Raw genomic sequence first — 48,685 nt, 5'->3', positions numbered from 1 at the left:
GAAGGCAAAGTTTCCCTGGCCCGCAAATCGCTTTGCGCTTGCGGGAAAGGGGCCAAATCGCTACACTCAGAAGTGCGAAAACTAAGTTTTGTAGCGGGCTGGCCCCGCGAGAAACCTAAGAAAGGTCTCGAGAAGCTTGCTTCTTGGGGCCTTTTCTTTTCTGCCTGTTTCGTGCCTCCCTTTTGTTTGTTGCTCTTACTCAGTCTTCCGAACGTTTCCAACGCTCGTGAAGCTCGGCTATCAGCCGCGGGGCATTGCCCTCTAACCAGCTGACAAATTCACTCTCCTCAGCCTTCAACTCAAGTTTGAGTTGCTTGCCACGGCGTCCGGTGGTGACAGTTGCGGCACCGACCCCCGGAATAACAGTGCCAGCCCCCCCGCGCGGATAAGAGGAGGACATTGCGTGTTTGGATTTACCAGCGGCTAAAAGAACCGCCAAAAATGCCTGATCAGATTTTTCGTCAATGCCACCTTGGTGGGCGGTCCTGACGTCGGCGGCCATGGCAGCAAGCCATTCGCGATCAACTTTCGCGGTCCCAAGCAACTTCTTGAGCTCTTCCCATCGGGGGCGACCGATACCTGGCGCTGCGCCAATGGCAAGAACCAAGTTCTCCCCAACGGTACGCACTACGCTTAACAGCTGTGAAACTCCGGCCTCGGTTAGATTAAGAACCTCTGCGATACCCTTGTTCGTGCGTTCGGACGCGTTGAGATGATCCCCATCAAGCAGGGCCGCGGCAACTAGTGCACGTTCGATAAAGCTCAGATCCCGCCGCTCCTGGTTCTCCAAAAGCTGATCGCGAAGCGGCTGATCGCTCTCCACTTCCGTAACGATGGCGCGGACCTTGATCCCAAGCTCCCTACAAGCTTCAAGCCGACGACGACCATAGATCAGGCGGTAGCGATCGCCCTCGATCGGACAAACAAGGATAGGGACTCGTTGGCCATTTTTGGAGATCGAAACTTTAAGACTTTCGATCTCAATGTGCAGCCGGTCGTCGAGCCGACCTGTAGTATCGATATCGCCGGTTTCAATCTCGAAAATCCCACCCCGGAGCCTCCGCCCCTCAAGCGCGTCAGGCGCGTTGCGTAAGGTTTGTAAAGGTAGCCCCAGCTTAGGCTTTCTTGCCATTACGTCCCCACGTGTTCTGGATGATCGCAGCGATCTCGTCGTTGACAGCGTTCATAGAGTCACTTGCACGCTCGAAAGTCTGACGCGTGAAGTCCTTCTTGTCCGCCTCATAGAGGGTCTGCTTTGTCAGCCCAGCATCCGAAATCGCGGTAGATTCAACCATGTGGTTGGTCAGCACCGACCTGCCAAAAAGGCCGCGGATAAAGGCAATGACCTCAGTTTGTGGGGCGTCACCCACCTTGTATCGGGTCGGCAGGAAACGCAGCCAGTCGAAGCGAAGGTTTGCGCCGGCATCCCGGATGACGCCAAGCAGATCAGCGGTCATTCGCAGGAACTGTGACATGGACATAAGATCGAGCATTTGCGGGTGAACGGTTACAAGGACCCCAGAGGAAGCTGACAAGGCGGACATGGTCAGGAAACCAAGCTGCGGCGGGCAGTCGATAACAACGATGTCATAATCCGCCTCGACGCTATCAAGCGCGTCACGCACTCGTGCGAAAAAGGCACGTGCGCCGCCGCGCTGGATGGCAGCGGGCGTTTCGTGCTCAAATTCCATGAGTTCAAGATTGCCAGGAATTAAATCGAGACCGCGGATGTATGTCTTGCGGATCACCTCCGAAATAGGAACCGGCTCATGATAGCGCACGGCGTCATAGAGAGTTCCGCCATCCATAAGGTCCAGTTCTGGTTGGATGCCATGCAGCGCGGAAAGGGATGCCTGAGGGTCGAGATCGATTGCGAGCACCCGATACCCCTTGAGCGCAAGGCGCTGCGCGAGATGAGCTGATGTCGTAGTCTTGCCGGAGCCGCCTTTGAAGTTCACGACGGAGACGATCTTAAGTTCGTCCCCGGCACGGCGCCCTGGAACATAAGACCCAGGCTTTTTTGCATTTTTCTCAAGGGCGTGGCGAATTTCCCAAACATCGTCCAACGTATACCGACGATGACTTCCCGCGGTCGTCTCGACGTCGGCGATCTTGCCTTCTCGATGAAGCTTTCGAAGATAGGTATGATCGACGCCCAGCAACTCGGCCGCTTCACCGCTGGTCAGGCTGCGCATCGCTTTCTTGGCGTCAGGAGGGAAATGGGCTGCACGTTGCGCGTGAAGGTTAGACGCGAGAAGCTCTGCGTAATGCCCAATGGCAATGTCCAGGTCCTGCTCAGCTTCGCTCATCCCTGCCTCGATTCTTGGGCGCGTTTTTTATGTGACTGCGCGGTATTTTTCGAGACTATTGCTGGGGCGATTAGATTCGTGCAAGTCTTTTCGTGATATGGGCCAAAAAATCATGCCACCAATGGCGGTGGACACCGTTGGTCAAGCTTTTCTCGGCAAGCTAGGGGCGTCGCACTACCAAAGCTGGTGGTCGCGGAACGTCAGGTCGAAAAGCATTGGTACTAGGCCAATCCATAACGGCGCGTATGGCGGCGAAGTTGGGTTCTGATCCTATGTCAAGCGCCTTAGGCAATCAGAGGCATCAAAAAGCCCGAGTTACAGTTTCGCATAGCGTTACCAAACGACCGTTTGCAAACAGATGCAACGCCGATATCTGCGTCTGCCGTACGGATGCCCAGATCCTCTGCATCCAGCAGGGGACGGAATTTAGCGCCTTCGTGCGCTCTCTGGGCCGTATTCCAGGGCCTTCGGGATCTCATCTGCCTGAGTGGCGGAATGGTGGTGACTTCGGCCAATATCTGAAAGTACTAGGCAACTGCAGAATGCTGGCAATATGCTAAACTGTTGGCATCATAATCATGGATTGTCAGATGGATGTCGGATCGCTTCTTCTGAGTGCCGAGACCCACGCAGCGAGGGTTGAGGGCATCCTCCTGGCCGACCCCGCCCTGGCTGCACTGTGGCGGATGGAGACGAGCCTTCTGGAGGCTGCCGCCTCGGTCGGGCTCGAAGGTGAGCGGATCTCCACACAGGGGATGGTGCTGCGTCTGACCAGTGGCACCGCGATGGACGAGGATGCCCGGGCGGTCGAGATGGCCCTGAAGGTCCTGACCGTCATCCGGCGACCCGGGGATCCGTTCGGCGCGCCGGTCGCAGCCCTGCGCCGGATCGAAGCGGCCGCCACGCCCATCGGTCAGACACGCGATGAGGGCGATCGCCTCGAGGATGCGGAACTGCCCCTGGTCGTGGAGGCTGGTCGCGCCTGGTCTCACGTTCCGATCCTTGCGGGATGGCGTGCGTCGGCCAGCTATGCCTTCCGCTCCCGGCGGAGCAGCCCGGTGGCCGAGCGGCTGATCTTCATGGCCGTGGAGGGTGCCGCACGTCATCTGCAGGGGCTGTCTCCTGATCGAAGAGCTGGCCGCGATGCGCTGGACGAGAGGGCAGGGGGCCTGCTGATGCCGGCGGGGGCCGGGTGGATCGTGCCGCCATCCGTATCGTTGACCCGCACCGGCTTCCGGGTCTGGTCGCCGATGACCGGGTTGGCCTCGTTTCTGGAAGCAGCCACGCGGAGCCTCTCTCATGATCTTGGCCATCTGGGGACCCTGCGCCACGAGCTGGCGCGTCTCTCGGCCATGACGTCGTCTGCGCATGGGCGGTCGCGCCTTGTCGACCTGATCGCCTATCTGAAGGCGCAGCCGGTCATCAGTTCGGCAATGGTCATGGATCAACTGGGGGTGACCCGCCGGACGGCCCTGACCCTGATCGGCGAGCTCGTCGATGCTGGCTGCCTCAGCAACCTCACCGCCCGAAGCACCTCCCGGTTCTGGGCGCTGCCGTCCCTCGCCGCGCGGATGCGACATGCGGGAGGGGCGGGGGCGGTTCGGGGTGATGTATTCGTCAGCCGCGAGGGGCCGAGCGAACGCATAAAGCCAATCGGTGCGTTGGAGCGGATAAAGGGAGGGCGCGACGAGGCCCAACTGGACCGGATCATGGCGGAGCTCGATGCCGCGATGTCGGGGGTCGATGATGTCGTGCGGCGGGCGGGGGGTCGAGAGCGGAAAGAAGAGTAGGGCAGCTCATATCCCAACTGCCTGCGTGTCCGAAGAAACGGAGGCAAGACTAATTAGCGGTGTGCCGTTCTGCCGATACCTTGCCCGAACTCTTGGATGCCGGTACGCCCCTCTTGGGCGATCCATATCCGATCAGGAGCATGACACCCTCAAAGTGATCGGCATGACACCGCGTGCAGATCCAGTCGGCGTTGAGCTCGCCTTTGCAGACCAGGCACGGATCATCCTCGACATCGAAGTCGAGCGGAAATGGGACAGGGACTATCGCAATGCCGCACATGGTCTGTCTCACTGAGGGTATGTTGTTGACTATACCAGCTATAGTTCACCGGAACTGACAGCTCCGCGACATAGGTGCGAGGTGCTGCTCTTGGCGACGATCCGCTCCAGTGTCGGGTTCACGTCGTCGCCGTACTACTGGAACCGCACCTCCGGCGCCGGGCAATACGCGAACTGCCCAAACGTCCTGAGCTGTCTGCCTTGACGTCTCTGATTTAACGGGTACGCGACAGTTGCGTCGAGTCAGTTAGTTGAACCACGCGGCGCGCTTCATGCCGTCATCATCCGACCATTAGCGCCAAAAGGGCAAGGTTCTGACTACAATGGAGACGCGATATGCCAACGGTGATCCGATGCAGACAAAGGGGCGACCCGAGCACGGGTCGCCTGCAAACAATTTTGGCCGCGCAGCAAAGTCAGCTGATACTCGCCGGTGCCGCCGGCAGCATTCACACTAACTGAAGGTCGATCGCGCTGGTCTTGCCGCCGCGACCTGTTTCCAGCTCGTAGGACACAGCTGCCCCGTCTTTCAGGGTCTGCAAGCCAGCGCGCTCAACGGCCGAGATGTGGACGAAGACATCCTGCGCGCCGCCTTCCGGTTGGATGAAGCCGTAGCCTTTGTCCGCATTGAACCACTTGACCGTTCCTCTGGGCATTTCATTCTCCAAGACAATTTCTGATGCAGCGACATTCGGCGATCACGTGCGATCCGGCAAGCCGCCGATTTGGCTGCCGGTCCCAACCGAGGCGTCGCGAACCGCGATTGGTGCCAAGGTGGATAGATGCGGGGAGGATGGCGGCGGCCGAGACCAGGCGCGCAAGAATTTCGAACAATGGTGTCAGATGCATAGTCCGGAGTTTGCCTCGAACGGCGCGGAACCTTGCCTTTAGATCAGAAGCGTCAACACGCGTTGGTCTTCTAGACGATCCTTATCTGTCGGTCTTGATAGCGGACGGTCTCAGAACAGCTGTCGGGAAAAAATGCCCCGCTCGGTTGGAGGGAGTTGCCGAGCGGGGCCGGGTGACAACAGGGAATGCTGTCGAGTTCAACCTATAGGAGAATCAATAATCTCGCGATCCCTTAAATTGTACCGACACGCTTTCATGTTCAAAGGCCCGCCGAGCGGGCGGGCCTTGACGTCAACGCATGGTCACTTTGGTCAGGTCTTGCTCTTATCAATCAAGCCAGGCTTGGTTGGGTCTTCCGCGACTGCGGCGTTAGGGCGGTTGCCGCCGGGTACAGCAGGGTCCTTCTCATCTAAAACATGGTCAGGCACTTCGGGGTGTCGCTCCGTCTTTGCGGCCTCTTGAACTTGATCGGTAGGTGTCGGTTTCGGTTGGTCTTGCGTCATGACATGGTCCTCCTGCACCTCAACAGATGACTGGATCCAATGTTCCGCAAGGTAGCTTGCCCAGTCTGACCGTTATCCTGACATTTGCCGGGTATACTTCTTCATCCAGGCCCTATCGAAAATCGCATTGCCAAACCTGCTTGATCTGGAGGCTTGGTTTCTCGATCTGTTCGCCTGAACCCTTGACCGCGAGTTTGCCGGTATCGATGATCTCTCACCGAAGAACGCGCGCCGGTCGCACAAGAAGACCGATGCTTGCCGCGGAACTCACACTGCCAACGAAGGTTCGTCTTTATATTAAAGGCGCGACATGGCCGCGTGATCGTAAGGGACTGACTTCGGCATGAAATACGCATTGATCGGCTTGCTTGCTCTTGGGGGGTGCACAACACCGCCTGTTTCCGATTTCGGCACCGCTGACGAACATTTCTACAAGGGGAATGCCTGGTACATCGCCGATCGCCGCGGCCAATTGGAGGTCGCCTTGATGGCTGTCGGGATCGAGGATCCGGAAATCGAGTATCGTGGGGCCGCCCGCGACTACCTCTTGAGCAATCAGCGCATATGCTCAGTCAGCCCCGGTCGCCCAGGTGGCGAGGGGCGGTACCTGTTCAGCTACTCTTGCCGCTGATGAACATCGCGCGCACCAGTTCAGTGGAAGAGGTGTAGCCACACCGAGCGGCACTCCCGCGATACCGAGCAATCCACCTCTTTATCATGAGTATCAGATCGAGGCTCCCGGCATGATCCGCATCCTCACCTTCGCAGCGTTTGCCGCCTTGTCGTCGACGCTTTCATATGCGCAAGAAGCCGCCCCCTATCTCGATGATCGGTCCACTGCGGACCGGGTGGTGGCGTCGCTTTATAATGCCATAAGCAGGCAGGAGTACCTTCGCGCGCACAGCTACTTTGATCCCAGAACTGCTCCGGACCTGGCCGCCTTCCGTGAGGGTTACGCCACCACCCAAAGCGTCCGTCTGCGCCATGGAGAGGTCATCGCCGATGGGGCTGCTGGCACGCTGCACTTCGCTGTTCCTGTTGCGATCGAAGCGGTGACCACCGACGGGACCACCGTGTACACCGGCTGCTATCGTCTCAGCCAGGTCCAACCCGCCGCCCAGGAACTTCCGCCGTTTCGGCCTATCGACATCGATAGTGGAGAGCTGTCGGCATCAGACACGTCGTTCGACACCGCCATGGGCATATGCGACCTGCAGTGAGGTATCAGGCATGAACCGTATAACCGACCGCACGGAGGCCGTGACGGCACATGCCGCCAACGTCGCCTCTGTCACAGCGGATGGTGGGATCATCGCACGTGTCGTACTTCATCGCGGCGATCGACGGTCATTTTGCTTGGTCTGAGCGCGTTTCCGCCAGAATCTCAACTTGCGGTTAATCAGTGCAACCACGACGTGCGCTGCATGTTGATGCCGGTAAAATAGAAAATCAACGGAGACAACCGTGCGGGACAACGTGATCATGGCCATCGCCTCTGAAGACGAACTCGATATGATCGTTTCAGCTCTTGCTGCATATCGCCACAACACCCGGTATCGGGCTCTTTACGAAAAGCTCATCCGGCAACAGGATCAGTTGTACAAGCTCGCCGGTTGATAGAAGCCACGCTCTAGCATTGGGCCGGATCGAGATGCAGCGCGGCTATCCACTGACTTAAAAACCCCCAGCATCCTTGTTACGGAATGCAGAAATAGCGCCACTGAAATCGTTGAGCGCGATTTCGTCTGGTTTAGCCGCAATCAGACAGATCAGCTGATGCGTCTGCCGCAGGTTTGTCGTGTGTCCAGCCGAGGCGTCTGAGCCGCGAATTCGCGTGCCTCACGACTTTGGGATCGAATGGTGGGCTATGCCCGCCGCTGCATGTCGCGAGGCCAATGTCAGTTACGATATGGACCTCGGTGCATGATATCATTGAAACCGCCCCGATGCCTGCAGGACAGCGTCAATTCCAGGGAACATGAACGACGTGTCCATCCTTGAGGGGAGCCACCCCTACACGCCTGCCCGATGCACCCTGGGGAAGCTAAGAATGTCGATGCATATCCTCCGCCACGCAGCCCCCCTTGTCGTGTGGCCTCTGGCGATCCTGACCGTCTGCGTGACGATCCTTCCACTGTGGAACACGAACGAATGGTGGGTGCGGGCAATGGGCTTTCCCCGCGTTCAGATCCTTGTCGCCAGCCTCTTCCTGATGATCGGCGCCCTGTTCCTGAACCGACCCGCACGTTGGGTAATCCTGTTGGCAATGGTCGGAGTCTGCAGCTATCAGGTATGGCGGGTCTATCCCTATACGCCGCTGGCATCTCCGGAGATGGCCTTTGCAGAGCCGGCGCCAGACGCTGTCAGGGTCATCACAGCCAACGTCCAGATGGGCAACACGCGGTATCAGGACGTCATCGAGACGATCAACCGCTATGATCCGGACATCCTACTGCTCCTGGAAACAGACGCGACTTGGCTCGCCGAACTCAAGCCGATGCTATCGCGGTATCCGACCATCGTGCGCCAGCCGCAGAGCAACTACTACGGTCTAGTGTTTGCCACCCGGCTACCGGTCGATGAGGCCCGGGTTATCCAACTGACGAACGACAGAACGCCGTCTCTTTTCGCACGCCTGAGAAGCCCCGACGGACAGCCGTTTCATTTCCTGGGTCTGCATCCACGACCGCCGATCCCCGGGGAGGACACAAACGACCGCGACCGCCAGATCTATGCCGCAGCAAAATTTGCGGAGAGCGACGACATGCCCGTGGTGGCGATGGGCGATTTCAACGATGTGGCCTGGTCCGAGACCTCACAGACGTTCAGACGGGTCGGAGGCTACCTCGATCCCCGCATTGGTCGCGGCTTCTATGCCAGCTTCGATGCGAGCCGCTGGTTTTTGCGGTTTCCGCTGGATCAATTCTACGCAACGCCCGACATTGCCGTCGTATCGATCGAGCGCCTGGATCATGTTGGCTCGGACCATTTCCCGATGGCCGCCACGTTTCGCGTGGATCCCGGCCTTGCCGCAAGGCTCAATATCCAGCCCCGTCCCCTTACCGAGGAAGATCGGGACCTGATCGACGATCTGGACCTCGAGAGTGCAGAGACGCTGGTCAGGGAGAGGTAGGTGCCGCTCAGCGCCGGCGGCAGGTCCAACGGCGCACCGGCGCGAGTGTATTTTGCTTGATATCCGGGTCGCCCCGTCCGCGCCGGCTCCGATCGCGAAAATCAGAGCGTTAGAAGATCGAGTTCAACGACAAGCAGGTTAATCACCCGAACCACGTGATCCTCGCCAATCCCGTCCTCGAGACGATCTGGAAAAAAGCCGTCTGTTCCCGCGCAGTGCCCTCCACGAAACCCGATCTGCCAACCCCCCCCCGCCGCCATGTATAAGTCCACCATAAGATTGACTTTCCACGGCCTCGGTTCAGAGCGTCTATGCTACGCGGAACGAGGACGGTCCGCATTGATGAGGATAGCCAATTGAAAGTTATCCGCGTGACTGGAGGGGCGAAACAGCCTGCCGACAAGCAAGGGGGGCTAATTCCGTGCGATACGTAAATTGCTAGCTTCCTGATTGCTGCGTGCCTTAATGATCTTTTACAATCTCGCTCGCCTCAGCAGCAGATTGTTTTTGCTGCTCACCAGAGTATCCTGATTGCTCAGGCGGCACGAATGCCGTGATCCAATCCTGGGATTGAGCCGACAACGCCATATCCTCACCGACAAAACACAGCTGATCCTTGCTGATTGTCAGGATGGGAATGGCATTCGGTCGGTCAGCGCGCCAGGCCTCTGCATCGTACTCCTCAGTAAGGCGGGTGCTGCGGATCGCCCAGCCTTCAGCGATGCGCTGGTTGACAGCCTCGAATGTCGGCCTTCCTTCCAAACGCTGACCACCCAGTTGAGCGGGCAGGGCATGGCGCGAGCCCTCGCGAACCCTGCTCAGTTGCCAAACATGCTCGCGGCCGAGGTCGGGGCCCATATCCGTCGCGACCAGCGTATTGTAAGCGTCGTTATCAGACGCAACAAGGACGGTAGAGTAGGCGACGAATTCGACCTTGTGTTCGGCGACTTCGCCCAAGATATCACCATGGTAGGTAGGAATGCCGGCCTGCCGCGCGTGGCTCAGATGCTGCCGATTGGTATCGGCAATCAATGTGCCGACATCCGCGCGCTGCAATGCTTGTGCCAGTGATAAGGCAAAGGGTGACCCGCCGACGATCAACAAACCCGGTCGTTCCGGACCGGACAGGCCCAGCTTGCGGGCAAGCGGTGCGAGCGTGAACCCGTGAATGATGACCGTCGCGAGGACGATGATGAAGGCCAGCGGTGCAAGCGCTGCCCCATCGGGAATCCCTGCCTCCACCAATTTTTCTCCGAAAAGCCCGGAAACGGCCACCATGACGACGCCGCGCGGTCCTGTCAGCGCGATCAGCCACCGCTCGTTCATCGGCAGGGCGGTTCCTATCAGGGGCAAAAGCACCTGCAAGGGGCGTGCCAAGGCAACGGTGAAGACAACAAACAGCGCAGCGCGCCACGTCAGTCCGCCTAAGGTCGAAAAGTCCAGAGAGGCGGCCATCAGGACGAACACCCCTGACACGAGAAGGATCGTTGCATGTTCCTTGAAGCGATGGATCTCCGTGTAGGATGACAATTTCGCGTTTGCCAGGACCATTCCCATGATGGTGACAGCCAGCAGGCCTGTTTCATGCAGGATGGTATCGGTGACGGCAAAGACGGCCAGGACCGCCACGAACAGGACAGGGACCTTCATATATTCAGGAACGAATGCCTTGCGGAATGCCGCCGCCATTCCGGCTCCGACGGCCCATCCTGCAAAGGCTGCGAAGCCGATGCCCGAGCCTATCGTCCAGATAGCTGCACCCGCCGACAATCCTGTCTCGAGGACAAGCACGACTTCAAGCAGTAATACTGCGATCAGGACGCCGATGGGATCATTCAGGATGGCTTCCCATTGCAGGATCCTGGCGGGCCGAGCACGCAGCTTTGCCTGGCGCAGCATGGGCGCGATGACGGTCGGTCCCGTGACGACCATAACGCCCCCGAACACTGCCGACGCTTGCCACGACAGGCCCACTGCCAACCATAGCACGCCGGCTGACAAGGCCCAGCCCAAGGGTGCGCCAAGATAGACCAGTCTTTGGACAGGGCCCCGTGCATCACCCAAATGATGGTGTGTCAGGGTCAATCCGCCTTCAAAAAGGATGATCGCGACTGCAACGGAGATCAGTGGGCGATATATCGGCCCCAGATCACGTTCGGGCAGAAACCAGCCCATGAGCGGCCCCACCAGCAGACCGACGCCCAGCATCAAAACGATCGCCGGCAAGCGAAGCCTCCACGCAAGCCATTGCGCGCCGACGCCAAGCACGCCTACCAAGGCCACGACCTGTACAGGTGTCAGCCCTTGCATGATTTCGCCTTCCATAATGTCCCTTTACGCTGCCGCTACGATAAGCCGCCGCACAGAGGGCAGTTCCTTAAGGCGAAGATCCTTTGGTTGATCATGTTGAACCGGCCGCAATAAGACCGTGACAGCGCGCTACATCGTCGAACGATGTCCTAGCCTAGTCAGGCTCAGACCGTCAGACGAGCCACGTCCTGTAGTCACCGCGCAACCCTGGTGCTTGGGTAGGCGTGGTGGCGCAGACGCTAACAGAGTGAGATAAAGGGACCCGTGCGACCTAACTGGAGCTTGCAAACACGCATTAATCAAAAAACAGGATATTACTCGCTATGGTTTCGGGTGTAATGCCTCGGCCTTCGATGGTGATCCTGTTTTCGTTCCCGAAATCGATGACCACGCCCAGGGCAGTCTTATGACGTCCTTTGTAGAGAACCGGGACACCGACCGCGGCAGCATTGTGTCACCGATCATAAGGCGATCGATCCCGACCTGATATCCGGCGATCCTGTCACCTCCATTGCCTGTGTGGAAAGCGAACGTGTCGACACCGGCGCCGCCAGCAAGAAGGTCATATCCTTGGCCGCCGATCAGGGTCTCGTTTCCGCCGCCCTCCTGCAAGGTGTCGGCGCCCCAGCCTCTCATCAAACTATCACCGTCTGCCAGGCTGTCATTTCCGCAACCGCCGATCAGCGTGTTCGGACCGACGCAACCAATCAATGTGTCGCGGCCGTCTCGCCTCCAAAGGAGGTCGGAACCCGAAGCCCCGTTGATACTGTTATTTGCGCACAGGTCGAGCGTGACGCCGGCCTGCCAAAACAGATAGGCATTCGCGAGGTCATTCACGATACATTCACTGCAGGTCAGGCAGCGGTCTTTGGGAGGAGCAACTGTCTGGCCAGCAACTTGACGACGCAGTTACCTCCCGTGGAACCAGTCCGCATCGCAGTGAGCCCAATACTCGTAAATGTTGTGCGTGCTCGGGTATGGATTTGGGTTGAGCCTAAAAGCGAGGCCATATTTCCGCTGAATGAGAACTGCGGCATCGTTTGTTAGGGCTTTGACCACGGCAGTTCGTCGACCCTTGCACGGTATGACACCCATTCGTGGCTGTACAGGCGCCGAGCCCAGCTGCTCAGCCCGCGTTCTGTAGATGCCGGTCTCGCCACGGGCAGCCCAAATGTAGCACTTCCGCATTTCAGTTTGCTGACGCCAAGCATCGACACGGTCCACGAAGCGAAAGCGGAACACAACTGCGTTGATCACCGTTCCTCATGCAATCAAGGGAACATGCCAATGGTTCGGGCGCAGTCTGCAGCTTTAACTGTCCTTATTGCTTTATGCTCCGCAGGAGCTTTTGTGTCCGTTATACCGGAGCAGCTTTGGACGGGCGAGACGTCCAGCTTCACCGCGCCCAATGGCAGCACTAGTGCGCCGGTGCGCAATACTGCTAAAGCCGTTTATCACGGACAAACAGCCACCGGGCCAAGCCGTATTGAACAATCAGCGGCTGATTCTGGACAGGACGGCTTTCATAGCAACGGCCTGACACTCGAGGTGGCCATCGCTCCTTTACCACGTCCTGCAAAGGTCATGATATTTCGTCCTGCCCCTCGACCCGCAACACCCGCCGAAATTGTAAACGGGGCTGCCATCCCTCAGCCTCCACCATCCTTGCGCAACGCCAGCGAGCTTTCCTGCATTGCCGTCGCGATCTATCACGAGGCACGTGATCAAGAAGAGTTCGGGCAGCGCGCGATAGGCTCAGTCATCCTGCAACGCGCTGCAATTCCTCACCGATGGGGCGACAGTGCATGCGAAAACGTTGTTCCGACGCAGTTCAGTTTCATGACATCACGCTACGAATATCCAAGCATAGAAAATGCTGAGTCATGGGAAAAAGCGGTGCGAATTGCAGCAGAAGTTCTCATAAATGGTCCGCTGCCGGAATTGCGCGGAGCAGATCATTATCACACCACCGCCGTGTCGCCACAATGGGCACCCAAAATGGTTCGGGTCAGGTCGATTGACGATCACGTGTTTTATGTGGACCCGCACTCATCTTCTGCACTCTAAGGCAGCCGCCTGCTTTTTCTCGCCTTCAAAATACCTTTGCCCTGCGCCACGGGTCGTGGTCGCAGCTCCGGCATCCATGACAGTTCGGAGTAAGGTCGTGTCTGCCGCGTGGACGTGGAATATCGATCACTGCCACGATCGCTGTGAAGAGTATCGTAACAAAAATGGACCACGGATGATTTCCCAATGCTGATTTTGACCGGCGCGGCTCTGGTGCTCGTCGCGTTCTACGATTTCTTACGCACGACAATCAGTCTCAGCGGTACAGGGTTCCTCAGCCGTGCCATTGCAGACGGGCTCTGGCGCTTGGGATCAAAGTCGACCTTGGTTCTGGAACGAACGACGGGACTTTCCATCCGCGGCTTGTTGGGGCCCGTGATCCTGTTGGCAGTTGCAGGAACCTGGGTGCTGATCCACCTTTGCGGCTATGCCCTGATCCTGCGCGGTGGCCTGTCTCTGGTGCAGGCTGAAACAGGTGAACCGGCCACATGGGTGCAAACCGTGGCTTTTGCCGGTTCGACGCTGTCCACCTTGGGCGCCTCTACGGTCCAGGTTACTGGTGGATGGTGGGATATCCTGTCGATGGTTGCGGCCATGAACGGTATGATCCTGCTAACTCTGGCTGTGAGCTTCCTCCTGAACATCCTGCAAACCACGACCAACGCCCGAACTTTTGCCAGCCGATTTCATGCCGTAAAAGCGAGTGTGCCAGACGGTGATATGTCAAAACAACTTGAAGGTCTTGGAAGCGATCTCACCAGTGTGGTTGTCATGCTGACCGCATCCCCTCTACCGAGATTTTTCGTACCCAGTGATCCTACGATGGATTTTCCAAATGCAATCGTCGAGCTGTGCGATCTGAACAGGAATGGGACACTCGAAAAAACATCTGAAATCGTATCCGCCATCAGGCTCCTGGGGCGGCATTTGGGGACCACACCCGACGAGGACGAGGTCGCGGCAGCGCGTAAATGGGCCCTGCGTCATACAATTCCGCGAACGAATAGAAGGTGATATGTAAAGGTCTACCGGGAGCAAATGCAGGCTCTCGCGCTGCGCTGTACTGCATTTGGTAAACTTGTTTAAGCGGCGCTTGAGTGAGGTACATGTTTCAATGACCAGATACTCATTCATCACCAATTCGCCGTGTCGCCATTCAAATACCTACATTGATACGCGAAAGTCACTAAAGTTTCTTCATTCTGGAGCTCGCTCTCGTATGCGGAAATTCCTGCCTTAATTAACGTTATAGGAACATGACATCTCCTGTTTGGTTAACGCCCCAATAAGCCTGTCGGCGCGCAGCGATTATGCACACCACAACCAGACAAGGGAGATCTCAGATGACCATCAATGATCCGCACGTTAAGGAGGCTGATACGTCCGAACATGGCAGCATCAGATCCGAGGCTTCTGATCAAGCGTCGCGTCTGGCCGGTAGTGTCATAGACGAAGTCACGCGTCGCGAACAGAACTTCCGTTCCGGTGTCGCGGACCGCGCCGAAAGCGTTGCCGAGGGCCTGCGCAAGGCCAAGTCCGAGATCGATCCGGACTCGACCATCGCGGTCATGTTCGACCGCGCTGCCGATAGCGTCAGCGGGTTGGCCGCCAGCCTGAATTCGACCGATCCTACGCAGATGCTGGGTGACGTGCGTCGCTTCGCCCGCACCCAGCCGGGCGCTTTCCTCGGCCTGTCGGCCTTGGCGGGCTTTGCCGCCGTTCGCTTCCTGCGGGCAGGGTCCACGACCTCGACCTCGCCGGACCCGGTCAGGTCCAGCAGCTACGGCACCTCCAGCATGACCCGACAGACCCCTTCACTAGACCCCGGGTCAGTTAGTCCTGTCGGCGCCGCCAGCCTTCACCGGCCGGCCGGCAATCCTGCAGGTGCCGATCAGGGAGCGAGCGTCGGCACAGCCCGCCCCGTATCGACCAGCTCTTCGACCCCTTCAGGCAACCGCAATATCGGGGGTTCGCATGACTGATCCAATCCGTTCGCAAAACCCTGCCTCGCTCGCAACTGAAGCGCTGCGCCTTTCGGGTGATCTTGTCCGCAAGGAGATCGCGCTCGCGAAGGCTGAAATGCGCCAGAATCTGAGTCATGCCGGCGCCGGACTTGGGATGATCGTTGCCGCGGCCGTTCTAGGTATCGTCACGTTGAATGTGCTGACCGCGGCCTTGGTCGCCGCTCTGGCAGAGACCGATCTCGGCCCGATCTGGAGTGCGGTGATCGTCGGGGTGATCCTGGCAATCCTGGCCTATGTATTGCTCCGCAAAGGTATGGCCGACCTCAAACCTGAAAGGCTCATGCCGACGCGCGCGGTTGAAAATGTCCAGCGCGACGCGCACGCGGTGAAGGAAGCCTATCATGACGCATGATGCGAACAACCCAGACCACATCGAACGCGAAATCGAAAAGGATCGTGACGCGCTGCGCCGCACCCTGAACGATCTGCAGGACGAGCTGTCACTCGACGGCCTGTCACGCCGTCTGACCAGCTCGGTTCGTCGGAACGGCGCGGATTGGGCAGAGTCAGCCAGCGCCGCCGCTCGGGCCAATCCCATTGCCCTGGGCCTGACCAGCATCGGGCTGGCCTGGATGATCTTCGGCCGCGGCCATGACCCGGTCCACGGCTTCGGCTCATCTTCTGCTGATCGTCGCACCGACGACACAGCCATGGCGGCGGCTCGCATAGTTCCGGCGGCATCTCGCGCCCCCCGGGCGATGAACCAGAACCCGGCCTCAGACTGGGCGTCGGATCACCGCCCGATGAGGATCGGCCAGTCTTCCGGCCCCACCACCGGATCGAGCAAGGAGCACAGCATGATGGACAGGACAAAAGAGACCGCCAGCCACTTGCGCGACCGCGTGAGCGACGGCACGAGCGCTTTGGGCAATCGCGCGCGCCATTTCCGGGACCGTATCGGAGAAGGGACCGAGGGCATGAGTGAGGAAGCCCGTCGCCACATTGAGACAGCACGGCACAAGGCCTTGGATGCCAGCGAGGCGGCCAGCCGCCAGATGGCAAAGGCTAACCGGCAGGTCGCCCGCAGCTATGACAATGAACCGTTGCTGTTCGGGGCACTGGCATTGCTCGGCGGCGCGGCCTTGGGCGCACTGTTGCCCGGCACTCGGCGCGAGGACGAGCTGATGGGTGACTATCGCGACCAGCTGTTCGACGAGGCTGAAGCGGTCTACCAAGAGGAAAAGGGCCGTCTTGAAAGTGCGGTATCCGCCGGTCTGGACGAAGCAAAGTCTGCAGCGTCCAGCGTCGTCGCCGCGGCCAAGGACGAGTTGACGACCAAAGGGTCAGATAAGACCTCTTCTGGTTCAGGACAGTCCCCGTCAGCAGCCGCATCCGGAGCGATCGGTACCTCTGGCACGTCTGGAACAACACCGCCGCTAGGTGCGACCCGTACGTCTCAAGTCTGAACTGGCAGCCGCAGCACATTTAGATAGCCCCGCATTTGCGGGGCTATCGCTTTGGAGGATCAGCCCCTCAGGGTGGTGGCCTGCTTGACCCTGTCTTCGGCTTTGACAACGTATACCAGTATTCCCGCAAACCATCGCAAACGTCTGTGGGTCAAGTGTGATGGTCGGTGCACATGCTGAAAGCGCTCGCCCGACCATGATCGCTTTCTCACGTCCTGGGCCGGGAAGGGGATCGGCAGACCGATGGCGAAGACGTATTTAATATTGGATTTGGTTTGACGCTGATGCCCGAGTCTGCAGAGACATGCATCGCCTCTTCGCGGGAATTTCGAGCCGAAAAGGCAAATCATGGTAAGCAAGGACCAACCTGCTCAAGATCGTACGGATCTGGCCGAGGATCGAACCATCCTTGCTGTGGAACGTACGTTTTCCGGCTGGATCCGGACAGGTTTGGCGACAGTCGCGGTTGCGATCGGGATGCAGGCTGTCTTTGGCCCATTTCAACCAACCTAGGTCCCAAAAGCCGTGGCTACGGTATTCCTTCTGGCGGCACAGGTAATGTTTCTCTTCGCCTGGTCAGCCAATCGCATGTCCCGGCGCAGGCTTTCGAGCCATACAGCCCGAGCCCAACCTAGAACTCGGATCCTCATCCTCATTCTGCTGCTATCAGCAGGGATCCTGGGGGTCGGGGTCGTACTGTGGCTGCTTTGATTGAAGACGGCATCCATGGACCCTGACAGAGGATGCCCGAGCCAATCCGCTTCCGAAACTGAAAGTCAAATAATGCTATTGTTGAATATATAAAGGAGTTTCGCATGAACTGGTCTGAGATGTTGTTCCAGAGCTGGAGCGGGATCGTACGTACGATCATTGTCGGTACGCTGGCTTATGTGTTTCTGATTGTCTCGCTCCGAGTTTCAGGCAAGCGGTCCCTGGCCAAATTGAATGCGTTCGACCTTATTGTCACCGTGGCTCTTGGCTCCACACTGGCAACCATTCTTCTCAGCGAAAGTGTCGCCCTGGCAGAAGGGGTCACAGGGCTAGTTCTGCTGATATTACTTCAATATGCAGTTACTGCCCTGTCAGTTCGTTTTGAAAGGTTCTCCCGATTTGTCCGCTCCGAGCCAATTCTTCTCCTACGCAACGGAAAGCCCTTAACTAAAGCCATGCACAACGCCCGTGTCACCAATGCAGAACTTGAGACAGTCGTGCGCACGGCGGGCAAAAATGATATGGCCAGTATCGGGGCCGTCATTATGGAATCAGACGGTTCCTTTTCGGTCATCGAAAGCAAGCTCGACGAAAATGATGAAATAATTTGAAGCCAAGAATTTATACAATGGTTTCAGCATAAACTGCGCGGATGCCCTATGATGGTGAAGTGGCTGCATGGGGCATCCGACAGCGTGTCTTCGCAGTCCTCATGACCGCTCAGAGCTGGAACTGCGTTTTCCACGGCCGCATGTTCAGGACACTCTAAAGCAATCCGATCACACTGCCCCCGCGGCGACCGGGGACGGGAAGACCGGGTCGCCGGTCTCGCGCTCGATCCGCGCGGCTTCGGCCAGCAGGCGTTCGCGGACCGCGCAGGCGACCTCCCACGAGGTGTTCGGGTCGCGGCACGGGATGCTGAACCAGACCAGGATCCCGAAGATGTCCTGATCGGCGACGCTGACGCTGGAATCGTCCAGATCGCCCAGGTTCTGGCCGATCTCCAGCGTGGCGACATGGTTCAGAACCTCCTTGAACGTCCGGCGCAGCATGTCGATATCCGCCCGCGGGTCCAGCTTCAGCTTGAGCACGCGCAGCATCGCCGGGTCCTGCAGGGTCCAGTTCGAAAACGTCTCGGACGCAAATTCCTCGACCGGGACGATCAGGCGGGTGCTGTCCCAGTTGCGCAGCTGGACGAAGGTCATATTGATGCGTTCGACATGGCACAGCTCTCCCTTGTAGACGACGCGGTCGCCTACGCGCGCGGACTGGTTCAACGCGATCTGCAGCGAGGCCATGATGTTGCCCAGCACGTTGCGCGCGGCAAAGCCCAGGACGATGGTCAACGCCCCCGCAGATGTCAGCAGCGACAGCCCTAGATTGGCCGCCAGGTCGGCCGAGGAGAGGACGACGCCGGCCCCGATCAGGAACACCACCACCACAAGCACCCGGCGCGCGGCGTTCAGCCGGGTGGCAAGGATGCGGGCCTCGGCCTGTTCGGCGGCGGTCAGGTCCACGTCCTCTCCGGGGGCGACCAGGCCGTTCAGCAGGGCCTCGACGCTGCCGACGATGAACAGCAGCAGCGCCGTGACCACGCCTGTCGCGATGGCCGGCGTGACGAAGACGTCGATGCGGCCCGAAAAGACGAAGATGTTGCCCGTGACCCACCAGACCAGCGCGGTGACGCTGGCGATGATCAGCGGCTTGGACGATGCCGCCAGGATCCCGGTGGCGATCTGCCCGCGGGCGTGATGGCGCAGCACCTTGAGCGTGCGGTGCACGATCCAGCTGAGCAGCACCGCGGCCGCGATCAGGATGGGCAGGCCGATCCATTCCCATCGCATCAGGCCGCCAAGCGTCTTTTCCCGCATGCTTGGGGGCAGGGACAGCTCGAACCGCGACGGGCCGTAATCGGCATGCAGGGCAGGGACGTCGCGGACGGTTTCGGCGGGAAAGACCCACAGGGGCTGATCGGCGCCGTCGGGCTGGACGCGGTTCAGGCGGATCTCGGCCGGGACGGGGTCCATGGGCAGGTCGCGCAGCAGCAGCGACCGACGCGGCGATCCGGCCATCGCTTCGGTGTCGCCGCCCTGGCTTTGCAGTGCGTCGGGGCGGTCCAGCAGGGTCGACCAGTCCAGGACGACCTTGCGGTCGATCACGTCGTAGAGCTGATGGGCCAGGCGCGGCCCAAGCTCGGCCTGCCGATCGACCGGCAGTTCGCCCAGATCCAGCAGATGCGCCGCCGCCTCCCAGTCCTCGTCCTCTGCCGCGCGCAGGAAACTGGCCATGGTGGCGCGGGGCGTCTCGCGGTTGATCCGGTCCGGTGGCGTGCCAAGGCCGGAGTTCAGGACGGACGTTTCGAACGTCGCGTCCTGCGCGGCCGCGGGACCAAGGGACATCGCGACCAGAAACACCAGCGCAAGGGATCGCAGAAGCGGAAGCATGGGCATCGTCCATTCCGTGGAACAGGTGACCCCGAATGCCGGGGCGGGCGTGGCATCGGACAGGGCCTTCGGGAAACGACTGTCCCCGGATCGGGGCGCCCGGGCAAGGGGCACGACGATCCGGGGACGCGGTTCGGTCCGACAATGCCTGCCGGCGGCCGCAACGGGCGTCAGGTCTTAAGGACGACCTTGGTCCAGTCGTTCTGGTTCCAGCGGAACCCCTCATAGCCCTTGGCGGCCTCCTCCAGCGGCAGGCGGTGAGAGATCATGAAGGTCGTGTCCAGCTCTCCCTCCTGGATGCGGCGCAGCAGGTCCTGGGTATAGGCCTGCACATGGGTCTGTCCGGTGCGCAGCTGCAGCCCCTTCTGCATCAGCGCGCCAAGCGGGAACTTGTCCATGAAGCCGCCATAGACGCCGGGGACCGACACGCGGCCGCCCTTGCGCACCGCCATCAGCGCCTCGCGCAGGGCGTGGCCGCTGTCCGCACCGACGCCCACGGCCTGCTTGAGGTTGTCCATCACCGTATCCAGGGCAAAGCCATGCGCCTCCATCCCGACCGCGTCGATGACCGCGTCCGCACCGATGCCGCCGGTCATCTCCATGACCGCCTCCAGCACCGAGGTCTGCTTGAAGTCGATCACCTCGGCCCCCATCCGGCGGGCCAGGGCCAGGCGGTTGGGATAGTGGTCGATGGCGATGACGCGGGCCGCGCCCATCAGCCGGGCAGCCTGGATCGCGAACAGCCCAACCGGGCCGCAACCCCAGACCACGACGGTGTCGTCGGCTTCGATGTCGGCATTGTCCGCGGCCATCCAGCCGGTGGGCAGGATGTCGGACAGGAACAGGACGTCGTCATCGTCCATGCCTTCGGGAATGACGATCGGGCCCACGTCGGAAAACGGCACGCGGACATATTCCGCCTGTCCGCCCGGATAGCCGCCCGTCAGGTGGCTGTAGCCGAACAGGCCCGCCGCCGCATGGCCGAACATGGTTTCGGTCAGGTCCTGCTTGTCGGCGGGGTTTGAGTTGTCGCAGGCCGAGAACTGCGCCCGCTGGCAGAAGAAGCACGACCCGCAGGAAATGGTGAAGGGCACCACGACCCGCTGACCGACCTTCAGCGTGCTGCCGGGGCCGACATCGACGACCCGGCCCATGAATTCGTGGCCCAGGATGTCGCCCGCCTGCATGCCGGGGATCACCCCGTCGAACAGGTGCAGGTCGGACCCGCAGATCGCGGTCGAGGTGACCTGGATGATCGCATCGCGGGGGTTGACGATCTGGGGGTCGGGCATCGTCTCGACGCGGACGTCGTGCTTGCCGTGCCATGTCAGTGCGCGCATGGATCAGGCCTCCTGTCTGCGGTTGAGGGGGGTGGCGATCTCGCCGGTCTCGAGGAACATCTTCAGGCGCTTCAGGTCGCGGCGCCCCTGGATCGCAGGGTCCGCCTGGAACAGCTTGGCCACGACGCGGCCAAGCGCGCCCATCGGCGGCACATAGGCGATCAGCGCTGTGACCTCGGTGCCGCGATTGCCCGGCGCATCGCGAAACAGCACCCGGCCGGTGGTCTCGATGTCCGAGCCGTCGGTCGAGGCCCATGCGATGACGTCGCCGGGGCGATCCTCGGTGATGCGGGTGCGCAGGGTGATGTCGCTGCCCGGGCCGCGCAGGGTCCAGCGGGTGACCTCGCCCTCGGTCGAGACGGCGTGGACGTTCTCCATCACGCCGGCCAGGTTCCCGAACTGGCGCCAGAAGGCATAGATCTCGTCGCGGGGGCGGGCGATGGTCACGGTACGGCCGGTCAGCGCAAAGCGGCCCGACGGCGCGTGCTTGGCAGTGCGCCGGGGGGCATTGTCGGCGGGACGCCGTTCGGGCTGGCGGGTCAGCAGATAGCCGGTTCCGGCGGCGGCCAGGAAGATGCCCAGCACCGCGCCCAGACCGATGCCGGATGCGGGCGGCCGGGGCGTGTGGCGGATGTGGTCGAGATGATCATGATGGGGCATGACGGTCCTTTCCCAAAGCTGTGCGGCACCGATGGTCCGGCGCCGCGATCATGGTGTTCGGTCAGATGGCCCGCATGGGCGGCGTCTGGCCGCGGGGGCGTTGGTTCCGGCGATCCAGCAGGCTGCCTGGTGGCTGGACGCCGTCGGGGGCAGCGTGTGCGGCGGCGTAACGGCGCATCAGGCGCGGTTCCGCGACCTGCGCGCGGTGCCGGGAACCAGGGGTGGCGTGTCGGGACGACGATGCATGGGCGGGCCTTTCCTTGTGTTCTGGGCCCGTGATCGAGCAGGGGTCCAACAAGGGGATGGCGCGAATGTTCCAGCCCTTTGCCTCATCGCCCCCGACGGCAGGTCACGTCACCCACGGCACGGCAGCGGCACCCCCGGTCGTGACAGCAGTCGGGGACAGGCCGGGCAGCCACACAGGTCACCCGTTTCTGTCCGATCGTCGGCGGCGGCGGAACGGTGCGACCGGGCAACGGTCGGGCAGGGCATCGATCGCGCAAGGAACCCCGGTCGCGGTGATCGCCTTACGTCTGCACAGATGATAGATTCGTGAGCTTGCGGACCTGCCGACCCTGCCCATTACAGCGCTGGAGAACCACGTGCCCCGTACCAAGACGACCCTTTCGACAGACCAGAAGGGGACAGCCTCTCCGACACGATTTTCCATGGCGGAATGGAAGCAGATCCTTGTTCGCGTGAAGAACGAGATCGCCAGCGACCACATTTCGGTCGTGTCGGCGGGCATCGCGTTCTATGCGCTGCTGTCGGTGTTCCCGGCCCTTGCCGCGCTGATCTCGATCGCGGGTCTGGTGCTGGACCCCGCCGACATCGCCAGCCAGCTGGACACGGTCATGGCCCTGATCCCGGAAAGCGCCGGGGCGGTGCTGCAGGAACAGGTCCTGAAGGTCACCAGCGGCGATGAGACGGCGACCGGGCTGGTCGCGGCCTTTGGTCTGGCCATCGCGATCTATGGCGCCATGAAGGGCGTCATGACCCTGATGGAGGGGCTGAACATCGCCTATGACGAAGAGGAGGGCCGCGGCTTCATCAAGCTGTATCTCAGCGCGCTTCTGATCACGGTATGCGCGATCCTGGGCCTGGCGGTCGCGATCGCGCTGCTGATCGTGCTGCCGTCGGTCATCGCCTTCCTGCCTCTGTCGCCGACGCTGGAGACCGCCGCCGAATGGCTGAAATGGCCGCTGATGGCGATGCTGACCATGATCGGGCTGGCAGCGATCTATCGCTTTGGTCCGTCGCGCGCCGACCCCAAGTGGCGGTGGGTCAGCGTCGGTGCCGTGGCGGCCACGGTCCTGTGGATCCTGGGCACCGCGGCGTTCTCGCTCTATGTCCAGAACTTCGACGACTATACCGAGACGTACGGGACGTTGGGCGGGGTCATCATGCTGCTGACCTGGATGTGGCTGTCGGCCTTCATCGTGCTGGCCGGAGCCGAGTTGAACGCCGAGATCGAACAGCAGACCTCCGAGGACACGACCACGGGTGCCCCCGAACCGATGGGCCAGCGCGATGCCGTCAAGGCCGACACCCCGCCGCCCGGTCACGGGACGCCCGCCGCGTCGTCGGGCCAGAAGGCCATCGGCGTGTCCGGGACAGGCCGTGACGCAACGGATGCGCCGACGCCCAAATCGGATGCCATCATGGCGATCATCGTGCTGGGCGCCAGCCTGTGGCGGCTGCGCAAGGCGAACGCCCGCGACTGAACCGCGGGCGTTCGGCCGGGGACGGGGCGACCCGTCACCTGGCCGGGGCGTCAGCCTCGTCGGTGGCGGCGGGGTCGAACTCGCTCAGTGCGGGACGCTTGCCGATCGTGATGTGGTCGATCTCCTCTGCGGCGAACCCGCGGATCAGGGCCGGGATCATCATCGAAACCAGCAGGAAGATCGGCAGCCCGACGACCGTGATCACCTCCTGCAGGGCCGTCAGCCCGGCCTCTCCTGCCAGCAGGATCAGCGTTCCGGCGATGGCGCCTTCGGCCAAGCCCCAGAAGACGCGCTGGCGGACGGGTCCGGGTTCCGCCGTCCCCGTGCACAGCATGTCCACGACCAGCGACGCCGAATCCGACGAAGTGGCAAAGAAGATCGCCACGACCAGCACGGCCAGCCCCTGCATCAGCGGTGCCCAGGGCAGTTCCGCGAAGAACGCGAACATCGCCAGCGGGACGGATTCGCTGACGGCGTTGCTGATGCTGCCCGCGGCGGGGCCCATCGCGGCACGCGCCGCCTCTCCCAGCCCGTCGATGGCCATCGCCTGCCAGCCGAAGATCGCGAACCAGATGACGGTGAACAGCGACGGCGCCAAGAAGTCGAGAATGATCGGGACGGAAGTCGCGATGACGCGAGCAAGCCCCGGATCTGATGATGTGCATCCGGGTGATGTCTGGGCTAGACTAAGGCATCATCCGTTTCGATGAACTTGACCCCCGGCACGGTCTCGCGTGCTGGGGGTTTTTCTATTCAAGATTGGGAAACGGACCAGGGCTAGCTAGCGAAACCTGTCTCTCCGCAAGTCTCTTTCTGGCAGCCTCAGCGCCGCGCGATCAGCAGTCCGATCAGCACGCCGACGCCAACCGCGAGACCCATGGCCTGGGCCGGATGCCGCCGGATCATGTCCGCGGCTTCTTCATAGCCCAGCTCCGCATAAAAAGCCGCTTCCTCGGCGCGCCTCTGGCCGACGTTATAGACACGCTCCGCCTCCAAGCGGGCCCGTGCAGCGTAGTCCCGTCCGGTCTCCAAGGCGCCGTCGACCAGCTCAGAGCCGCGCCCGGAGACATCGCGGGCAAGTCTTTTCGCATCGCCTGCAATCCGACCGGCTTCCTCACGGGCCGCGTCCTTCGTGGCCACGATCTTGTCTGCGGCCGACCCTCTGCCCGTCCCTGAACGGTTCTGTGCCATAGGACTTTTCTCCTGATTTCCATATTATTATCGCGGGCTCAACGAACCCGGGGGACAGTCGTTCCAGCGATGGCGCACGTGATCGGGAAGCTGGGAGCTTCCGATCTTGGGGCGGAGACGTGAAGAATGTCCGTCTGCGTGATAGCAGGCCCGACCGTGATAATCTCCGACATGACCGCCCCCCTTTGTGGATCGTTACAGACCCACTTTGGCACACAGATGCCGTTGGAGGGGCGGTTACATTATCAATAACCATCTACTGCAAACAGTGAGTGAACTGGAGGGCAGGGGGGGGGCTTCCGATCACTGACCGAGGCAATCGATACGACCACCCCTACCGGGCGGCTGGTGTTTCATCTCTTCGGAGCCCTCGGTCAGTTCGAGCGAGACCTGATCCGCGAGCGGACCGGCGCAGGATTGAAAGCTGCCGCTGCAAGAGGGAGGAAAGGGGGGCGCCCCATTGCTCTTTCCCCTGATAAGATCACACGTGCCCGACAGTTGATCGCGCCGGGCCTTAACGTTCGTGAGGCCGCGGCCCGCGTAAAGGTCAGCAAGTCCGCCCTCTATATGGCGTTTAAGCTCGGTTGTGGCCGGATAATGCGCACGCTTGAGAACCTCTGCTGACAACGGCCTTCATATCCGTTAACGCAAGGTCAAACTCTCTTTTACATGGACACATGAATTGCCTCGCAAGCAAGTGGCTACAGATCCGGCGGACCTCATGAACGAGGCCGATCGTCTCGATGCGCTGCATGCGCATGATATTCTCGACACCGCACCGGAAGTCGGCTTTGACGACATTGTCCGTTTGGCCGCGAGGCTCTGTGATACCCCGGTTGCACTCATCAGTCTGCTGGACGCCGAGCGGCAGTGGTTCAAGGCGAGGGTTGGTTTCGAGCCCTCCGAAACGCCGATCGCGCAATCCATCTGCCAGCACGCTGTCGGGCAGCGTGACCTTCTGATCATTCCCGACCTGACACTGGATCCCCGGACACAGTCAAATCCGCTGGTTCTGGAGGATCCGCATCTGCGGTTCTATGCCGGCGCGCCCCTGGTAATAGCCGAGGGACTGACACTTGGCACCATATGCGTCATCGACCACGCTCCGCGCCCGGAGGGACTGACGGAGGTCCAGGCCGATGATCTCAGGTCGCTGGCCCGGCAGGTCGTGAGCCTTCTAGAGATGCGCCGTCTTGTTTCGCGCCATAACGATCTGCTCCTCCAAGCGGAACGACAGCAAAACAAGGCTGCGCATGAACATCTGGAACTGGCTGCCATGTTCGATCAGGTCCCAAGCTTCATGGCGCTGCTGAAAGGCCCCGGTCATGTCTTTAATCTGGTCAATCCCGCCTACCTTCGGCTGGTCGGAAACCGGCAGCTTATTGGGAAGCGTTTTGCCGAAGCTCTGCCTGACGCAGCAGAACAAGGTTACGTGGACCTGCTCGATGAGGCCTACCGGTTGGGAAAACCCTTCACGCAGAAGGGTGCACGTTACGCAATTCGAAATGACCCCCATTCCCCGGTAGATGAACGGTTCGTCGATTTTGTTTGCCAGCCGACCCGGGACGATAAAGGCACTGTAACAGGCATCTTCATTGAGGGCTCTGATGTCACGGAACATGTTCTTCAAACCAGGCGCCTTGCGGCTCTTGCAGACCTCAGCGAGCAGCTGCGCGATCTGATTAATGCTGACGACATCGCTCGTGCGGCGGCAGAATGCATGAACCAAGCCATCGGCGGGAGCTGCATCGGGTTTGGGAAGGTGGATCTGGAAAAGGAGGAAATCGACGTACCGGTGGACTGGTGCGACGCCTCTGGCGTCAGCGTGGTCGGGTCTCACCATTTAAGGTCGTTTGGCTCCTACATCGAGGATCTGAAACGCGGCCAGACCGTCGTCATTCCAGACGTGAAGATAGATCCCAGGACAGCCAGCCAGGCTGACAGCCTTGAGAAGGTCCATTGTCGGGCACTCCTGAACCTGCCGATCATGGTGCGCGGTGTTCTCGACACTGTCATCTTCGTTCTGAATGCCCAAGCGCGGGAATGGACATCGGAAGAAATCGCGCTCGTGCGGCAGGTCGGGGACCGGACGCATGCGGCGATTGCCCGGGCACGGGCCGAACAGGAGCAGCACATCCTGAACGAAGAGCTCAGCCATCGCTTGAAAAACACGCTTGCGATCGTCCAGGCCATCGCGACTCAGACGCTTCGGGAGGTCTCTGAGAAGGACGCCGTGACGGCACTGACACAACGTATCGGTGCGCTGTCTCGCGCCCATGATGCACTGCTAAAAAAGCGTTGGGCTTCCGCTGCCCTGGAGGACGTTGCCAAGGCAACATTGGCAGCGTTTGATCAGGCGGGCCGATTTCATTTGCAGGGTCCGTCCCTCCAGATCGGACCCCGGGCCACGTTGTCCCTATCGCTCCTTCTGCATGAGTTGGCAACCAATGCTGTCAAGTACGGCGCCCTGTCCGTACCTGAAGGAAGGGTGACGATTACCTGGACCATCGAGCAGGGCACAGAGGAAGAAACTTTGCGAATGTGCTGGGCGGAAACCGGCGGCCCCCCGGTTCAACAGCCATCCGGCAAAGGATTCGGGTCGAGACTGATCAGCATGGGATTGATTGGAACTGGCGGCGTTGAGCTTGGTTACAATCAAGATGGCCTGATTGCGTCGATGGAAGCCCCGCTTTCCCAGATGCAGCAGCCCTGAGACGGAAAGACCTGATGGCCCAATATGCTCCTTTAAAGCGCCAGCTTGTACTGGTCGTAGAAGATGAACCGATCCTTCGAATGGCCGCAGTCGACATGGTCGAAGATGCAGGTTTCAAAGCGGTTGAAGCTACTGACGCCACAGATGCGGTCAGGATCCTCGAAACCCGTCCTGATATTCGTATTGTCTTCACCGATGTCGATATGCCCCGGGGCGTTGATGGCCTTAAACTGGCCGCACTGATCCGCGAGCGTTGGCCGCCCATTCATGTCATCGTAACCTCCGGGAAGGCAGAAATCGGGCGAATGAAGCTACCTGCCGACTGCGTGTTCTTTGACAAGCCCTACGACGAACGACGCGTGGTCGCAGAGATGCACCGGATGAGCAGGATCTGCTGAGAGGCAGCGAGATGAGTTGCTACTCAAGCTTGATCCTGTCCCGCCATGCCGATGCTGTAGGGCATCTCTGGCAGATATCAGCATGGAACCTACCCTATAATTATATGTTCTCGGCGAAATTTATTTCGCTCCCCAGTTTCGGCGCGATTGTGCCCCGCTGGCAGCGTCAGTCATCCATAAGAAACATTAGTGGAACGACGGGATCGTTTGAAGGTTGGTTTGTCAATAGCTGAGGTCAGTGGGCAAAGCGCTGCACTTGCCCTAATAAATGATTTCAAGGGAGAAAATGATGGTCGACGACAATTCGCGTTCCAAGTCCCCCAGCAGTTCCACGACAGAGAGCATCAAGGCGGAAGCGACGGAACAGGCCTCGCGTCTCGCGGGCGGCGTCAAGGATGAAGCCAAGCGCTATGAAAAGGATCTCCGTTCGGGAGTGGCAGAGCGTGCTGAAAGTCTCGCTGCTGGCCTTCGCAAAGCGGGGTCTGAGATCGAGCCGAATTCGTCGATTGCGACGATGTTCGACCGTGCGGCCGATACCGTTAGTGGTCTGGCTGACAGTCTGAACGCGACGGATCCGCGGGAGATGGTTGACGAGGTTCGTAGGTTCGCACGCCGTCAGCCAGGGGCTTTCCTGGGGCTGTCGGCCTTGGCCGGTTTTGCCGCCGTTCGCTTTCTGCGTGCGGGCTCTACTACACCTTCGAATTCTATACAGAAGAAAAGCTCTCTAGATTCCAACATATCACGGCCTAGTTCATCGAAACCCTCTGTCCGCGTTGGGACCATAAATAGTGACGCGCAGGCAGAGAGCACATCTGCAGCGGATCACCGTGTCTCAACCAATCCGCTTCCCATTTCCGGCGGTCGCGGCGATGGAGGTTCGCATGCCTGATCCCATTCGCTCGCAAAGCCCTGCATCGCTGGCTGCCGATGCCCTGCGCATTTCCAGCGACCTGGTTCGCAAGGAAGTCACGCTTGCCAAAGCCGAACTGCGTCAGAACCTGAGCCGCGCGGGAACGGGCCTGGGCATGATCGTGGCAGCAGCCGTTTTAGGTATCGTTACGCTCAACGTGCTTACCGTTGCTTTGGTCGCTGCACTTGCCGAAACCGATCTAGGGCCAATCTGGAGCGCAGTGGTTGTCGGCGTGGTCTTGGCGATCTTGGCCTACGTGCTGCTTCGCAAGGGCATGGCTGATCTGAAGCCGGAAAACCTCATGCCAACGCGGGCTGTCGAGAATGTTCAGCGGGATGCCAGCGCGGTAAAGGAAACTTATCATGACGCATGACCTCAACAACCCTGACCAGATTGAGCGTGAGATCGAGAAAGACCGCGAAGCGCTGCGGCGTACGCTCGACGATCTGCAGGGTGAACTGTCTTTGGATGGCCTTTCGCGCCGCCTCACAGGTTCGGTCCGTAAGAATGGTGCCGAATGGGCAGAGGCAGCAAGCGATGCCGCTCGCGCAAATCCCATAGCATTGGGTCTGACCGGTATCGGCCTGGCCTGGATGATCTTCGGGCGCGGACAGGATCCTGTTCACAGCTACGGGCAATCGGTGACGAGCCGGTCGGATCGGAATGAGCGCAATTTCAATCCGGTTTCAAACCCATCCCAGACCTACGGCAACCGGCCACCGTTTTCGCGACCAAACTGGGCATCAGATGATAACCGAAAGACGGATCGACACGCAGAGGCGCGTTCTGATCAGTCTGTCAGATCCACGAAAGACGTTGGCATGATTGATACAGCGAAAAATCACGCTTTTCATCTGCGTGATCGCCTCAGCGAAGGCACCGAAGGTTTTGGCGAGGAGGCTCGCCTCAGGGTCGAGGCAGCCCGTCGGAAAGCGTTGGATGCCAGCGATGCCGTCAGTCGTCAGATGGCGCAGGTCAATAGAAAAATTGCGCGTCATTATTGTAACCGCCCGATTTCCCCCGCCTGCCTGAGCATGGGGTGATCGGCTAAGACACGTGCATAGCGACGTCGTTAACGACGTGTCTTATGCGAGGCTTTCGATGCGTGGTGACATTCTGGGTCTGGAGCGGCGGCGTCGCTGGAGCGACGAGGAGAAGCTCGGGATCGTGCTGTCGGTTGGGGCGGAGGGCGCGACGGTGACGCAAGTGGCGCAGCGCCACGAGGTGACCCGACAGCAGCTCTATGCCTGGCGGCATGAGCTGAAGAAGAAGGGGCTGCTTTCCCCGCTTCCGGAGACTGTGTTCTTGCCTGTGGAGTTGAGCGCGCCCGCCGAATTGGCGGTGCCTTCCTTGACTGAAGATTTGACGCCGCAACGCCCCGCCCTGATTGAGCTTCAGCTGGCCAATGGCCGGTGCCTGCGCTTTGACCCGATGCTGGACACGACCACGCTGACGCGGTTGATCCGGGTGGTGGAGGCGGCATGATCGGGCCCGGCACCGGTGTCCGGGTTTATCTGGCCTGCGGGGTGACCGACATGCGCAAGGGCATCGAGGGGTTGGCAGCCCTGGCGCAGGATCAGTTGCGCCAGAAGCCGGCAGGCGGTGCGGTGTTTGCATTCCGCGGTCGGCGAGGCGACAGGTTGAAGCTCTTGTATTGGGATGGCCAGGGCTTCTGCCTTTACTACAAGGTTCTGGAACGCGGGCGCTTTCCCTGGCCGAGCAGCAAGGACGGGACTGCACGTCTGACATCGGCGCAGATGGCCATGCTGTGGGAGGGAATTGACTGGAGGCGGCCGGACTGGGGCGCGCCACCGGCCCGGGTCGGCTGATTTATCCTTTTGTAATTGCGTCTTTTTGTAGCGTTCGAGATGAGGATATGGTATCCATCATCATGTCCGGAACGACCACGCCACTGCCCAATGATCCTGCCGCCTTGAAGGCGATCATTGCCGCGTTGCAGGCAGAAAATCAGAAGATGTCGGCCAGCTTGCGCGCCCATGATCTGCTGGTTCAGGCGCTGCGCGTCCGGATTGCCAAATTGCAAAAGCAGAAGTTCGGAACCAGTTCGGAAAAGATCGAACGCGAGATCGAGCAGCTGGAGCTGGCTCTGGAAGACCTGCAGCTGGCCCTGGCCGAGGCCAATGACCTGGTGCCCGCTGCCGAGGAGGGGCCGGACATGGAAGCACAGGCCCCGGAACCGGCTGAACCCCAGGAAACCAAACGCCGCCGCCCGAAGGTCTCGAAGGACACGCCGCGCGAACGTCGCACGTATGATCCCGGCGAGAATTGCCCCGATTGCGGTGGCGATCTGCGGGTGATCGGTGAGGATGTCAGTGAACTGATCGACATGATCGCCGCGCAATTGAAGGTCATCGAGATCGCGCGCATCAAGAAGTCCTGCCGACGCTGCGAGAAGATCGTCCAGGCCCCGGCACCCAGCCGGCCGATCCCGCGCAGCATGGCGGGACCGAACCTGCTCGCCTATGTCCTGGTCTCGAAGTTCGATGACCATGTGCCGCTCTACAGGCAGAACGAGATCTTTGCCCGGATGGGCGCCGATATCGCCGACACGACGCTCGTGGACTGGTGCGGCGGGGCGATGAAAGCCTTGGCGCCGCTGATCGAAAAGATTGAGGCCGAGATCATGGCCAGCGATCTGCTCCATGCCGATGACACGCCCATCCGGGTTCTCGATCGCAGCAAGAGCGACAAGGGGCTCGGCAAGGGTGTCAGGAAGGGCAGGATCTGGGCTTACGTCTGCGATCAGCGCCCTTGGGCAGGCCAGGCCCCGCCCGGCGCGGTGTATCAGTTCGCCCCGGACTGGAAGGAAGACCATGTCCTCGGCCATCTGAGCCAGGCCGGCGGCATTCTTCAAGCAGATGCTTACAAGGGCTATGCCAAGCTCTATGCCCCCAATCCGGAGGGCAAGAGCCAGTTCCGCGAGGCCGCCTGCTGGGCGCATCTGCGCCGTGACTTCCATGATGTCTGGACCTCGACGAAGTCCGAAATCGCGCGCGAAGCGCTCGACCGGATTGGCAAGTTCTACGACATCGAGCGTGCCATCAGCGGCAAGCCTGCCGAGCTGCGGCTGGCGGTGCGCCAGAAGGAAACCAGGCCCAAGATCGGCGCCTTCCGGGACTGGGCCGAAAAGCAGCTGACGCGCATCCCGGGCAAAAGCGATCTGGCCAAGGCCTTCCGCTACGGGCTGAGCCGCTGGCCTGCCCTCACGCTGTTCCTCGAGGACGGGCGCGTGGCCATCGACAACAATGCGGCCGAGCGTGCCCTGAGGCCAATTGGTGTCGGCAGACGGAACTGGCTATTCGCAGGCTCGGATGCGGGCGGCGAAACGCTCGCCCGCGCCCTGACCGTCATTGAAACGGCAAAGATGAACGGGCTCGATCCGCAGGCCTATCTTGCCGATGTCCTGGACCGCATCCACGATCACATGAACACCCGTCTCGGCGAATTGCTGCCCTGGAACTGGACGCCAATGGGCACAATCAAGACCGAGGCCGCGTAAACAGCGCCCGGAAGAATTCCTCGGACTGCCTCAGACCCTCATCGGTCAGGATAACCGACTTTGCCTTGTTGACCGGATCGGCAATCAGACCCCTCCCATGCAATCGCTCCAGGGCGTCCCAGTCAAAGCCTTTCCACGCCCGCCGCTCGTCATGCAGCGTCAACCACATCAGCGCCAGAACGGCCTCGTCGATCTTGTCCCGATCAATCTCCATGGACTGAGCATACTACGGTCAGACTGGGGCGGGAATCGGGCGGTTACTCATTATGACAACGAACCCCTGTTGTTCGGAGCTCTTGCCTTGCTCGGCGGGGCGGCACTGGGAGCGATGCTGCCCGGAACAAGACGCGAGGACGAGTTGCTGAGGGACTATCGAGATCAGCTCTTTGACGAAGCAGAAAAAATCTATCACGAAGAAAAAAACCGGGTCAGCAGTGCCGTCTCTGCTGGAGTGGAAGAGGCGAAGGCTGCCGTGACCAATGTCGTCTCGGCTGCCAAAGGCGAGCTGACCGACGACGACGGCGATAAGGCTGCCTCTCCGGAGAACTTGCAGAAGACACCCGGAGAGGCGAAGACAGTCAGTGGTCCAGCACAGTTGGGAAAGACACCATCGTCCAAAGCCTGATCCCATTGTCTGGTATCATGGGAAGGCCCCGCAACCGCGGGGCCTTTTTGCCAGAAAAGCAGGCTGTGAAGGCGCTGTTTATGATGTTGCGCGTGAACGCCAATCATCTCTGAGGTCCAGCTTTGCTGAATCTCAGGCCCCAGCTTTACACCCAAGAACGGCTTCCCCCATGCCAGTCTTGCGACCCATCAGGCCGCGAGCTGCTCATCCGCGGGACCGAAGAACTCGTAGTGGATCCGATCGGAAGGAACGCCCGCCTCCCTCAGGCCCGCAACGAAGTAGCGGAGAAACGGACGCGGGCCGCACAAGTAGATGTCGGCCTCGGTCAGCGGGACGCTGTTCCGCAACCAATCCATGCTGATCCGCCCGGAATGGGCCGGGACGTCTGCGCCGCTCTCGTAAAAAGTACTGACGACGATATTTCCGTGGCGCGTCGCGGCGTCCTGCACCTGCCGGGACAATGCGTGATGTGCAGGACTGCTTGTTCCGTGAACATAATGGACCGGGACGTCTCGATGCCTCCGGGCCAAGACTTCCAGCATGCTGACCATGGGCGTCAGACCAACCCCACCCGACAGAAGGACAACCGGCCGCGGCGGATTGTCTGACAGGTGGAAGTCGCCGGCGGGCGGCGTCGTTTCCAGGATCGTCCCTACCATGGCATGGTCATGCAGGAAGCGGGACGCTTCTCCCTCTGCCTCGCGCTTGACGGTAATGCGATAGCTCTCGTCGCTTGGCATGCTGGAGATCGAATAGTTGCGCTTGACCCCGGGCAGTCCGGCCGCGTCAAAGCGCAGCGTCAGATATTGGCCTGGTCGGTGGGCAACGACTGGACCGCCATCCTCGGGGCGCAGCACGAATGATACGATGCCGTCGGCCTCAACTTGCCGCTCTGCTACTGTGAAGCGGCGCCAGTCTGTCCAGCCGCCGCGCTGTGCCTCGATTTCGGCACGGATCGTGGCTTCGCGCGCGATCAGCAGATCGGCTAGGAACCAGTAGGCCTCGCCCCAAGCCGCCAGGATGTCGGGCGTGGCGGCATCGCCGAGAACCTCCTCAATGGCGCCCAAAAGGGCTTGGCCGACGAAGGGATAATGCTCGGGCAGGATCGCGTAGCCGATATGCTTCTGGGCAATCCGTTCGACCGCCGCGCCCAGAACCTCCAAATTTTCGATGTTTTGGGCATAGGCCAGAACAGCGTGTGCCAAGGCAAGCCGCTGCGTGCCTTTCTGCTGGTTTGCTTGGTTGAACAGGGCGGCGATACGGTCGTTTTCGAACAGCCGCCGGTACATCGTCTCGGTGATCAACGGGCCGTATTGCTCCAGTGCGGGAACGGTGGCTTTCACCACCGTGATGGTCTGCAGGGACAGCGGGCGAGCCATGTGATTCTCCTAAACATGCATCACTTCTGCATCTATACGGCACTATACATGCAAAGCAAATACTTGTATTCATGTCTTATGAAATTGAGCCGTTACACCGACTATGCCCTTCGTGCGTTGATCTATCTCGCAGCGAGCGACGGCAAGCTTGTATCGATCCGCCAGATTGCCGAGGCCCATGACATTTCCCAGAACCATCTGATGAAGATCGTCCAGGACCTCGGGAGCGCAGGATTTATCCGGACCACCCGAGGCAGACAGGGTGGACTGCAGCTGGCACGCCCGGCCATCGAGATCACCATCGGCCAAGTCGTTCGACACACCGAAGGCGACGACCCCTTGGTAGATTGCAGCACATGCCGTATCTCCCAGGGCTGCGGACTGCCTGCCGTGATCTTGCAGGCAAGGGAGGCGTTCATGGTTGTTCTGGACACCTGCCGCCTATCGGATGTTGCTCGGATGCCGGGCGCGTTTCAGCATCTGTTCCCGGTTCAGAGCCGATTATAGAGCCACGCTTTCGGAGCCTCGGGGCTCGAGCCATCTATAACAGGCGAGCCGCTCAGTATAAAATTTCTGCATTCATACAAAGGCTGCGTTTTTTACGCGGTGAAACCTGAGTATAGCCGAGCGTATTCGTATCGTTCAATGTGCTGGTGATGTATTACCTCGGTCATCACAGGTTCTTACATCAGGATCGTCAGGGGCGTGCTGCCCCTGACGATCGTGTCATTAGTTCCCCAGGTAGGTCGAGTACCCAAAGGGGCTGACGAGGACTGGGACGTGGTGCTCCCGGTCTGCATCCTGCACCTGAAAGATGACGTCAATTTCAGGGAAAAATGGGGTTTCTCCAAGATCGGCATAATTCGACAAGTCGAAAGCCAGCCGATAAGTCGCGACCTCCGTCTCGATATCGAAGCCTTCGACCCGACCGTTTTCACCCGTGGTCGACGTCCCGATCTCGGTCCAAGTGTCTCCCTCTTTTATTTCCAGCGTCACAGGAATACCGGCGCCGCCGGTTCCGGTGGAAGTGTTCAGAACATGCGTGGAGATATCCTCCGCCTAAGCAAGACCGTTCAGGCCGAATGCGGGGATCAGGGCTAGCAAGCAAATACGCAGCATTATGTCGTCTCTCTTTAAGTCTGCGATCTATATCGGCAGGATGGCTGATATATCTTTCGCAGTACGACGCGGGACTTAGGCGACCTGCCTCGTACAGACCGCCAACGCCCTTAGTGCCCAAATGGATTTTCTAGGAAGCGACAAGGGTTTGTCAACGATCCGGGGCGGCAAGGCTACACCTTGACAGCACGGCAATCAGATCGGTTCATGTCGCGCAGTGGGGCCACCGTGTCTTCTGATTTTCCTGAAAAGGCGTTCTGCCTCACGGCTCAGAATAAACCACTGAAATATCATAATTAAATCGTTTAGAGTTACATAATCCCGGTTATCACATAACTAGGTGTAGAATGGGTGGGTTCTATTCTGAAACGTGACAATCTAGGATTTTTGATCTCTTCCCGGATCGAAGAGCTCCTCGTGGCGTCGCATCTCACCCTCGTGAACGCCGCATCATCGCGGCCATGCTTCAGCTGAAGATCAGCTTAGCCGGCACCGGATCAAGAATGTAGTGGGTGATCCGGAGCAATTTTAGTGCTCTCCCGGACATCACTGGCTTCGTCTTCTCAAGAGGTGCCCAGTGCTTAAATCTAAATCCTTTCCAGCTTCAGCCAAACGAGGTCAGAATTCCATTTTGCTCAATTATGGAGCAGTTGCGGCCTGAAGCCTTTGCCTTATAGAGCGCGCGGTCCGCTGCCTTCACGACCTCTTGCAGCACCGGCGCATCAGACCGAAATCGGCGGCACAGCCCGACGCTAACCGTCACCGGCGCTCCGGGCCCGGAAACGCTGGCAGCCGCAGCATGGACCCGTTGGTTGAGTGAACGGGCAGCCAATTCATCATTCGCAGCGATCGCCAGAATGAACTCCTCTCCACCATACCGTCCAACGACCTCATGGAGGCGCACGGTGGACTGCAGAGCCGCGCCGAGCTGGCGAAGCACGTTATCGCCGGCATCGTGTCCATAATTGTCGTTGATCGCCTTGAACCTGTCGATGTCGAGCAGCAGAACCGTCACGTCGGTCTCTGCTTCATCGGCGGCTGCGATCAACGTCTGGATCGAGTGTGTCGCGGCCCGGCGGTTCAGCAGGCCCGTCAGCTCATCGCGAGAAGCCAGAAGTTCGAGCGCCCGGGTTTGCCCTTGTAGCGCATTCCGCGCACGCAGAACCTCTCCTTGCAGCTTCTCGCGCTTCTCGGCACGCATTGCACTCCACAGGACAAAGTCAGAGCCATGCATCCGCGCGTTCGCCACTACGGGGACCCGGCTGCCTGTTTGTGTTACCAGGGTAAGCGCCAATTCTTCGCAGCATCCATCAGCGAAAAGCAAAGGGTAGACATAGCTGTTGCAGAATATCTTCGACGCAGGCGTGAGTACTGCCTCGATGTGGAGCCCGATCGTCTGACCCAGCACAGAGCCGAACAGGGATGAAGCCTCAGCATTTGCATACCGGATGGTACGCGAGCGGTCTGTTGCGAAACAAGCGACCGGAAAAGCATCGATCATGACGGCAGCGGCTGCCAACGGAGGCACATCAAACATGAGTATGCGCTTCTACAAAGTGCCTAATGTTCTGAGCAACGATCTCAGGATGGGTCATGTGCAGGTAATGGCCATCTGCATCAATGACTTCCATCTGTGCCTGAGGAAGTGAACTGCGGAGGTAATCTCCAACAGCAGGAGGTGCCAGAACGTCCCGCGCACTTTGCAAGATCAGCACGGGATGAGGGGAATGGCCGAGCAGACCGCGATGGTCCGACAGGAATGTCGCCTCGGCAAAGATCTTCGCCGTGGAGGGATCGGTTGAGCAGAAGCTTCCGCTGAGCTCCTGCGAGAGATCAGACCCGGCTGGCTCCCCGGTAACAACCGGCGCGAGATGTGTCGCCCAGCCAATGTAATTCCGGTCCATGAGAGCAAGAAGCTCTTCAAGGTCTTCCCGATCAAAGCCGCCGGTGTAGCCAGGCAGATTGAGAAAGCAGGGAGATGGGCACACCATGACCAGTTTTGAGAAGCGTTCCGGTCTTTCAATGGCAGCCATTAGCCCGATCATGCTGCTGACCGAATGGCCGACTAGCGTTGCGTCGCGAAGGTCGAGAGCGTCGCATATCTCTCCTAGATCCTCGGCAAAGCCCTCAAGCTGACTGTGCCGAACCGGATCGAACTGAGATAAATCCGACCGCCCTGAGCCGGTGTAGTCGAAGAATACAAGGCGGAAGCCTTCGAGGAAAGGCTCCAACGCCCGCCACATGTTCTGATCGCATCCAAAACCATGCGCGAGCACAAGCGTCTGTTCGCCATCGCCCCTCACTGTGACGTTGTTGCGGCGAATACTTCTCCAGTGCATCATGTCTCGATCATCCCAAACTCAGCCTCTTGGAGAAAAGCTATCGCGGGGATGCCAGGCGGGTCAAAGGAGGCGTTATGCTAATTTTAATGGATCCTTAGCAAAACAGGGCGACCTTTCTCTCGCCCTTACTCGGCTGCAAGCATCCGCATTACCCGATAATGTATAAGCGGCGGCTATGAATAGTTGCCTTTACGACGACTGTTTCTTTGCGAGCAATATGAACGACCTTTGAGGGGTGCCCGCCCGCCGTGACCGCTAGATCCCCCCTGACCCGGCCGGGCTGCCATGACGGACATGTCCGCCCGCCCGGGTCGGGCCACGCTGACGTCTGTGTGGCATTTCGCGTTGCGTGCACAAGGGTGTGTCCTACCCTGCAACGTAAAGAGCCATGAATTGCCGGGCTTTTGCGGATCGAGGAGCGTACCGTCACGTCGCATCTTACTCAGTTCGAGTGCCGCATCTTCGTGGGCCTGTCGCGACGCAAACGAAGATTATGCAATATTAGCGAAATAGAGATGTCACATGCCCTTGTCGGTCAGGCATGATTGGGATGTGCTCGTGGGAGTGATCAAAAAGTGCTCTGTTGACGAACGGCACATTGTGCACCGTCTGTTGCTGACAGCGCGACCAGGCGATTGCGCAGTACGGCGCGCTTGCGCAGTTCCGCGTCCGGATCAATTGCGACGCGCTGGCGTATCGTCCGCTCCCCGCCATAACAACTCGAGTAGCCCAATCCCACTCTGTCGGACCCATGACTGAAGCCTCCCGCACAAATGAGGAAACCGGGCGTGTAGGCCGCCGTCGTTTCATAAGCGTAGCCGCGCGCAATGTTCGTTTCCACGTCTTGAAGAAGCCGCGAAATATTGCGCTGTTCAGAAGATATGCGGGCGTTACAGCGCTCTGTCGTGGTGGCACATGAGGCAAGACTCCCTATGATCGTACATGCGATGAGAATTGGTGTAAGCGTCCGGCGTCGCTGCACTGCCTCGCGTAGAGTGTGATCGATAATGTCCACTATGGGATAGTGGACACTGTGGGTGCGTGATGGCGCGTCGGACGAAGCGGCTTTGGACGGACGATGAGAAGCGGTCGATCTGTGTGCAGACGACAGGACCCGGTGTCTCGGTCGCGCAGGTGGCTCGTCGCTATTCGATGAACGCCAACCTGATATTCACCTGGCTTCGCGACCCGCGCTATGCGCCGGAGGCTTCAGCAGAGCCGGATGAGGCCTGTTTCCTTCCCGTCGAGATCGTTGATCGGCCCATGCACGACGATAACAAAGCCGCCGCTGGTCCGGTGCCTGCGGCAGGCACGATCGAGATCGATACAGCGGGTGGCCACCGACTGCGGATCAGCGGAGCCTATAATCCCGAGGCGCTGGCCCGGCTGATCCGCGGCCTGTCCGGATGATCCCTGTCCCGGCAAACACCCGCGTGTGGCTGGCGGCAGGCGTGACCGACATGCGGCGCGGGTTCACGACGCTCGCGGCCCAAGCGGAGACAGTGCTAAAGCAGGACCCGTTCGCCGGTCACATGTTCGTCTTCCGCGGCCGGCGCGGTGATCTGATCAAGATCATCTGGTGGGACGGCCAAGGCGCATGCCTGTTCAGCAAGCGCCTGGAGAGGGGCCGGTTCGTGTGGCCGTCGGCAAAGGAGGGCAAGGTTGCTCTGACGCCGGCGCAGCTGGCGATGCTGCTGGAAGGGATCGACTGGCGCCTGCCGCGGCGGAGCTGGAGGCCGCTCAAGGCGGGATAAACCAGGCGCGACAGCACGTTCGGGATTCCTGTTTCGCGCTTGTTTTGGTATGATTGGCTATGCTGGACGTAGCCAAATCCCTGCCGGAAGATCCTGAAGAACTGCGGCGGTTCACGGCGCTTTTGCTCGCCGAAGTGAAGTCGCAGGCGATGCTGATAGAGAAGCTGCGTCACCAGCTGGCCGGTCACCGCAGCCATCGCTTTGGCACGTCGTCGGAGACCATCGAGCAACTTCAACTGGCGCTCGAGGCAACCGAGATCTCTATTGCAAAGATGACTGCAAAGCTGCGCCTGCCGGATGAGGAAGAGAAGGACAAGCCGAAGCGTCGTCCCATTCCCGACCACATCCCGCGCCAGGAGATCGAGCTGACCACCGGCGACGGGGACTGTGCCCATTGCGGTGGGACGCTGCGCCGCCTCGGCGAGGATGTGACCGAAGAGCTGGAATACGTTCCCGGCCGGTTCATCGTGAACCGGATCGTCCGTCCCCGCATGGCCTGTTCCGGTTGCGAAGCCTTTACCCAAGCCCCTTTGCCATCCCGTCCGATCGAGCGCGGCCGTCCCGGTCCCGGTCTGCTGGCCCATGTCCTGGTCTCCAAGTACGCCGACCATCTGCCGCTCTATCGCCAGAGCCAGATCTTCGAGCGCGAGGGGCTCGACCTCGACCGCTCGACGCTGGCGGACTGGGTCGGCAAGTCAACTGCGCTGCTGGAACCACTCGCCGATGCCATCGGGCGCCATGTGCTGGCCGGACAGACGATCTTTGCCGATGATACCCCGGTCAAGATGCTGGCGCCCGGCACCGGCAAGACAGCGACAGCGCGGCTATGGGCCTATGGGCGCGACGAGCGGCCCTGGGGGAGCGATGTCCCTCCCGGCAGCTGGTATCGGTTCTCGCCAGATCGGAAGGGCCAGCACCCCAAGGATCATCTCTCAGGCTACCAAGGCTGGATGCACGCCGATGGCTATGCCGGGTTCGAGGACATCTACCGGTCCAGCGACATTCACGAGGTCGCCTGCATGGCCCATGTCCGGCGCAAGTTCGTCGATGTCCACAGGGCCCAGGGGTCGGCCATCGCCGACGAAGCGATTCGGCGCATCGCGCAGCTTTATGCGGTCGAGAAGGAGGCGCGTGGATCGCCGCCCGACCGGCGTGTAGAGATCAGACAAGCCAGCGCGAAGCCGATCTTCGATGGTCTCGAAGCCTGGCTGAATGCCCAAGTACCCAGCATATCCGGCAAATCGCCGCTGGCAGTTGCGATACGCTACGCCTTGACCCGCATGAAGCGGCTCCGACCATATCTCGACCACGGCATTCTGGAGCTGGATAACAATACGGCAGAGCGGGCAATGAGGTCAGTTGCTGTCGGAAGGAAGAATTATCTCTTCGTCGGCTCCCAGACCGGCGGCCGCGCTGCGGCCATTGCTTATACCTTGATCGAAACCGCCAAGCTGAACGACGTCGACCCACAGGCCTGGCTGGCCGATACGCTGGCCTGCATTCCGGACTATAAGATCACGCACATCGACGACCTGCTGCCGTGGCGCTGGCGGGCCGGCATAAAGAAGGACCCCTTGCCGACATGACCATCGCTCATCTCAAGATCACGCTCGAAGGCATTGCTCCCGTCGTGTCGCGGACCCTTGAAGTGTCGACAAACATCCGCCTCGAAAGATTACACCTCGTTATCCAGGGGGCGATGGGATGGGAGAACTGCCATCTCTACGAGTTCATGGCAGGTCAGGCCCGCTGGAGCCTGCCAGATCCGGACTTCGGCACCGACGCGTTGCCGGTCGCCAAAGCCAGGCTAGCCGACGTCATCGACACCGCCGGAAAAACCCCAATCCGCTATGTTTACGACTTCGGAGACCACTGGGTCCATCTAATCGAGGCAACGATCATCGGTGACCCGATACCGGGCAACCTCTATCCCCGCTTGCTCGACGTCATTGGAAAATGCCCGCCCGAGGACGTCGGCGGCCTGCCAGGATACGAGAACTTCCTCAGCGCCATCAGCAACCCAAAACATCCTGACCACGAAGAACTGACGGAATGGGCGGGCGAGCCGTTTGATCCACATGTCCCGAACGCTGATGAGCTCCGCCTTGATGTCCTCAAGCTTGCAAAGAAATGGAAGCCGCGGACTACCTAAGCGGCGTCACCGGACGCTTACGAATTGGTGTGGGTGTCATCTTATAGATCCCTTGGTAGGCACTTGAAGCCGATGTCGGTAATGAACTTCTGCGATCGTTGAGATTTCGGGATGAAAGAAGGAGGTCATAGGGACGAGCCCTGCCCGGCCGCCGGGTTAAAACATCGATGCGACCGCCTTGCGAAGCTTCTGACGGATCGTCGTGGTTCTGATGAATTCCTCATCCTTGAGGTAGGTCTTTCCGTGAAGCTCCACCCTGTCGTCGAGAGCCAGGTTGACACCCCAGCACGCGGCCACATCCGGGTCGATGCCATCGGGCTGACCATACCGCGTGCACAAGATGCCAGGGATCCATTCCGTCACGGTCACCGATGGAAGCTTGCTCTCGAGTTCCCGTGCAAGTGCCAGTGAGAAACACCGGGCGCCAGCCTTTGACACCGCGTAGCCGAGCTTTCCCTGCCGTGGATCGTCCCCGGCAAAGCTGCCGACGTTTACGATCCTGCCTTTCTTCTGCACCAACATCTGCGGCAAAAAGGCCCTGACGCAATTTACTGGACCTAGAAGGTTCGTCAGGATCTGATCGTTGATACGATCAGCATTTGAGGACAAAAAATCACATTCATCGAGGATAGCTGCATTGTTGATGAGAATGTCTACGGTGCCAATATTTTTCTGGATTTCCGTAGCCGCTGTTTGCACATCAAAAAAATCTGCAACATTGCACCTTATCGGGAGGAATGAACTCGGAGCACAGTTTTCTCCCGTTACGTGCAGTTCGTGATCATTTCGTGCGATGCCCACGACGACGACCCCACGTGCTGTGAGGCGGTGGGACAGTGCCCGACCCAAACCGGCACTTGCTCCCGTCACCACAGCAAGCAGACTTTTGTCGGTACATGGCAATTGGAGGCTCCGATCTGAATTCGTCTTGAACGAGGCGACCGATCTTCCGTTCAAATATCTGAATCAGATCGTAATTACCCAATCACAGGATAAGAAAACACTGAACAGTCACTTCGGCTTTAAGCATAGTGCCAATTTAACGGGGATTCTGCAGCACAAGAAATGTTTGAATGACAAGAAATACCGGCAGTTAGTCCTGCAATCATAGCGATGCAATTATATGGCGATCTAAAAATCACCTTTGCAACTTTAAATACGAATGCCTGTCAGTACTGTCGCAGTGTAATTCTCAATGATATTTATCAAACGAGAAGACCCACGGAAGCAGTACTTTAAACGAATTCGGTGGACTTGTCTCTGGATAGTGGTGCTGTCATCAGCGCTCGGAAAACCCAGGATCAGACTGAAAGATTTTGGCCTGATGAAGTTTGTAGCCCACGGGTTGAACTGAGTGGCGAACCTCTCAGCTTCCATGCTCATATCGTTATCGTGGGCAAGCAGTCTTACGCGTGGAACGACCAGGACTTTTGATACGGCTTCAGCAAGCGGTAAACGGCCGTGAACGTCATATCAATGAAGATGGATTATCTTGGCAGCTCCAGTAAAGACTCTCGCACTGACATGCGGCTAAGGTCTGAAAATTGAATAGTTTCTGAAAAATTATCGATACGCAAATGACGGGCAGACGTCGGAAACGTTCATTCGACATTATCCGAAGCCAATCCAACACGTTATCCGTCTCTTTTGCCATACGGATGTTACTCGTCATGATATCCGACAGAACAACGGTCTGCGGATCTCTGTTCTCGGCCACCAATTTGAACATGATATCGCGCTCGGTCACGATCCCCTCGACCTGACCTGAGCCGTTTGTAATCACGATGCAGCCATAGTTTTTGCTTTTCATCGCCTGAACGGCGACAGCGACCGTCGTATCCCGGCGTGCCGTCAAGGGACTGAACTTGCTGGCATACTCTGGTCGATCGACGATCCGTGAGCCCTTCCTGGCAGTGCTGACACTCATTCCGGTGACCTTTGCCAAAAACATCATTCGTTTGAGAGCGACCTCACCAATGGTGACGCAACGGCAGGCTTGATCAAGCGCTTTTTGCGGCCATTTCGTCGCAGACTGCACAATGCCCACAGCCCCCAGTCAGTCATGCTGCGTATAAACGGTCACCGGTTTTAACGTCTTTCCGATGGAAGACATTTTAACTGAGAATGCCCGGTTCCAAACGGGTCAGTAGTCAGAGAACTTTTGCCGAACCGAGCTTGGTTCTAGGTGCCATCCGTTCGGAGGAGAGTGCCTTGGTGATCTTCCGCCGCTGCCGCCCGGCCCTGCCCTAGTCTTTTGCCAAGCGGGCCATGGCTACCGTCAGGGCGCAGCCGCATCGCTGCGCCCCAAAGGTTGCCCGGCCAAATATCTCAAGTGCGGGTCTCTTGCGTGGCGAGGGAAGGGTCTGCCATTGACCAAGACAAGACCCACCAGCGTGAAAGATCCGGGATCAATCGGGTTTCGGATCGCGGATCACTGCCGGATTGGGCTGAGGATCCTCCGGTACTTCTGTGTCAGAGCGGAACAGGTTCTGGGTCAGGGAATAGTTTTCGGTGGCCAGACTCAGCAGCTGCTCTGTGCGAAGCTGATTCTCAGCAGCATTGCGGGCTTGAATTTCTTCCGCTTCCAATGCTTGCGAGGACAGGATGGTCTGGCGATCCTGGGTCGCAATGGTCGCTGCAGGTGTATCAACATTGCGCTGTTGGACCGCTCTGGCCATCCTGTCCATATTGGCTGCCGGCTCTGGCGAGGTCGACGCCGATTGTGCAGGCTCGCCGGAAGGTGTCGCTGATGCCGATGCCGATGCAGGTTGGTCGTCCGACGACGGCGACGCTGATGTCGACCGCGACGCTTCTACAGGCTGGCTTGACGAAGTTTCTTGCGACCGGGTCTGCTGTGTGGGCTGTGTCTCGGCCGGTTGGTTCTGACTTGCTTCCGCCCTGGTAGGCGTCGCCTGAGTTTCCTGAGGCGGGGAGGTATTTTTAGACGAATTGCTTCCTGCAAAGGGAGATGCAAAACTGGTGATCAACATGATGGCTCCTGGATGTTTTACAACCTGTTAAACTTTTGTTCATCATTTTCGCCATGTAATAGTCTGGCAAATTTTAGCGTATTTACGGAGTTAATATGCTAAACATATAATATACAAAAATTGATGGTAACGCCTATTTGACTTTCATCCATGCTATCACGATGGAACGTCACATTAGGAATCCATCATGACTACTTCCATGTTTAAGCTGCCGGCTTTTGCTGCAATCCTGGTTTCACTGGCAGCCTGTGCCAACAAATCGGACGAGATTGCGGCAAGTTTTGTTTCTCCCACCCCGTATCAAGGAATGACATGTCAGAAATTGGCTGCTGAAGCGCAAGTCGTTGCCAATCGCGCCGCTGCCGCTTCCACTGCGCAGGATAAGAAGGCCAGCAATGATGCAGTCGCAACGGGCGTCGGTGTGGTTCTGTTCTGGCCGGCCCTCTTCTTTATCAAAGGTGACGGGTCGCAGGCTGCCGAAGTTGGGCGTCTGAAAGGGGAAATGCAGGCAATCGAGACGGCAAACACTGCCAATAACTGCAACATCAGGTTTGCATCATAGATCCCGCGTATAGCGTTGGCAGATTGGATAAGAGCGACCCCATTGGTCCAGATCTAAAACACTGAAGCTTTGCTGAACAATCGAAAACTAAGGCCGTGCAATCGCACGGCCTCATTTATGTCATTAAACAATACTTATGAGATCGCTCGCATATCAACGCACCGAATACGTAAGCAGAGATCAAGAACTTCTCCGTATGAAAGTACGCCGTCTCTATGACGCTCAGCCGCGGAAGGGTTACTGTCTATGGAAGCATTCTAAAACCTAGCAGAGACGCTGCGGGGCTCGCGTAATTATAAGCTGTGTGATGTGGCGCACCATAAAACGTCAAACCATCTTAATCGTTAGGTGGGCATCGACGCGCGGTTACGCATGTGGATATTTTCACGGCTTTAGGGAGCAAAAACAAAAATCTAACTTCTTGGCTACGACTGGCGTGCCATGAATTGTTCACGTCTACGTCGTTTTTTCGGACAGTGAGCTATTGGCGGCTATTTGCCACACGGCGTTCAACGAATTTGACAGCGCACCAGCAAAGATGAACGATTATTATCGTTCACAGAACCGTGAGGCCTGCCGTGAAAATTACGAGAAAAGGAACAAGACGGCCTGACGCTTCAAAGCCTGGGTCGATCTTTCTGCGGCTTCAGGAGATCGAGAAGGAACGTCGCAAAAAGGAGCAGATCGAGCGGATGATCGAAGCGAAAGTCGACCTTGCCCTGCGCCGGCTGCTTCACTGAAGCGCGTATATGAAAAAACGTCTCTGTCGGCGAACTGCGCGAGATAGTTTTCCAGACATAACTGACATATCGTTTGATCGTCATTTGCTCCTAACCAAAGCCGTATCCCATACCATCAGCTTGGATTCAGGCGGCTTCTCATCTCCCATTCGGTCATCCGCGCGCCTAATGTGATGACATAGCGTGCCACAGCGCTGTGTGTATCTTGGGGTGGTACGGATGCATCCATGACCGCATAGAGGGATTTTGCTGCTGCATAATCGCCCATACAAGTGATTTCAGGTGCTCCGCCCAAACCGTAGAAATTTTCCAAAGCTATTTCAATCTGATCCTCGGGAATGCCTGCAAATTTAAACTGCAACCGAAGGCTGTGATCTTCCATCTGCGTATTCTCCAAAACACGTGATAGATGACGCTTTATACAATCTATGCGTTTTTAATACAACTTTCGGATTACACGTGCTCAGGCTGCTCAATCAGCAAGCTTCCTATACCGGAAGCTTATTTGAGCGGCATCGTCTATGGCCGTTTTGCTGTCAAACCATTTATTTATACAGACATATAGCCACGCACACAGAAGAGCTTGTTTCTGCAGGCTTATGGAGACGATGCCAAGCAGCTTTAGGGCATGCGTCTGAGGCGAGCCACGAGCGGTTGTCACCGGAAATGCTAAAAACCAAAGCGTTCTGCAGGGTCATATCAATCGGACGGTAATGTTTGTCGTGCAAAACCTCCCCAGTGCCATAAGGGGTTGCCTTTTTTCAGACTGCTCGATGACAGAAATACCCGGCATAGCGGATTAAATCCGGGGAGCCGCTGGCGCCCTTTCGGTCATGCGACGTCACTCACCAACTATAGAGTTCCTGGTACCGATGCAGGAGCTGTCTTTTTCCCACGCAGGGCGCGCTTCCGCGTCAATTGAAAGCCTCTCCTATGCTGACCACAGAAAGTGCCGTGCTTGATCGTCTCCGCTCGCGCGCTGCGCGTTTCATGGTGCTTTTCCTTTGGCTGCATGTTCCCCTTTCTGCCTTCGTATCGGCCAGCTTGGGAACAGGTATGTGGACCGGCCCAATCGCCATCGCTGCCGTTGCTGCGATCGCTACCCTGGATTGGATGCGGACCAAGACAGGCTACGGCCCTCAGATCACCATCGCGACCAGTCTTGCTCTGGTCGTAGCAGTGTTGGTTTTTCAGCTGCGCGGACATGCCTGGCAGATCGATGTCCATATGTACTTCTTCGCCGCATTTGCCACGGTCGCGGTGTTTTGCGACTGGCGCCCCCTCATCGCTTATGCCGGCACGGTCGCGGGCCATCATCTTCTCCTCAACGTCCTGATCCCGCAGGCCGTGTTTCCTGGAGAAGGCGATCTTGCACGGGTGCTCATGCACGCTGTCGTTCTGGCCGTTCAGACTGCGGCATTGATCTGGCTTGCGCAGCATCTTCGGAAGGCATTCAGCGAGTCAGCCGACGCGATCGAGGCGGTGCATCTGGCACAGGCGGAGGGAGAGCGACTTGCCGGGGAACAACGACAGACCGCGGCGCGTGAAGCAGAAACGAGCATGCGTCATGCCGCCTTGCAGGAGCGGGTCGTGTGTGAAATCTCGGCGGGCCTTGAACGCCTGGCAATGGGCGATCTGACCACACCGATCGATAGCTCCCCCCACGATCCCTTTCCGGCCGAGTACGACATGCTGCGCCAAAGCTTTAACCGCGTGACACTGCAGCTTGGGCAGGTCTTTGAGCAGATCATGTCCGTCGCAGGCAGCGTCCGGGCCGGCTCCGACGAGATCGACCAAGCCGCGCAGCACCTCGCCGTGCGCGCCGAAACGCAGGCGGCAACGCTCGAAGAGAGCGCAGCAGCGCTTCAGCAGATGACCAGCAGTGTCCGTTCCTCGGCGGCACGCGCCTCCGAGGCGCAGGAAGCGGGGCGCGAGAACAGCACATGCGCCCGAGCTGGCACGCTGGTCGTTCAGGACGCCATCAGCGCCATGCAGGAGATCGAGCGCAGCGCCACGCAGGTGACGCAAATCATCGACGTGATCGAAGCGATCGCGTTCCAGACCAATCTCCTGGCAATCAATGCGGGGGTCGAGGCGGCCCGTGCGGGCGATGCCGGACGCGGCTTTGCCGTCGTTGCCTCTGAAGTGCGCGGTCTCGCACAGCGCGCTTCGACATCAGCGCGGGATATCAGGGGGCTGATTGCTGAAAGTACCGCGCATGTGCAGACGGGATCGGCACTGGTCGGACGGACCGGCCAGAGCCTCGAGGATATTCTCAGGATCGCCCTCAATGTGCAGGGAGTGATGGATAATCTATCCGCTGCGGCGCGCGAGCAGGCAATTGGTCTCGAGGAGATCAATTCCGGCGTGACCCTTCTTGATCAGGTGACCCAACACAACGCCGCCGTGGCAGAGCAGACGACTGCAACGGCTGGTACCCTTCGACAGCACTCCACCGAGTTGGTCGCCATTCTAAGCCAGTTCCGATTACCCAAGGGCAGTGTGGATTCAGCGAACTTCGGAAGAAGGCCGTCAGGCCCTTATGCAGGCAGACGCTCTACCATGCCCCAAAGCCCCATATCGGCAGCCTGACACTGCCGGATACACCCTGTTCATCAAGGGACCGTGATGAAGCATTGCACCGCGGCGTGATGACCGGACGCAAGATTTCGGTCTGGAACTTGTTCCCCGTGCTAATCAGCCCCCGTGGCGACATATCCCTGGATATCTAGAATGCATCA

Annotated in this window: 49 protein-coding genes and 2 pseudogenes; 30 read left to right on the top strand and 21 right to left on the bottom strand. The window is 59.2% G+C overall.

All coding sequences use genetic code 11. The annotated features are described in order from the left end of the window. Positions 1–199: 199 nt before the first annotated feature. Both EOJ32_RS17780 and repA read right to left on the bottom strand, forming a co-directional pair. Positions 200–1,132, bottom strand: a complete 933-nt coding sequence (locus EOJ32_RS17780; protein WP_127899688.1) for a ParB/RepB/Spo0J family partition protein — start codon at positions 1,130–1,132, stop codon at positions 200–202. After that, positions 1,116–2,309 (bottom strand): plasmid partitioning protein RepA, encoded by a 1,194-nt coding sequence (gene repA / locus EOJ32_RS17775; RefSeq protein WP_127899687.1) that lies wholly within the window; start codon positions 2,307–2,309, stop codon positions 1,116–1,118. The genes EOJ32_RS17780 and repA overlap by 17 nt, the downstream gene beginning before the upstream one ends. A gap of 590 nt (positions 2,310–2,899) precedes the next feature. Between repA and EOJ32_RS17770 the strand changes: the two genes are divergently transcribed. Further along, entirely contained in the window at positions 2,900–4,099 is a 1,200-nt protein-coding gene (locus EOJ32_RS17770; protein WP_164871503.1) for a helix-turn-helix domain-containing protein, read from the top strand. Between the two features lie 728 nt (positions 4,100–4,827). Here EOJ32_RS17770 and EOJ32_RS17765 read toward each other — a convergent pair. Beyond that, positions 4,828–5,034 carry a cold-shock protein gene (locus EOJ32_RS17765; RefSeq protein ID WP_045983979.1) on the bottom strand — a complete coding sequence of 69 codons (207 nt, stop codon included), beginning with the start codon at positions 5,032–5,034 and terminating at the stop codon, positions 4,828–4,830. A 504-nt stretch (positions 5,035–5,538) separates the two neighbouring features. Next, complete coding sequence (locus tag EOJ32_RS17760) at positions 5,539–5,730, bottom strand: hypothetical protein (RefSeq protein ID WP_127899685.1); 192 nt, start codon at positions 5,728–5,730, stop codon at positions 5,539–5,541. Between the two features lie 343 nt (positions 5,731–6,073). On the opposite strand from EOJ32_RS17760, the gene EOJ32_RS17755 reads away from it, so the two are divergent. From EOJ32_RS17755 to EOJ32_RS17745, 4 genes are all read left to right on the top strand, one after another. Continuing rightward, the gene (locus EOJ32_RS17755; protein WP_045983980.1) at positions 6,074–6,361 is read left to right on the top strand and encodes a hypothetical protein; all 288 of its coding nucleotides are present in this window, start codon (positions 6,074–6,076) and stop codon (positions 6,359–6,361) included. 112 nt (positions 6,362–6,473) lie between these two features. Beyond that, entirely contained in the window at positions 6,474–6,950 is a 477-nt protein-coding gene (locus EOJ32_RS17750; RefSeq protein ID WP_127899684.1) for a hypothetical protein, read from the top strand. A 244-nt stretch (positions 6,951–7,194) separates the two neighbouring features. Then, complete coding sequence (locus EOJ32_RS20190; protein WP_157001735.1) at positions 7,195–7,347, top strand: hypothetical protein; 153 nt, start codon at positions 7,195–7,197, stop codon at positions 7,345–7,347. Between the two features lie 433 nt (positions 7,348–7,780). Then, a complete protein-coding gene (locus EOJ32_RS17745; protein ID WP_164871502.1) occupies positions 7,781–8,863 on the top strand; it encodes an endonuclease/exonuclease/phosphatase family protein in 1,083 nt (360 codons plus the stop codon). A gap of 462 nt (positions 8,864–9,325) precedes the next feature. Here the strand turns inward: EOJ32_RS17745 and EOJ32_RS17740 are convergent, their stop codons facing one another. Beyond that, entirely contained in the window at positions 9,326–11,188 is a 1,863-nt protein-coding gene (locus EOJ32_RS17740) for a sodium:proton antiporter (RefSeq protein ID WP_127899682.1), read from the bottom strand. Between the two features lie 306 nt (positions 11,189–11,494). Further along, complete coding sequence (locus EOJ32_RS17735) at positions 11,495–12,010, bottom strand: hypothetical protein (RefSeq protein ID WP_127899681.1); 516 nt, start codon at positions 12,008–12,010, stop codon at positions 11,495–11,497. Positions 12,011–12,460: 450 nt separating this feature from the next. Here EOJ32_RS17735 and EOJ32_RS17730 point away from each other — a divergent pair, with 450 nt between their 5' ends. The 7 genes from EOJ32_RS17730 (at position 12,461) to EOJ32_RS17700 (ending at position 17,992) form a co-directional block, all read left to right on the top strand. Then, positions 12,461–13,240: a cell wall hydrolase gene (locus EOJ32_RS17730; RefSeq protein WP_164871501.1), complete on the top strand. Its 780-nt coding sequence runs from the start codon at positions 12,461–12,463 to the stop codon at positions 13,238–13,240. A 186-nt stretch (positions 13,241–13,426) separates the two neighbouring features. Then, positions 13,427–14,254: a hypothetical protein gene (locus EOJ32_RS17725; protein ID WP_127899679.1), complete on the top strand. Its 828-nt coding sequence runs from the start codon at positions 13,427–13,429 to the stop codon at positions 14,252–14,254. Between the two features lie 329 nt (positions 14,255–14,583). Continuing rightward, positions 14,584–15,222 (top strand): hypothetical protein, encoded by a 639-nt coding sequence (locus EOJ32_RS17720; RefSeq protein WP_127899678.1) that lies wholly within the window; start codon positions 14,584–14,586, stop codon positions 15,220–15,222. Further along, entirely contained in the window at positions 15,215–15,616 is a 402-nt protein-coding gene (locus tag EOJ32_RS17715) for a phage holin family protein (RefSeq protein ID WP_127899677.1), read from the top strand. Before EOJ32_RS17720 ends, EOJ32_RS17715 begins: the two co-directional genes overlap by 8 nt. Continuing rightward, the gene (locus EOJ32_RS17710; protein WP_127899676.1) at positions 15,606–16,670 is read left to right on the top strand and encodes a DUF3618 domain-containing protein; all 1,065 of its coding nucleotides are present in this window, start codon (positions 15,606–15,608) and stop codon (positions 16,668–16,670) included. The genes EOJ32_RS17715 and EOJ32_RS17710 overlap by 11 nt, the downstream gene beginning before the upstream one ends. Positions 16,671–17,018: 348 nt before the next feature. After that, on the top strand, positions 17,019–17,183 hold the full coding sequence (locus EOJ32_RS20545; RefSeq protein WP_256370516.1) for a DUF202 domain-containing protein: 165 nt from the start codon (positions 17,019–17,021) through the stop codon (positions 17,181–17,183). A gap of 302 nt (positions 17,184–17,485) precedes the next feature. Further along, positions 17,486–17,992 carry a DUF421 domain-containing protein gene (locus EOJ32_RS17700; protein ID WP_127899675.1) on the top strand — a complete coding sequence of 169 codons (507 nt, stop codon included), beginning with the start codon at positions 17,486–17,488 and terminating at the stop codon, positions 17,990–17,992. Between the two features lie 168 nt (positions 17,993–18,160). On the opposite strand, the gene EOJ32_RS17695 is transcribed toward EOJ32_RS17700, so the two are convergent. The 3 genes from EOJ32_RS17695 to EOJ32_RS17685 form a co-directional block, all read right to left on the bottom strand. Further along, a complete protein-coding gene (locus EOJ32_RS17695) occupies positions 18,161–19,825 on the bottom strand; it encodes a mechanosensitive ion channel family protein (protein WP_164871500.1) in 1,665 nt (554 codons plus the stop codon). A 170-nt stretch (positions 19,826–19,995) separates the two neighbouring features. Further along, positions 19,996–21,165 carry a zinc-dependent alcohol dehydrogenase gene (locus tag EOJ32_RS17690; protein WP_127899673.1) on the bottom strand — a complete coding sequence of 390 codons (1,170 nt, stop codon included), beginning with the start codon at positions 21,163–21,165 and terminating at the stop codon, positions 19,996–19,998. 3 nt (positions 21,166–21,168) lie between these two features. Continuing rightward, entirely contained in the window at positions 21,169–21,825 is a 657-nt protein-coding gene (locus tag EOJ32_RS17685; RefSeq protein ID WP_127899672.1) for an SRPBCC family protein, read from the bottom strand. A gap of 668 nt (positions 21,826–22,493) precedes the next feature. Here EOJ32_RS17685 and EOJ32_RS17680 point away from each other — a divergent pair. Beyond that, on the top strand, positions 22,494–23,549 hold the full coding sequence (locus EOJ32_RS17680; RefSeq protein ID WP_052715349.1) for a YihY/virulence factor BrkB family protein: 1,056 nt from the start codon (positions 22,494–22,496) through the stop codon (positions 23,547–23,549). A 34-nt stretch (positions 23,550–23,583) separates the two neighbouring features. Here the strand turns inward: EOJ32_RS17680 and EOJ32_RS17675 are convergent. Together EOJ32_RS17675 and EOJ32_RS17670 are read right to left on the bottom strand one after the other, a co-directional pair. Beyond that, positions 23,584–24,147: pseudogene (locus EOJ32_RS17675) on the bottom strand (BCCT family transporter); the annotation flags it as partial. Positions 24,148–24,371: 224 nt separating this feature from the next. Further along, a complete protein-coding gene (locus EOJ32_RS17670; protein WP_127899671.1) occupies positions 24,372–24,740 on the bottom strand; it encodes a YqjD family protein in 369 nt (122 codons plus the stop codon). Positions 24,741–24,993: 253 nt separating this feature from the next. On the opposite strand from EOJ32_RS17670, the pseudogene EOJ32_RS17665 reads away from it, so the two are divergent. The 9 genes and pseudogenes from EOJ32_RS17665 to EOJ32_RS17625 all read left to right on the top strand — a co-directional run. Continuing rightward, positions 24,994–25,364 (top strand): annotated as a pseudogene (locus EOJ32_RS17665) (recombinase family protein); the annotation flags it as partial. Positions 25,365–25,461: 97 nt separating this feature from the next. After that, on the top strand, positions 25,462–27,453 hold the full coding sequence (locus EOJ32_RS17660; RefSeq protein ID WP_127899670.1) for a GAF domain-containing protein: 1,992 nt from the start codon (positions 25,462–25,464) through the stop codon (positions 27,451–27,453). A gap of 14 nt (positions 27,454–27,467) precedes the next feature. Next, the gene (locus EOJ32_RS17655) at positions 27,468–27,851 is read left to right on the top strand and encodes a response regulator (protein WP_084697514.1); all 384 of its coding nucleotides are present in this window, start codon (positions 27,468–27,470) and stop codon (positions 27,849–27,851) included. 286 nt (positions 27,852–28,137) lie between these two features. Next, positions 28,138–28,740 (top strand): hypothetical protein, encoded by a 603-nt coding sequence (locus EOJ32_RS17650; protein ID WP_127899669.1) that lies wholly within the window; start codon positions 28,138–28,140, stop codon positions 28,738–28,740. After that, positions 28,733–29,134: a phage holin family protein gene (locus EOJ32_RS17645; RefSeq protein ID WP_045983472.1), complete on the top strand. Its 402-nt coding sequence runs from the start codon at positions 28,733–28,735 to the stop codon at positions 29,132–29,134. Before EOJ32_RS17650 ends, EOJ32_RS17645 begins: the two co-directional genes overlap by 8 nt. Then, on the top strand, positions 29,124–29,804 hold the full coding sequence (locus EOJ32_RS17640) for a DUF3618 domain-containing protein (protein ID WP_127899668.1): 681 nt from the start codon (positions 29,124–29,126) through the stop codon (positions 29,802–29,804). Before EOJ32_RS17645 ends, EOJ32_RS17640 begins: the two co-directional genes overlap by 11 nt. Before the next feature lie 58 nt (positions 29,805–29,862). Further along, on the top strand, positions 29,863–30,246 hold the full coding sequence (locus tag EOJ32_RS17635) for a transposase (protein WP_127899070.1): 384 nt from the start codon (positions 29,863–29,865) through the stop codon (positions 30,244–30,246). Beyond that, complete coding sequence (tnpB, locus tag EOJ32_RS17630) at positions 30,243–30,590, top strand: IS66 family insertion sequence element accessory protein TnpB (protein WP_127899071.1); 348 nt, start codon at positions 30,243–30,245, stop codon at positions 30,588–30,590. The genes EOJ32_RS17635 and tnpB (EOJ32_RS17630) overlap by 4 nt, the downstream gene beginning before the upstream one ends. Positions 30,591–30,652: 62 nt before the next feature. Further along, a complete protein-coding gene (locus EOJ32_RS17625; RefSeq protein WP_127899417.1) occupies positions 30,653–32,281 on the top strand; it encodes an IS66 family transposase in 1,629 nt (542 codons plus the stop codon). On the opposite strand, the gene EOJ32_RS17620 is transcribed toward EOJ32_RS17625, so the two are convergent. Next, positions 32,262–32,495, bottom strand: a complete 234-nt coding sequence (locus EOJ32_RS17620) for a DUF6429 family protein (protein ID WP_127899072.1) — start codon at positions 32,493–32,495, stop codon at positions 32,262–32,264. The genes EOJ32_RS17625 and EOJ32_RS17620 overlap by 20 nt on opposite strands. Before the next feature lie 69 nt (positions 32,496–32,564). Here EOJ32_RS17620 and EOJ32_RS17615 point away from each other — a divergent pair, with 69 nt between their 5' ends. After that, positions 32,565–32,906: a hypothetical protein gene (locus EOJ32_RS17615; protein ID WP_127899667.1), complete on the top strand. Its 342-nt coding sequence runs from the start codon at positions 32,565–32,567 to the stop codon at positions 32,904–32,906. Positions 32,907–33,094: 188 nt separating this feature from the next. Here EOJ32_RS17615 and hmpA read toward each other — a convergent pair whose 3' ends face one another. Then, a complete protein-coding gene (gene hmpA, locus EOJ32_RS17610) occupies positions 33,095–34,285 on the bottom strand; it encodes an NO-inducible flavohemoprotein (protein WP_127899666.1) in 1,191 nt (396 codons plus the stop codon). A gap of 48 nt (positions 34,286–34,333) precedes the next feature. Here hmpA and EOJ32_RS17605 point away from each other — a divergent pair, with 48 nt between their 5' ends. Next, on the top strand, positions 34,334–34,792 hold the full coding sequence (locus tag EOJ32_RS17605; RefSeq protein WP_240542581.1) for an Rrf2 family transcriptional regulator: 459 nt from the start codon (positions 34,334–34,336) through the stop codon (positions 34,790–34,792). A gap of 222 nt (positions 34,793–35,014) precedes the next feature. Here EOJ32_RS17605 and EOJ32_RS17600 read toward each other — a convergent pair whose 3' ends face one another. The 3 genes from EOJ32_RS17600 to EOJ32_RS17590 form a co-directional block, all read right to left on the bottom strand. Beyond that, positions 35,015–35,281, bottom strand: coding sequence for a hydroxyisourate hydrolase (locus EOJ32_RS17600; RefSeq protein WP_240542580.1), 267 nt, complete (start codon positions 35,279–35,281; stop codon positions 35,015–35,017). A 727-nt stretch (positions 35,282–36,008) separates the two neighbouring features. Then, positions 36,009–36,941, bottom strand: coding sequence for a diguanylate cyclase (locus EOJ32_RS17595; protein ID WP_127899665.1), 933 nt, complete (start codon positions 36,939–36,941; stop codon positions 36,009–36,011). Next, positions 36,934–37,746 carry an alpha/beta fold hydrolase gene (locus EOJ32_RS17590; RefSeq protein WP_240542579.1) on the bottom strand — a complete coding sequence of 271 codons (813 nt, stop codon included), beginning with the start codon at positions 37,744–37,746 and terminating at the stop codon, positions 36,934–36,936. The genes EOJ32_RS17595 and EOJ32_RS17590 overlap by 8 nt, the downstream gene beginning before the upstream one ends. Positions 37,747–38,790: 1,044 nt before the next feature. On the opposite strand from EOJ32_RS17590, the gene EOJ32_RS17580 reads away from it, so the two are divergent. The 4 genes from EOJ32_RS17580 to EOJ32_RS17565 are packed head-to-tail and all read left to right on the top strand — an operon-like array spanning position 38,791 to position 41,652. Then, entirely contained in the window at positions 38,791–39,156 is a 366-nt protein-coding gene (locus EOJ32_RS17580) for a transposase (protein ID WP_127899606.1), read from the top strand. Continuing rightward, entirely contained in the window at positions 39,153–39,500 is a 348-nt protein-coding gene (gene tnpB / locus EOJ32_RS17575) for an IS66 family insertion sequence element accessory protein TnpB (protein ID WP_127899607.1), read from the top strand. Before EOJ32_RS17580 ends, tnpB (EOJ32_RS17575) begins: the two co-directional genes overlap by 4 nt. A 59-nt stretch (positions 39,501–39,559) precedes the next feature. Beyond that, on the top strand, positions 39,560–41,086 hold the full coding sequence (locus tag EOJ32_RS17570; RefSeq protein WP_127899608.1) for an IS66 family transposase: 1,527 nt from the start codon (positions 39,560–39,562) through the stop codon (positions 41,084–41,086). Beyond that, positions 41,083–41,652, top strand: a complete 570-nt coding sequence (locus EOJ32_RS17565; RefSeq protein ID WP_127899609.1) for a plasmid pRiA4b ORF-3 family protein — start codon at positions 41,083–41,085, stop codon at positions 41,650–41,652. Before EOJ32_RS17570 ends, EOJ32_RS17565 begins: the two co-directional genes overlap by 4 nt. 156 nt (positions 41,653–41,808) lie before the next feature. On the opposite strand, the gene EOJ32_RS17560 is transcribed toward EOJ32_RS17565, so the two are convergent. The 3 genes from EOJ32_RS17560 to EOJ32_RS17550 form a co-directional block, all read right to left on the bottom strand. Continuing rightward, complete coding sequence (locus EOJ32_RS17560) at positions 41,809–42,522, bottom strand: SDR family oxidoreductase (RefSeq protein ID WP_240542588.1); 714 nt, start codon at positions 42,520–42,522, stop codon at positions 41,809–41,811. A gap of 598 nt (positions 42,523–43,120) precedes the next feature. Beyond that, complete coding sequence (locus EOJ32_RS17555; RefSeq protein ID WP_240542578.1) at positions 43,121–43,699, bottom strand: cyclic nucleotide-binding/CBS domain-containing protein; 579 nt, start codon at positions 43,697–43,699, stop codon at positions 43,121–43,123. 361 nt (positions 43,700–44,060) lie between these two features. Further along, positions 44,061–44,642, bottom strand: a complete 582-nt coding sequence (locus EOJ32_RS17550; RefSeq protein WP_127899663.1) for a hypothetical protein — start codon at positions 44,640–44,642, stop codon at positions 44,061–44,063. Positions 44,643–44,841: 199 nt separating this feature from the next. Here EOJ32_RS17550 and EOJ32_RS17545 point away from each other — a divergent pair, with 199 nt between their 5' ends. After that, positions 44,842–45,204, top strand: a complete 363-nt coding sequence (locus EOJ32_RS17545; RefSeq protein WP_127899662.1) for a hypothetical protein — start codon at positions 44,842–44,844, stop codon at positions 45,202–45,204. A gap of 617 nt (positions 45,205–45,821) precedes the next feature. Here EOJ32_RS17545 and EOJ32_RS17540 read toward each other — a convergent pair. Together EOJ32_RS17540 and EOJ32_RS17535 are read right to left on the bottom strand one after the other, a co-directional pair. Continuing rightward, positions 45,822–46,028 carry a hypothetical protein gene (locus EOJ32_RS17540; RefSeq protein WP_127899661.1) on the bottom strand — a complete coding sequence of 69 codons (207 nt, stop codon included), beginning with the start codon at positions 46,026–46,028 and terminating at the stop codon, positions 45,822–45,824. 31 nt (positions 46,029–46,059) lie between these two features. Further along, on the bottom strand, positions 46,060–46,326 hold the full coding sequence (locus tag EOJ32_RS17535) for a hypothetical protein (RefSeq protein ID WP_127899660.1): 267 nt from the start codon (positions 46,324–46,326) through the stop codon (positions 46,060–46,062). 551 nt (positions 46,327–46,877) lie between these two features. On the opposite strand from EOJ32_RS17535, the gene EOJ32_RS17530 reads away from it, so the two are divergent. Beyond that, positions 46,878–48,536 carry a methyl-accepting chemotaxis protein gene (locus tag EOJ32_RS17530; RefSeq protein ID WP_127899659.1) on the top strand — a complete coding sequence of 553 codons (1,659 nt, stop codon included), beginning with the start codon at positions 46,878–46,880 and terminating at the stop codon, positions 48,534–48,536. Positions 48,537–48,685: the final 149 nt, after the last annotated feature.

Origin of the sequence: Paracoccus sp. Arc7-R13 (assembly GCF_004010775.1) — a bacterium.
In the GTDB taxonomy this organism is placed as follows: domain Bacteria; phylum Pseudomonadota; class Alphaproteobacteria; order Rhodobacterales; family Rhodobacteraceae; genus Paracoccus; species Paracoccus marcusii.
This window is presented reverse-complemented; position numbering and strand designations above follow the sequence as displayed.

Bases quoted from the DNA above. Each gene is read 5' to 3' on its own strand.
- hmpA (WP_127899666.1), bottom strand. From the start codon at position 34,285: ATGGCTCGCCCGCTGTCCCTGCAGACCATCACGGTGGTGAAAGCCACC.
- EOJ32_RS17710 (WP_127899676.1), top strand. From the start codon at position 15,606: ATGACGCATGATGCGAACAACCCAGACCACATCGAACGCGAAATCGAA.
- EOJ32_RS17700 (WP_127899675.1), top strand. From the start codon at position 17,486: ATGAACTGGTCTGAGATGTTGTTCCAGAGCTGGAGCGGGATCGTACGT.
- EOJ32_RS17650 (WP_127899669.1), top strand. From the start codon at position 28,138: ATGATGGTCGACGACAATTCGCGTTCCAAGTCCCCCAGCAGTTCCACG.
- EOJ32_RS17750 (WP_127899684.1), top strand. From the start codon at position 6,474: ATGATCCGCATCCTCACCTTCGCAGCGTTTGCCGCCTTGTCGTCGACG.
- EOJ32_RS17570 (WP_127899608.1), top strand. From the start codon at position 39,560: ATGCTGGACGTAGCCAAATCCCTGCCGGAAGATCCTGAAGAACTGCGG.
- EOJ32_RS17655 (WP_084697514.1), top strand. From the start codon at position 27,468: ATGGCCCAATATGCTCCTTTAAAGCGCCAGCTTGTACTGGTCGTAGAA.
- EOJ32_RS17770 (WP_164871503.1), top strand. From the start codon at position 2,900: ATGGATGTCGGATCGCTTCTTCTGAGTGCCGAGACCCACGCAGCGAGG.
- EOJ32_RS17595 (WP_127899665.1), bottom strand. From the start codon at position 36,941: ATGTTTGATGTGCCTCCGTTGGCAGCCGCTGCCGTCATGATCGATGCT.
- tnpB (WP_127899071.1), top strand. From the start codon at position 30,243: ATGATCGGGCCCGGCACCGGTGTCCGGGTTTATCTGGCCTGCGGGGTG.
- EOJ32_RS17590 (WP_240542579.1), bottom strand. From the start codon at position 37,746: ATGATGCACTGGAGAAGTATTCGCCGCAACAACGTCACAGTGAGGGGC.
- EOJ32_RS17685 (WP_127899672.1), bottom strand. From the start codon at position 21,825: ATGCCCCATCATGATCATCTCGACCACATCCGCCACACGCCCCGGCCG.
- EOJ32_RS17780 (WP_127899688.1), bottom strand. From the start codon at position 1,132: ATGGCAAGAAAGCCTAAGCTGGGGCTACCTTTACAAACCTTACGCAAC.
- EOJ32_RS17580 (WP_127899606.1), top strand. From the start codon at position 38,791: ATGGCGCGTCGGACGAAGCGGCTTTGGACGGACGATGAGAAGCGGTCG.
- repA (WP_127899687.1), bottom strand. From the start codon at position 2,309: ATGAGCGAAGCTGAGCAGGACCTGGACATTGCCATTGGGCATTACGCA.
- EOJ32_RS17635 (WP_127899070.1), top strand. From the start codon at position 29,863: ATGCGTGGTGACATTCTGGGTCTGGAGCGGCGGCGTCGCTGGAGCGAC.
- EOJ32_RS17565 (WP_127899609.1), top strand. From the start codon at position 41,083: ATGACCATCGCTCATCTCAAGATCACGCTCGAAGGCATTGCTCCCGTC.
- EOJ32_RS17670 (WP_127899671.1), bottom strand. From the start codon at position 24,740: ATGGCACAGAACCGTTCAGGGACGGGCAGAGGGTCGGCCGCAGACAAG.
- EOJ32_RS17620 (WP_127899072.1), bottom strand. From the start codon at position 32,495: ATGGAGATTGATCGGGACAAGATCGACGAGGCCGTTCTGGCGCTGATG.
- EOJ32_RS17605 (WP_240542581.1), top strand. From the start codon at position 34,334: ATGCAAAGCAAATACTTGTATTCATGTCTTATGAAATTGAGCCGTTAC.
- EOJ32_RS17625 (WP_127899417.1), top strand. From the start codon at position 30,653: ATGTCCGGAACGACCACGCCACTGCCCAATGATCCTGCCGCCTTGAAG.
- EOJ32_RS17660 (WP_127899670.1), top strand. From the start codon at position 25,462: ATGAACGAGGCCGATCGTCTCGATGCGCTGCATGCGCATGATATTCTC.
- EOJ32_RS17760 (WP_127899685.1), bottom strand. From the start codon at position 5,730: ATGACGCAAGACCAACCGAAACCGACACCTACCGATCAAGTTCAAGAG.
- EOJ32_RS17550 (WP_127899663.1), bottom strand. From the start codon at position 44,642: ATGTTGATCACCAGTTTTGCATCTCCCTTTGCAGGAAGCAATTCGTCT.
- EOJ32_RS17680 (WP_052715349.1), top strand. From the start codon at position 22,494: ATGGCGGAATGGAAGCAGATCCTTGTTCGCGTGAAGAACGAGATCGCC.
- EOJ32_RS17720 (WP_127899678.1), top strand. From the start codon at position 14,584: ATGACCATCAATGATCCGCACGTTAAGGAGGCTGATACGTCCGAACAT.
- EOJ32_RS17530 (WP_127899659.1), top strand. From the start codon at position 46,878: ATGCTGACCACAGAAAGTGCCGTGCTTGATCGTCTCCGCTCGCGCGCT.
- EOJ32_RS17755 (WP_045983980.1), top strand. From the start codon at position 6,074: ATGAAATACGCATTGATCGGCTTGCTTGCTCTTGGGGGGTGCACAACA.
- EOJ32_RS17745 (WP_164871502.1), top strand. From the start codon at position 7,781: ATGTCGATGCATATCCTCCGCCACGCAGCCCCCCTTGTCGTGTGGCCT.
- EOJ32_RS17740 (WP_127899682.1), bottom strand. From the start codon at position 11,188: ATGGAAGGCGAAATCATGCAAGGGCTGACACCTGTACAGGTCGTGGCC.
- EOJ32_RS17695 (WP_164871500.1), bottom strand. From the start codon at position 19,825: ATGCTTCCGCTTCTGCGATCCCTTGCGCTGGTGTTTCTGGTCGCGATG.
- EOJ32_RS17730 (WP_164871501.1), top strand. From the start codon at position 12,461: ATGGTTCGGGCGCAGTCTGCAGCTTTAACTGTCCTTATTGCTTTATGC.
- EOJ32_RS17645 (WP_045983472.1), top strand. From the start codon at position 28,733: ATGCCTGATCCCATTCGCTCGCAAAGCCCTGCATCGCTGGCTGCCGAT.
- EOJ32_RS20545 (WP_256370516.1), top strand. From the start codon at position 17,019: ATGGTAAGCAAGGACCAACCTGCTCAAGATCGTACGGATCTGGCCGAG.
- EOJ32_RS17725 (WP_127899679.1), top strand. From the start codon at position 13,427: ATGCTGATTTTGACCGGCGCGGCTCTGGTGCTCGTCGCGTTCTACGAT.
- EOJ32_RS17640 (WP_127899668.1), top strand. From the start codon at position 29,124: ATGACGCATGACCTCAACAACCCTGACCAGATTGAGCGTGAGATCGAG.
- tnpB (WP_127899607.1), top strand. From the start codon at position 39,153: ATGATCCCTGTCCCGGCAAACACCCGCGTGTGGCTGGCGGCAGGCGTG.
- EOJ32_RS17540 (WP_127899661.1), bottom strand. From the start codon at position 46,028: ATGACGATCAAACGATATGTCAGTTATGTCTGGAAAACTATCTCGCGC.
- EOJ32_RS17535 (WP_127899660.1), bottom strand. From the start codon at position 46,326: ATGGAAGATCACAGCCTTCGGTTGCAGTTTAAATTTGCAGGCATTCCC.
- EOJ32_RS17545 (WP_127899662.1), top strand. From the start codon at position 44,842: ATGTTTAAGCTGCCGGCTTTTGCTGCAATCCTGGTTTCACTGGCAGCC.
- EOJ32_RS17765 (WP_045983979.1), bottom strand. From the start codon at position 5,034: ATGCCCAGAGGAACGGTCAAGTGGTTCAATGCGGACAAAGGCTACGGC.
- EOJ32_RS17715 (WP_127899677.1), top strand. From the start codon at position 15,215: ATGACTGATCCAATCCGTTCGCAAAACCCTGCCTCGCTCGCAACTGAA.
- EOJ32_RS17690 (WP_127899673.1), bottom strand. From the start codon at position 21,165: ATGCGCGCACTGACATGGCACGGCAAGCACGACGTCCGCGTCGAGACG.